Below are 56,370 nucleotides of genomic sequence, written 5' to 3'. Positions count from 1 at the left end.
GGCAATTCGCCTTGAGCACTTCCTGGTTAACATGGCCGTTCCAGGTGCCGCTGTCCTGGCTGGTGCCCGACGCCGACAGTGCGATCAACGCCATGCCGGCGCTGACCGGTGTACCCAAGCTGCTGTTCCATAGCCTGGATGACCCGATTGTGCCGCTGGCCAACGGTATCCGCTTGTATCAGGCCGCGCCGCCGCCGCGTGTATTGCAACTGACCCGTGGCGATCATGTGCAGACCTTTGCCGACACGACCTGGCAGACCGTGATGCTGCGTTATCTGGACGACCCGCAGCACTTCAACGGCCTGCGCCGCCTGGGCGAGATCCCGAATTATCCGACTCCTAAAGTTGATTCATCAGAGAGCCCGCAATGAGTGAAGAACGCAACATGATCCCACTGATCCTCACCGGTATCGGCACCATCATCGGTACCGTCGGTTGCCTGTGGTTTTATGGCTACCTGCATTTCGCCAAGCCGGAGGACGCATTGCTTCTGAGCGATTTCACGATGCTCAAGACCGTGCCGGGAGAGGATTACAAAATCTCCCTGACCCCGGCCGCGCAAGTGGCGCAGTGCGTTGACGGTGTGCTGGTGATGTTTGACACCGATCAGAAGGGCCTCAGCGGCGTGCTGGTCAACAACAAGAAACAGGCTGTGCGCTGCCTCGGCCAGGAAACACCGCAACTTCAGCAGTAAATCGCTCCAATTAACCGTTTCTGAAATATCTGGAACCGTATTGCGTAAGACGCCACTCAATGCCCAGTCAGCGGTGCTGACGGGTAACTTACGAATAATCAGCCAGGGGGGAAGTCACGGTGAATATCGGTGCGATCAGTAGGATGTTGGACATGGCCCGGGCGCAGCAGATTCTGGATGAGTGCAGCGAGTGCGAGGCTGAGTCGCCCCAAGCGAAGCGAGATGAACTGAAGCGCAAGCTGGAGTTTGATCCTTTCGGCGCCGACGAAAATAAACCCCAGATCCAGTACTGAACGAAAAAACCCACCGTCTCCGGTGGGTTTTTTTATCCAGCTTCAATCAATCAGTTAGCCAGGCTGGAGCGCGGCTTGACTGGCTGGTTGTCGTTGGAGATGGTCACTTCAACGCGACGGTTCATGGCACGGCCCGATGCGCTGCCGTTGTCGGCAACCGGGTATTCCTTGCCGTAACCCTGGGTCACGATGCGCGAGATATCCACGCCTTGTTGAGCCAGTGCACGTTGTACCGAAGCGGCACGACGCTCGGACAGGCTCTGGTTGTACGAATCGGAACCGGTGCTGTCGGTGTAGCCTTCGACGATCACTTTACGGTCCGGGTTATCGCGCAGGAACTGCGCCAGTTTGGTGATGTTGACCAGGCCGCTGGATTTCAGGTCGGACTTGTTGGTGGCGAACAGCACGTCACCGAAAGTCACCAGGGTGCCACGATCGGTCTGCTTGGCGTTCAAGCTGTCTTGCAATTGCTTGATCTGCGCATCACGGGCTTGCAGCAGGGCGCGGGCACGTTCGTCACCGGCGTTTTTCAGCTTGGCTTCGGATTCACGCAGCACGATGGTGTCTTTGGCCACTTCAACGCGCTGGTTGGTCAGGTAGGCCAACTGGTCGACTTTCTTCTCGTCTTCCTTGTCACGGTAGGCTTTTTCAGCCTTGTCCAGCCAATCGCTGGCGTCCTTGGTTTCCAGGGCCGCCAACTTGGTGGCTTGCGGGTTGGTCTGCAAAGCCGCGAAATTGGTCTTGGCGTTTTCCAGATTCTGGTTCGGTGGGGTGGAGCACGCCGCCAGAGCAACGCTCATTGCCAACAGGGCAGGGATCATCAGTTGTTTACGCATAATCGTGTCGTCCTTTCAATTCGATTTCGGGTGCATTGCAATCAGGGGCGGCGGCTTATTGCTGCTTGATAACAGCTGGGCGCATGCCTTCCTGACGCAGCTCCTGAACAGCTTTCTCGGAGTCCTTCACGGCCTGTTGAGCTTTGGCGGCCTGGGCTTTGCGCTCTGCAACGCGAGCGTCCCATTCGGCTTGTTCAGCCAACTGACGGGCTTTGTCGTAGTTCTTGTCGTGCATGGCGATTTCGGCTTCTTTGAGCTTGTCCTGGGCCGATTTCATTTCCACAGCCGCGAACTCGGTACCGCCAGCGCTGACTGCGCTGTTAACAGCCGATTGAGTCACCGCATATTGCTCAGTCGGAGGGTTGCCTGCGCAACCCGCCAGTACGAAGCTGGTGCCGATCGCCAGCGCGGCCAATTTGAGCCCGCGCAGGTGGTTAAACGAGGATTTGGCAGTGCTGGTTTTCATCGTCTTCAACTCCATTGGATAACTCCTGAAAAACATCAAAATCCACTTCGTTGGTCAGCGGTTGGGGCCCGGCGGTAAAGCTCGAAATGCCCTTTCAAACGGCCGTTCCAAGTTGATGGCTTACTGGCTGTGACCTGAGGCTTTTTTCAAAAGTTCAGAGAAGATGGCGATTTGCCTAAAAAAATATTTGACTGACTGGTCAGCGTTTTGAAGAGGGAACTTTCGTCGCGCGCAGCGGTACTCCGAGCCTGTGAAAGGCCCGGAATACAAGGGGTTTACCGGTTTTTAGAGTGGTTCGTCAGTGCTTCTGTTTATCGGCACTTGCCGAAAAATCATGCAGATAGCGTCGCGACAGGCTGAGAAAGCGTGGGGTAGGGCCGACGTCCTCATACAACGGATCGCCCTCTTCATCGGTGGCAATCACCTGTTGACCCTTGACGTACGGAAAGCTGGCTTCGAGCTCTTCAAGGGCGGCGCCGATCAGTTCGCCGAGCAGTTCTTCGGTGTGGCGCTTGGGGTACATCTCGGCAATGGCGGCCAGCCTCGCGGCGGCCTCCACATCCAGATGGATCGCGTATTCGGTTTTGGTCATGCGACCCTTGGCGGTTTCTTCCCAATGCTGGGCCAGTTCTCGAATTTTCATGGCTACCTCAATATGCCCGCGGGTTACGGGCGCTGATGAGTGACCAGTCGCTGATGTGGATAACACGGCGACTCATAGTTGAGACTAGCTGCAATTCATAAGGTTTAAAGCCTTGTCAGAAACCGACGTCGGCGGCACTCTTGAACCCCTGCGCGTCCCGGATTTCTGGCTGGAGATTGGCTGATGAGTGATATCGATGCACGCTTGCGCGAGGATGTTCACCTGCTGGGTGAGCTGTTGGGCAACACCATTCGAGAGCAGTACGGTGATGATTTTCTCGACAAGATCGAGCAGATCCGCAAAGGCGCCAAGGCTGACCGGCGAGGGGCTGGCGATGAATTGAGCGCCAGCCTGAACCAGTTGCAGGAAAATGAACTGCTGCCCGTGGCGCGAGCCTTCAACCAGTTCCTTAACCTGGCCAACATCGCCGAGCAGTACCAGCTGATTCATCGACGCGATGAGTCGCAGCCGGCACCCTTCGAGTCCCGGGTACTCCCGCAATTGCTGGCCCGCCTGCAACGCGAAGGTCACAGCAACGAGTCCCTGGCCCGCCAATTGGCGCGGCTGGAGATCGAACTGGTGCTCACGGCCCACCCCACCGAAGTCGCCCGTCGTACCCTGATCCAGAAGTACGATGCGATTGCCGCGCAACTGGCCCTGCAGGATCACCGTGATCTCACCACGGCCGAGCGCGAGCAGATCCGCGAGCGCCTGCAACGGCTGATCGCTGAAGCCTGGCACACCGAAGAAATCCGCCGCGTACGGCCCACCCCGGTGGATGAGGCCAAATGGGGCTTTGCGGTGATCGAGCATTCGTTGTGGTACGCCATTCCCAATTATCTGCGCAAGGCCGACAAGGCGTTATTCGCCGCTACCGGATTGCATCTACCCCTGGAGGCGGCGCCGATTCGTTTTGCCTCGTGGATGGGCGGGGATCGCGACGGTAACCCCAACGTCACCGCACCGGTCACCCGTGAAGTGCTGCTGCTGGCACGCTGGATGGCGGCCGATCTGTATCTGCGTGATGTCGACCACCTGGCCTCGGAGTTGTCGATGCAGCAAGCCAGCCCGGCATTGCAAGCCAGGGTCGGTGACAGCGTCGAACCCTATCGCGCCTTGCTCAAGCAACTGCGTGAACGGCTGCGCGCCACGCGCCAATGGGCGCACACCGCGTTGACGGCCGCCACGCCGGCCACCGCCGAAGTGCTGCAAAACAACCGCGAGCTGCTGGAGCCGTTGGAGCTGTGCTACCAGTCGCTGCATGAGTGCGGCATGGGCGTGATCGCCGATGGGCCGCTGCTCGATTGCCTGCGCCGTGCGGTGACATTCGGCTTGTTCCTGGTGCGTCTCGATGTGCGTCAGGATTCCAGTCGACATTCGGCGGCCATGACCGAAATCACCGATTACCTTGGCCTCGGCCGCTATGAGGACTGGGACGAAGAGGCCCGTATCGCCTTCCTGATGAAGGAGTTGGCCAATCGCCGGCCCTTGTTGCCGGGCTACTTCAAACCCTCGGCGGAAACCGCTGAGGTGTTGAATACCTGCAAGGAAATCGCTGCCGCCCCGGCGGCGTCGCTGGGCTCCTATGTCATCTCCATGGCGGGCGCCGCGTCGGATGTGCTGGCGGTGCAATTGCTGCTCAAAGAGTCGGGCGTTCAACGCCCGATGCGTGTGGTGCCGCTGTTTGAGACCCTGGCCGACCTGGATAACGCCGGTCCGGTGATGGCAACGCTGTTGCAGTTGCCGGGCTACAGGGCGCGCCTGCAAGGCCCGCAGGAAGTGATGATCGGCTACTCGGACTCGGCCAAGGACGCGGGCACCACAGCCGCTGCCTGGGCGCAGTACCGGGCGCAGGAACGCCTGGTGGATATCTGCCGCGAGCAACAGGTGGAACTGCTGTTGTTCCATGGTCGCGGCGGCACCGTCGGCCGTGGCGGCGGCCCGGCTCACGAGGCGATTCTGTCGCAGCCGCCGGGTTCGGTGGCGGGGCGCTTTCGCACCACTGAACAAGGCGAAATGATCCGCTTCAAGTTCGGCCTGCCCGACATTGCCGAGCAAAACCTCAACCTTTACCTGGCGGCCGTACTGGAAGCCACCCTGCTGCCTCCGCCGCCACCCGAGCCTGCCTGGCGTGATTTGATGGACGAACTGGCCGCCGACGGTGTCAGCGCCTACCGCGCCGTAGTGCGGGACAATCCGCAGTTCGTCGAGTACTTCCGCCAATCCACGCCGGAGCAGGAACTGGGGCGCCTGCCTTTGGGCAGTCGCCCGGCCAAACGGCGTGCGGGGGGCATTGAAAGCCTGCGCGCCATTCCGTGGATCTTCGGCTGGACCCAGACCCGCCTGATGTTGCCGGCCTGGCTGGGCTGGGAGGCCGCCTTGAGCAAGGCGCTGGAACGCGGCGAAGGTGAGTTGCTGGGGCAGATGCGCGAACAGTGGCCGTTCTTCCGCACGCGCATCGACATGCTGGAAATGGTGCTGGCCAAGGCCGATGCCGACATTGCCCGCCTGTATGACGAGCGTTTGGTGCAGCCTGACCTGTTGCCGCTGGGTGCGCACTTACGCGACCTATTGTCGCAGGCATGCAGCGTGGTACTTGGCCTGACCGGTCAGTCGCAACTGCTGGCCCATAGCCCGGACACCCTGGAGTTCATCCGTCTGCGTAACACCTACCTCGACCCTCTGCACCTGCTGCAGGCCGAGTTGCTGGCACGCTCGCGTCAACAGGAAGCCGAGCAAGACAGCCCTCTGGAACAGGCGCTGCTGGTGTCCGTGGCCGGTATTGCCGCCGGCTTGCGCAATACCGGCTGAAGTTTTCCAAGTGTTCTCAACGGCTTGCAGATGAACCACGACGGCCGCCCGGAAACGGGCGGTCGGCGTTTGTGCCGGCGGGTTGCACTCAGGCATACCCTACCTATGACGCATGTCCGGCGCGGGTTCCTGCGACTTTTGGCGGCTTGTATGGTGACGGCCCGCTGTGTATCTTGATCAGCCTTTGGCCGTTTGATTCGGCCTGGACCCACATATTCAAGCTTCATATTTCTACGAGATTTGCCCCTACGCGGCGAATCCGGGCACCATCTCTATAAAAAATTGAGGAGCACATCGATGCGCGTCATTCTGCTGGGAGCTCCCGGGGCCGGTAAAGGTACTCAGGCGAAGTTCATCACTGAGAAGTTCGGCATTCCACAAATCTCCACCGGCGACATGCTGCGTGCTGCCGTCAAGGCCGGCACCGAGCTGGGCCTGATCGCCAAGAGCGTGATGGACAGCGGCGGCCTGGTCTCCGATGACCTGATCATCAACCTGGTCAAGGAACGCATCAGCCAGGAAGATTGCAAGAACGGTTTTCTGTTCGACGGCTTCCCGCGCACCATTCCCCAGGCTGAAGCCTTGGTGAAGGCCGGCGTGGAGCTGGATGCGGTGGTTGAAATCGCCGTCGAGGACGAAGAGATCGTGCAACGTATCGCCGGTCGTCGCGTTCACGAAGCCTCGGGTCGCGTGTACCACACCGTCTACAACCCGCCCAAGGTTGAAGGCAAGGACGATGTCACCGGCGAAGACCTGGTGCAGCGCAAGGACGATACGGAAGAAACCGTGCGCCATCGTCTCTCGGTCTACCATTCCCAGACCAAACCGCTGGTGGACTTCTACCAGAAGCTGTCCGCTGCACAGGGCAAGCCGAAGTACAGCCACATCCCTGGCGTCGGTTCGGTAGAAGCCATCACCGCCAAGGTGCTGCAGGCTCTGAGCTGATTCATTGATCAGCTTCATCTACAACGGCCCGCTTGCGGGCCGTTGTTGTTTATACTGGCGCACTTTTTTCGACTTGGACACCCACACCGATGAGCACCCTGCTGGCCCTGGACACCGCGACTGAAGCTTGCTCCGTTGCCTTGCTGCACGATGGCAAGGTAACGAGCCACTACGAGGTGATCCCGCGCCTGCATGCGCAGAAGCTGTTGCCGATGATCAAGCAACTGCTTGAGGAGGCGGGCACCACGCTTGCTGCCGTGGATGCCATCGCCTTCGGCCGTGGCCCTGGTGCATTCACCGGCGTGCGTATTGCCATCGGCGTGGTACAGGGCCTGGCGTTTGCGTTGGAGCGCCCGGTGTTGCCGGTTTCCAATCTCGCGGTGCTGGCCCAGCGCGCGCTGCGTGAGCACGGTGCGACCCAGGTCGCGGCGGCCATTGATGCGCGCATGGATGAAGTGTATTGGGGATGCTATCGCGAAACCGCCGGGGAAATGCGTCTGGTGGGGAGTGAAGTGGTTCAGGCGCCAGAGGCGTCCGTATTGCCCGATGACGCCCAAGGCGATTGGTTCGGTGCCGGCACCGGCTGGGGTTACGGTGAGCGTCTCGGCGTGAAGACCGTCGGCCAGGCCGCCGATATGTTGCCGCATGCGCAAGACTTGCTGACCCTGGCGCGTTTCGCTTTCGAGCGCGGCGAAGCCATCCCGGCCGATCAGGCGGCACCGGTTTATCTTCGCGATAAAGTGGCGCAGACCAAGGCCGAACGCGGGATTATTTGACGTCAAAAAGGCGGGATTTGGCCGACAAATTTCGCCAATCGTCAGAATTTGCGCGGGTTTCTAAACCTTTTACAAATTATGTGTTCTAGTTAGCACCAGAGCATTTGCGCGCCATGGAAAGTGCCGCTAAATTGCCATCATCGATTCCGAGTCTGCATGTATGCGTATAGACGGATTTTCCTCACAGTCCTACCCCATCAAACGCAAGCCACGTAAGGCGAGCGTGACGGTAGACGAGTCCGTTGAAGATTCGCCGGACTTCATTGAGTTACAGTCCGACTCGCCCTCCAACGCCCAGGGTTCCACAGGCTCGCGTATCGGCGGTCTGCCTGCCCGCCAGCAAGACATGGTCTTCCCGCGCTCCATGAGCAAAAGCGTCGCCACCGCCCTGGCCAGCTACCTGACCACCGCCGGCTTTGTCGAATGGGATATGGAAGTGCTGGGTCTCGATATCCACATCTGATGCGCCTGCCTTACTACATCGGTTGCCCTTCCTGGAGCGAAAACGCCTGGCGCGAGTATTTGTACCCGGCCGATGCGCGTTCCGGCGATTACCTCGCGCTGTACTCCCAGGTTTTCAACGCCGTTGAAGGCAACACCACATTTTATGCCCGCCCCTCGGCCGCCACGGTGCAACGCTGGGCTGAAATCATGCCTGCGGATTTTCGCTTCACCGCCAAGTTCCCCGGCGATATCAGCCACGGTGGTGACTTGCGTGAGCAATTGCCGGCGGCGGAAAGCTTTGTCGGTTTGATGAGCCCGTTGGGCGAGCGCATTTCACCGTTGTGGCTGCAACTGCCGGCGACCTTTTCGCCACAGCGCCTGGGTGAACTGGCCGGGTTCATCGATGGCCTGGAGCGCCCGCTGGCGGTGGAAGTGCGTCATCCGGAATTCTTCGCCAAGGGTGATGCCGAGCGGATGCTCAACCGTTTGTTGCGTGACCGTGGTGTCGAGCGTATCTGCCTGGATCCTCGCGCCCTGTTCAGTTGCACCTCCACCTCGGCCGCGGTGCTGCATGCCCAATCGAAAAAACCCAAGGTGCCACCGCGCCCGGCGGCGCTCACCCAGTTTCCTCAGGTACGGTTTATCGGCCATCCGGAACTGGAGGCCAATGACCCGTTCCTGATCCCTTGGCTGGAAAAGATCGCCGGCTGGATCGAGGAAGGGCGCACGCCCTACGTGTTTCTGCACACGTCGGATAATCGCCTGGCCGCGCAACTGGCACTGCGTTTTCACGCCAAATTGATGGTGCGCCTGCCAGGCCTGCCGCCTTTGCCGACCTTGCATCGAGAACCCGCAGCGGAGCAACTGGGGTTACTCTAAGGCTCCTTTTTCCGACAGGAGTGAGCCATGGACGCACAAGCCCTGCGCGCCGATACCTTCAAGGCCCTGCATGAAGGTGATCGCGCCTTCGTCATGCCCAATCCGTGGGACGCCGGTTCCGCCATCATGCTTGCCAGCCTGGGTTTTGAAGCCTTGGCCACGACCAGTGCCGGGTTTGCGTTCAGCCTGGGACGGCCGGATGCCGAGGGCGCGCTATCGCTGGAAGACACCCTTGGCAATGCTTCAATGATTGTCCGGGCGACTTCCCTGCCGGTGGCGGCCGACCTCGAAAACGGCTTCAGCGACACCCCCGAAGGCTGCGCCCAAACCATTTTGCGGGCGGCGGCCACGGGCATCGTCGGTGGCTCTATCGAAGACGCCACCGGCATCGCGGCCGACCCGATCTACCCATTCGATTTATCGGTTGAGCGTGTTGAGGCGGCTGCCGCGGCTGCGCGCAGCTTGCCCTATGCCTTCACGCTGACGGCCCGCGCAGAAAACCTCCTGCACGGGCGCCTGGATCTGCCTGACACCATTCGCCGCCTGCAAGCCTACGCCGAAGCCGGCGCCGATGTGTTGTATGCCCCGGCGTTGCGCACTGCCCAAGAGGTGTTGGCAGTGGTCAAGGCGGTCGCGCCCAAGCCGGTGAATGTGTTGATGTCCGGTGGCTTGAAATTGAGCGTGGCGCAGTTGAGCGAGATGGGAGTGCGGCGTATCAGCGTCGGTTCGGCTTTGGCCCTGGCGGCCTATGGCGAGTTCTACCGGGCGGCGCAGGAAGTGTATGGGGCGGGCACGTTCGAGTTCACCGAACGCAAGATGCCGTTCAGCCAGGCCAATGGGTTTTTCAAGCGTTGAATCAGGCGGCCAGGCGCAGGTTGTTGAGGATCAGTGGGCGCGCCCAGTGGTAATCGAAGTCCAGCGCCTTCTGTTGCGCCTCCAGCTCTTGCGGTGGGTACGGCGTGGCTGGCGGTGGCAGCAGGTCCAGTTCGAACTCGGCAATCGGCAGGTGCAGTGGGCGCGGTTGCGGTGCGGGGCCAGGTTCAGGCAGTGGTTGGCCGGCGTTCAGCACGAGCGGGCGAACCCAGCCGCTGTCGAAATTCTGTTGGCGCTGCTGGGCGACAATTTCTTCTGGCGCAAAAGGTGTGGCGGGAGGCGGCAGCAACTCGGTTTCGAATTCGGCGATCGGCAGGAACAGCGGCTCAGGTGGGGCGATTTCGGTGTCTATCACGTCGCATTCACGCTGGGTGAGGATCTGCGCCAACAGATCGGCGCCTTCGCTGGGTCCTACCGCAGGGTCCAGGGTTGCAGGCGCCTTGATGGCCAGCGCGTTCGGTGAATCACCAAGCTGTTCGGCCAACGCGCGGGCGAAGAAGTCCTGCCACACATGACTCACCCCGGCCAGCGCTTGAGTATTGCGCAGGCCGTAATGGTTGTGGGTCGGCAGTACACCGATGGTTAGGGGAAGAATGTCTGACATTTTTCTCGGTCGACGCTCAGCTCTGGCAAAATACCTGACTGTTGGTTTTATCGGCCAGTGTTGGCCGATCCTTAATATTTTTGAGCGTAGCGATTGATGAGCGAACAACCAGCGGCCAGCCGCATTCGGGTCGAGGCCTTGGCCGAAGGTTTCCAGGCGCGTGCCGAGCAATGGGCTGAGCAGCTTGGGCTGCCGTTGCAGCTGGAGGCGGCGGACTTTTCCCTGCAGGTCGGGGAACAGGGACTGCAACTGCAACAGCTTGGGCCTGACGCACCGGGGCCGGTGCGTGTGGATTTTGTCGAAGGCGGCGCGGCGCACCGGCGCTTATATGGCGGTGGCAGCGGGCAGATGATCGCCAAGGCCGTGGGCATCGCCCAGGGCGTGCGCCCGCGTGTGCTGGATGCCACGGCCGGGCTGGGCAAGGATGCGTTCGTACTGGCGAGCCTGGGCTGCGAGATGAGCCTGATCGAGCGTCAACCGCTGATCGGCGCTTTGCTCGAAGATGGCCTGGCACGTGGCGCGGATGATTTCGAGGTGGCGCCGATCGTGGCGCGCATGCAGTTGCTCAAGGGCAACTCCATCGACGTGATGCTCAATTGGCAAGGCGAGCCACCCCAGGTGATCTACCTGGACCCGATGTTCCCCCACCGTGAGAAAACTGCCCTGGTAAAGAAAGAAATGCGCCTGTTCCGCCCCTTGGTGGGCGATGATCCGGACGCGCCGGCGTTGCTCGCGGCCGCACTGGCCCTGGCCAGCCACCGTGTGGTGGTCAAGCGCCCACGCAAGGCGCCGTGTATTGAGGGGCCCAAGCCGAGCCATGCGTTGGATGGCAAGTCCAGCCGGTATGATATTTACCCGAAGAAAGCGCTCAAGCCCTGAATCTTTATGGGCCTTGAGGGCCTCATCGGGAGCAAGCCCCCTCCCACACTTGAGTGTATTCACAAATCAAATGTGGGAGGGGGACTGCCCCCCGATGAGGCCACCCGGATAACACCCGGGCTCAGGCCCGATAAGCCCGCATAAACAACCCCACCACTTCCTGCACATGGGCTTCGGCGGCTTCCTCGCTCAGTTGTCCGCCGCAGCCGTATAGCAAACAGAAGTTCGCCGTGCCCTTGAGCAGGCAGAAGAAATGTTCGGCTGCCGTAAACGGCTTATCGATGCTCAGGGCGCCGCTCTGGTCGATCTTGCCGAGCAGGCGCTCCATCCCCTGGAGCATGCGCATGGGGCCGGCTTCGAAGAAGATCTGTGAGAGTTTCACGTCCTGATTGCCGGTGGTCATCATCAGGCGGTGCAGGTTCACCGATTCTGCGCTGTTGATCAGCCGATGAAAGCCCCGTGCGATGTTCAGCAGCACGGTCTCCACGGGCACACCTTTGGGGAGCTCGAAATACATCACCGGTAACTGTTCTTCGCACGTGGCCACCACGGCAGCGGTGAACAGGGTTTCTTTGTCGGTGAAATGGCTATACACGGTCAATTTTGACACGCCGGCCTCAAGGGCCACGGCATCCATGCTGGTACTGGTGTAGCCATTGCTCAGAAACAGGGTTTTCGCTGCTTCGAGGATTGCCTGGCGTTTTGCCATGTCCTTGGGACGCCCGGGGCTATTGGTGTTCACAGGATTGTCGGACATTTTTACCTTTAATACTGGACTGGCGAGTTTGGTATTAATAACATACTGGCCAGTATAATTATTCCTAGCTTCATTTGCGAAAGGTCCTTCAGCATGCGCAGCACTTTCCTGCCCCTTGCGTTGCCTGCCAGCCTGGCCTTCCTGTTGGCCGCCTGCGGCCATGAGGAAGCGGCCCAAACCACCATCCGCCCGGCTATGGTGGTGCAACCACAGCCATCCGCACAGGCGATGGAAAGTTATCCGGGTGAAGTGCGTGCCCGTTACGAGCCGGACCTGGCCTTTCGCATCGGCGGTAAAGTCAGCAAACGCCTGGTGGAGGAGGGTGAGCGGGTCAAGGCCAATCAACCCCTGGCCGAACTCGACCCCCAGGACGTGCGCCTGCAACTGGAAGCCACCCGCGCCCAGGTGGCCGCCGCCGAGGCCAACCTGAGCCTGGTGCGTGCCGAGCGTGATCGCTACAAGACCCTGATGGATCGTCAGATGGTCAGCCGCTCCCAGTACGACAATGCCGAAAACCTCTACCGATCCGGTGAGGCGCGCCTCAAGCAGATCAAGGCCGAGTTCGACGTGTCCAGTAACCAGGCCGGTTACGCCGTGTTGCGCGCGCCGCAGGACGGTGTGGTCGCCAAGCGTGCAGTGGAAGTCGGGCAAGTGGTGTCAGCCGGCCAGACCGTGTTCACCCTGGCCACCGACGGCGAGCGCGAAGTGTTGATCAGCCTGCCTGAACAAGGCTTTGGCCGGTTCAAGATCGGTCAGCCGGTGTCGGTCGAATTGTGGAGCCAGCCGGACCAACGCTTCACCGGGCACATCCGTGAGCTGTCCCCCGCTGCAGACCCCAAGTCGCGGACCTTCGCCGCCCGTGTTGCCTTCACCGGCGGCAAAGTCCCGGCCGAACTGGGCCAGAGCGCTCGCGTTTTCATCCAGGCCGAGGGCGCGGTCGCGCTGTCGGTGCCGTTGTCGGCCCTCAGTGCAGAGAATGGCGCCTCCTACGTCTGGCGCGTGCAACCCGACAACACCCTTAAGCGTACTCCGGTGCGCATCGGTGCCTTCGGCGAAAAAACCGTACCGGTGCTGGAAGGCCTGGCGCCCACCGATTGGGTGATTGCGGCGGGCGTGCATGTGCTCCATGAGGGCCAGCAAGTGCGCCCGGTGGACCGCTCCAACCGCGTTGTGAATCTGGCGACCAAGGAGTAGTCCCCGATGGGTTTCAATCTTTCCGAATGGGCGTTGCGTAATCGCCAGATCGTACTGTTCCTGATGATCCTGCTGGCGGTGGTCGGCACCCTGTCCTACACCAAGCTGGGGCAAAGCGAAGACCCGCCGTTTACCTTCAAGGCCATGGTGATCAAGACCAACTGGCCCGGGGCCACGGCCCAGGAGGTTTCGCGGCAGGTCACCGAGCGCATCGAGAAAAAACTGATGGAGACCGGCGACTATGAGCGCATTGTCTCGTTCTCGCGCCCCGGCGAGTCCCAGGTCACCTTTATGGCCCGCGACTCGATGCACTCCGCGCAGATTCCGGAGTTGTGGTACCAGGTGCGCAAGAAGATCAGCGACATTCGCCAGACGTTGCCGCCGGATATCCAGGGGCCGTTTTTCAACGATGAATTCGGTACCACCTTCGGCAACATCTATGCGCTGACCGGCGACGGCTTCGACTATGCCGTGCTCAAGGACTACGCCGACCGTATCCAGATTCAACTGCAACGCGTGCCGGATGTGGGCAAGGTCGAGCTGCTGGGCCTGCAGGACGAGAAAATCTGGATCGAGCTGTCCAACCTCAAGCTCGCCACCCTCGGCTTGCCCTTGGCGGCCGTGCAGCAAGCCTTGCAGGAGCAGAATGCGGTCTCCACGGCGGGCTTCTTTGAAACCCCGACCGAGCGCGTACAGCTGCGAGTGTCAGGCAACTTCAAGACCGTGGAGGAGATTCGCAACTTCCCGATTCGCGTCGGTGACCGTACCTTCCGTATTGGTGACGTGGCCGACATCCACCGCGGCTTCAACGATCCACCGGCGCCGCGTATGCGCTACATGGGCGCCGACGCGATCGGCCTGGCCGTGGCCATGCGTGACGGCGGCGACATTCTGGTACTGGGCAAGGCCCTTGAAGGGGAGTTCGCGCGCCTGCAGAAGAACCTTCCCGCAGGTATGGAACTGCGCAAGGTGTCGGACCAGCCGGCGGCGGTGAAAACCAGCGTCGGCGAATTCGTCCAGGTGTTGGCCGAGGCATTGGCCATTGTATTGCTGGTGAGCTTTTTCTCCCTTGGCCTGCGCACCGGCATGGTGGTGGCCCTGGCGATTCCGCTGGTGTTGGCGATGACCTTTGCCACCATGTATTACCTCGGCATCGGCCTGCACAAGATCTCCCTTGGCGCTTTGGTACTGGCGCTGGGCTTGCTGGTGGACGACGCGATCATCGCCGTGGAAATGATGGCGATCAAAATGGAGCAGGGCTACGACCGGCTCAAGGCGGCGAGCTTTGCCTGGACCAGCACGGCGTTTCCGATGCTTACGGGGACGTTGATCACGGCGGCGGGCTTCCTGCCGATTGCCACTGCGCAATCGAGTACTGGCGAATACACCCGCTCGATCTTCCAGGTGGTGACCATCGCACTGTTGGCGTCATGGGTCGCCGCCGTGGTGTTTGTGCCGTACCTGGGGGAAAAGCTCCTGCCGGACCTGGCAAAGATTCACGCAGCCAAACACGGCGCCGATGGCCCTGATCCCTACGGCACACCCTTCTACCAACGAGTAAGAGGTCTGGTTGAGTGGTGTGTGCGTCGGCGCAAAACCGTGATCGTCCTGACCTTGCTGCTGTTTATCGGCTCGGTTGCGTTGTTCCGCTTCGTGCCGCAGCAGTTCTTTCCGGCTTCGGGGCGCCTGGAGCTGATGGTCGACCTGAAGCTGGCCGAAGGCGCGTCCCTGAGCAACACGGCCGACCAGGTCAAACGCCTGGAAGCCTTGCTCAAGGACCACGCCGGCATCGACAACTATGTGGCCTATATCGGCACCGGTTCGCCGCGTTTCTACCTGCCGCTGGACCAGCAATTGCCGGCGGCCAGCTTTGCGCAATTTGTGGTGTTGGCCAACACCATTGAAGAACGTGAAACCCTGCGCACCTGGCTGATCGAAACCCTCAACGAACAATTCCCAGAGCTGCGTTCGCGGGTCACACGCCTGGAGAACGGCCCGCCCGTGGGGTACCCGGTCCAGTTTCGCGTGACGGGCGAGCACATCGAAGAAGTGCGTGCCCTGGCGCGCAAAGTCGCCGCCAAGGTTCGCGAAAACACCCACGTGGTCAATGTGCACCTGGACTGGGAAGAGCCAAGCAAGATCGTCTACCTCAACATCGATCAGGACCGCGCCCGTGCGCTCGGTGTCAGCACCGCCAACTTGTCGAAGTTCCTGCAGAGTTCGCTGACTGGTTCCACCGTCAGCCAGTACCGTGAGGACAACGAGTTGATCGAAATCCTCCTGCGCGGCACCGTGCATGAACGCACCGAACTGTCGTTGCTGCCCAGCCTGGCGGTGCCGACCGACAACGGCAAAAGCGTAGCATTGTCGCAGATCGCCACCCTTGAATATGGCTTTGAAGAGGGCGTCATCTGGCACCGCAACCGCCTGCCGACCGTGACCATCCGTGCCGACATCTATGGCAAGGAACAACCTGCGACCCTGGTCCAGCAAATCCTGCCGACCCTTGAGGGTGTGCGTGCCGAACTGCCGGATGGTTACCTGCTCGAAGTGGGCGGCACCGTCGAAGACTCCGCCCGTGGCCAGAACTCGGTGAAGGCCGGCGTGCCGTTGTTCATCGTGGTGGTGCTGACCTTGCTGATGTTGCAGCTGCGCAGTTTCTCACGCACTGCCATGGTGTTTCTGACGGCGCCACTGGGCTTGATCGGCGTGACGTTGTTCCTGCTGGTGTTCCGCCAGCCCTTCGGCTTCGTGGCCATGCTGGGCACCATCGCGCTGTCAGGGATGATCATGCGTAACTCGGTGATCCTGGTGGACCAGATCGAACAGGACATCAAGGCGGGTCTCGCGCCGTGGCAGGCGATCATCGAAGCTACCGTGCGACGCTTCCGACCGATTGTACTGACTGCGCTGGCGGCAGTCCTGGCGATGATCCCGCTATCGCGCAGCGTGTTCTTCGGGCCAATGGCCGTGGCGATCATGGGCGGGTTGATAGTGGCGACGGCGTTGACACTGTTGTTTCTGCCGGCCCTTTACGCGGCTTGGTTTCGAGTCAGGAAGGATGCCTGACCTGCTTGCGTAGCTGAAGGTAGTTGCGCCCAGCCGGTTGGAACGGCCTGGGCGCAGCCAGGGGGACGTTACAGCGCGCCGAACACCTTCTTCGCCAAACTGGTGGCTGCTGCCGCCGGGTTCTTGCGGATGGTTTCTTCCTGCTGCGCAATCATCTTGAACAGCCCGTCCAGCGCCTGCTCGGTCACGTAGTTTTCAACGTTGGCATTCTTGGCATCGAGCGCGCCGAAGGCCGCGGCCTTGCCGGCCAGGGCGTTGTACTGTTGGGCCACGCCCACCTTGTCGGTGGCGGCCTTGACGATCGGCAGGAACTTGGCACGGATCTGGTCACGGCTGCTTTTGTTCAGGTACTGAGTCGCCGAATCCTGGCCGCCGGTGAGGATGCCTTTGGCGTCGGTGACGCTCATGTTCTTCACCGCATTGACCAGGATCGGCTGCGCCTGGGTCACGGCGGTTTCTGCCGCCTTGTTCATGCTGGTTTCCAGTTGCGTGACCTGATCACCCATGCCGAACATCTTCAGTTTATCGGCGACTTTGCCGAGCTTGCCGGGCAGGCCGATCCTGACTTCAGGGTTGTTGCTGAAACCACCGGGTACGCCCAGTTGTTTCACGGCGATCTGTGCACCCTGGGTCAGTGCATCCTTGAGGCCGCCGTTGGCGTCGCCCTGGGACAGGCTACCAAGGTCCAGGGCCATGGCGTTGGCACCGAGCAGCAGGCCGGCACACAGGGCGGTAAGGCGAAGGGAGTTACGGAGCATGGGCGCTTCCTTGAGTTCGTGAATCAGTGGGCGACGGCATCAACACGCAGGCGCAGCGGTGGTTGAGCCTGGCCGTCGAGCTGTACGGCGTGCCGCTCGGTGGTGACAAACAGTAGCTTGCCCTCCAGTTCGATGCGAGCGCTGACCGAGTAACTGTGGCCCGGCTTGACTTGCGCAGGGTCGTAGCTCAGGTGAAAGGGCAGCGGGACCTGGCCTTTGACCGGGCCTTTCTGTTCGGCGAGCGTCACGGCCGGGGCGTCCATCAGGGACACGTCCTGCAGACTCACGCTCAAGGTGGCCGTTGGCGGCAAGGCAATGCGTTGCAGATAGAACACTTCGCCGTCGAGGCTGGCCTTGGGGGCTGGGGTCATGGACTGGCAGGCTCCGAGCAGGGCGGTGAGGCCCAGGAGGATGATTTTTTTCATGGTGCAGCTCCTTTTTCAACGGCGCCGAAAACCACCCGGCGCCTGATTCAATCTAGCGGGTTTCTGGCGTGTCGACGGATGCCTCGGCCGCGCCGTCAACCCGATGCAGGGCCACTTGCCGGATCGACAGGCGAATGTCTGCCGGCAGCACGCGTTTCGCCGCGCCTTCGGCCAACTCACCGAGCAGGTCGTGGTAACTCAACTTGCCGGCCTCATCACGGCGCAGCACATCTTGCTCCAGCAATGTCTGGATGAAATGTCGGAAAAGGCTTTTGTCGAAGAACTCCGGAGCGTTCAGGCCATGCAGGATCGACAGGCGCTGGGCCATGATCGTGCACAGGTCTTCCAGTTCTTCGGCGCTGATGCTGTTCTGGCCGCTGTTGAGCAGCAGCGAGATGGCCATGTAGAAGCGCTGCAGGGTCTGGGCAATGCTTTTGGACAGCAGTGTCAGCAGCACAAAGTGCCGTGAACTCGGGGCCGGGCGCAGGTAGACGGCGTTCTCGAAGCGCAGCAGGCCCTGTTCCACAAACGCTTGCAGCCATTGATCGACGACGGCGTCCAGCTCTTCCAGTGACCAGCGGATAAACAGCTCCGATTGCAGGTACGGATAGAGCGCGCGGGTATAGCGCAGGATCTGTTCGCGGCTCATCCGCGAGCTGCTCTGGAAGAAGCTGGCCAGCAACGCCGGCAGGGCGAAGATGTGCAGCACGTTATTGCGGTAGTAGGTCATCAGGACGGCGTTCTGTTCGTCCAGATACAGGATCTTGCCCAGGGCGTCGCTCTGCTCCGACAACAGGGCCATGTCCTTGACGTGCTTGATCAACGCCAGGCCGTTGCCCTCGGGCAGGGTGGTGTGGGGCGAGTAGGGCACGCTGCGCAGCAACGCCAGGTACAGGTCCAGTTGACGCGCCATGGCCTGTTCATCCAGGGCCAGGCGCGTGGTGGACAGCAGTGCCAGGGCCACCAGGTTCACCGGATTCACCGCCGCAGCTTCGTTCAAATGGCGCGCCACCTGTTCACCGAGGCGGTGCGTGGTTTCATTGAGCCATGCCGGTTTGTAGTTCGGGCCGAGTTCCTGGGCGCGCCAGTCCGGTTGCTCGCCGTCGAGGAACTCGGCCAATTTGATCGGCTCGCCGAAGTTGACCGCGACCTGGCCGAAACGCTGCTTGAGCGCGCCGACGACTTTGAAAATATCGAAGATCGACTCTTTTTTCTTGCTCGCCCCACGCAGTTCGCCGAGGTAAGTACGGCCTTCGAGCACGCGTTCGTAGCCGATGTACACCGGTACGAAGACGATCGGCGTGCGTGATGAACGCAAGAAACTGCGCAGGGTGATCGCCAGCATCCCGGTTTTCGGTTGCAGCATGCGCCCCGTACGTGAACGTCCACCTTCGACGAAGTACTCCACCGGGAAGCCTTTGGTAAACAAGGTATGCAGGTACTCGTTGAACACGGCGGTGTACAGCGGGTTGCCCTTGAAGGTGCGGCGCATGAAAAACGCACCGCCACGGCGCAGCAGGCTGCCGATCACCGGCATGTTCAGGTTGATGCCGGCGGCGATATGCGGCGGGGTCAGGCCGTTCTTGAACAGCAGGTACGACAGCAGCAGATAGTCGATGTGGCTGCGGTGGCAAGGCACGTAGATGACCTCGTAGCCCTGGGCAACCTTTTGCACGCCTTCGATGTTGTTGACCTTGATGCCATCGTAGATTTTGTTCCAGAACCAACTGAGCACCACTTCCAGGAAGCGGATCGCGGTGTAGGTGTAGTCCGAGGCGATTTCGTTGCCATAGCGCAGGGCCAGTGCCTTGGCTTTTTCCGGGGCGATTTTTTCCCGCTCGGCTTCTTCCGCAATGGCTTGGCGCACCAGCGGCATATTGACCAAACCCTTCACCAGGTTACGGCGGTGGGACAGATCGGGGCCGATCACGGCGGTCTTCAGGTTACGAAAGTGCACACGCAGGATGCGTTGAGCCATGCGTACGGTGCGTTCGTGACCTTTATTGTGCTCGATCAATTCACGCAGGTTGATTGGCGCAGAGAATTGCACACGGGTCTTGCGACCGAGGATCAGGATGCTCAGCAGTCGGCGCAGACGCCCGGTGACGGCCCAACTGTCGGCAAACAGCAGCTTCCACGGGCTGGACTCGCTCTCGGGCGATTGGCCCCAGAACACGCTGACCGGAATGATTTGTGCATCTTCCTCGGCGCGTTCGCTCAGGGTATCGACCAGCCGGGTCAGGGTCGGCGGTGCGCCGCGCTTGTCCTGGCGGCCGAGCCAGTCGGGGTCCGGCGTGAGGTAGAAGAACGCGGCGGGTTCGATCAGTGGGCCTACCGAGACCGGCAGCACCGGGCGCGGCAGGCCGGCCTTGGTGCATTCGGCATCGACCACGGCCAATTCGGTGAGAGAAGGCGATTGCAGGACATAGAACACTGGCCGGCTGCGGTCGAGGTTAAGGGTTAGGGACGACTGGTTGATCGTCTCCGAGCGAACCCAGAGGTACAACAGTCGGCGCAAGGTGCCAAACACCAGACGGCGGAACGGGGAGCGGGTCATAGGCGTGCTGCTTCAAGTGGGAAAAACCGAGCAGATGCTCGGGCGGGTAGTGTGCCGTATTCGCCGAAAATCGGCAAAAAGCGGCTAAATAAACTTGAGTTGAAGCTTTTTGAGCCTGCCATATACTCGGCAGTTCAATGCGGCTCACTCAACAATAAAAAGCATGTGGGAGAAAAACAGATGACAACGCGCGAAACCGGCAATGTGAAGTGGTTCAACGATGCCAAGGGCTATGGTTTTATCCAACGCGAAGATGGCAAGGATGTGTTTGTGCACTACCGCGCCATTCGGGGTGAAGGGCACCGCTCCCTGGCTGAAGGCCAGCAGGTGGAATACGCCGTCGTGAGCGGCGAGAAAGGCTTGCAGGCAGAGGATGTGGTCGGCCTCTAAGCCCACCGCTGAACAACTGTGGGAGGGGGCTTGCTCCCGATAGCGATGGGCCTGTCAGCTTAATGTGCAACTGACCCACTGCAATCGGGAGCAAGCCCCCTCCCACTTTTTGATTCGGTTCACACTGGCGGATCAGGCCGTTTTCCAGGTGATCTGCTCTTCACCGTCGGCGCTGATGCGAATCCAGGTGTCGGCGCTTTCCTCACCTTCTTCCTCAACCCAGGTGCCTGGTGCACAACGCACTTCCACGTTCAGCGCGGCAAAGGCTGCGCGGGCGCAGGCGATGTCGTCGTCCCAGGGTGTCTGGTCGCTTTCCAGGTACAGGCTGTTCCATTTGCCCACGGCTTTGGGCAGCCAGGTCACGGGTACGGTGCCGGCTTTGCACTTGTAGGTCTGACCTTTCTGGACCCAGTCGGTGCATGGGCCCAGGGCGGCGCCCAGCCAGGCGGCAATGGCCTTGTGGTCGACGTCGGCGTCCTTCAGGTAAATCTCGATATCAGGTTGGCGCATGGATGTTCCTCGTTGCGGGATTTAAAAAATCCATTCGCGGATACTAAAAAGTCGGTTATTGAAGCACGAAATAATCGTAGCGCATTGACACCGTCACCCGCAGCGGCTCGGCCGCCTCGATCACCTGTGCACGGCGCTCGGCGCTGGCGCGCCAGCCGTGTGGCGTCATGGCCAGCAGGTTGGCACGGTCTTCGGGCCTGGCCAGGCTCAGGGTGAACGTCAGGGTTTCGCTGTGCGCCAGGTGCATGCCGCCCGGCACCAGGACCAGATGCTTGTCGTCGGTGTACTCGCGCACTTCGTCATACAGGCGCTCGCGCAACTCCATCAAGTGGCCGCTGGTAGGGCCGACCTTCATCAGGCCGCCGCCAGGGCTGAGCAGGCGTTTGGCTTCCTGCCAGTCCAACGGGCTGAACACGCTGGCGAGGAACTGGCAACTGGCGTCCGCCAACGGCACGCGAGCCATGCTGGCGATCAACCACGTCAGCGCCGGGTTGCGCTTGCAGGCACGCTTGACCGCTTCCTTGGAAATATCCAGCGCGTAGCCGTCGGCGTAGGGCAGGGCCTCGGCGATCTGCGCGGTGTAGTAACCCTCGCCGCAACCGATGTCGACCCAGCGTTGCGGCGCCCGTTCGGCGGCCAACTCGGCCAGGCGCCTGGCGACCGGCGCATAGTGCCCGGCGTTGAGGAAGTCGCGGCGCGCCTCGACCATGGCCAGGTTGTCGCCCGGGTCGCGGCTGTTCTTGTGCTGTACCGGCAGCAGGTTCAGGTAACCCTGGCGCGCACGGTCGAAGCGGTGCCCGGCCGGGCAGGCCACGCCGTTGTCCACCGCGTTGAGCGGTGCGCTGCAAATGGGGCAGGCGAGCATCAGGCGAGCAACTTGATCAGGGTTTGGTAATAGATTTCGGTCAGCACGTCGAGGTCACTGGCCAGGATGCGCTCGTTGACCTGGTGAATGGTCGCGTTGACTGGGCCGAGTTCGACGACTTGAGTACCGAGCGTTGCAATGAAGCGCCCGTCCGATGTACCACCGCTGGTGGACGCCTGGGTGTCGCGCCCGGTAATCGCCTTGATGCTGGCGGAGACCGCATCCAGCAAGGCACCCGGTTCGGTCAGGAACGGCAGGCCCGACAAGGCCCAGTCCACATGCCAGTCTAGCGCGTGCTTGTCGAGGATGGTCGCAACGCGTTGTTGCAAGCCTTCAACGGTGGACTCGGTGGAGAAACGGAAGTTGAACACCGCCTTCAACTCACCTGGGATCACGTTGGTGGCACCGGTGCCGGAATTGAGGTTGGAAATCTGGAAGCTGGTCGGCGGGAAAAACGCATTGCCGTCATCCCAGTGCTCGGCAGCCAATTCGGCCAGGGCCGCAGCCGCCAGGTGAATCGGGTTCTTCGCCAGGTGCGGGTAAGCCACGTGACCTTGTACGCCGCGCACGGTCAGGGTGGCGCCGAGGGAACCACGACGGCCGTTCTTGACCACATCGCCCACCAGCGTGGTGCTCGACGGTTCGCCGACGATGCACCAGTCCAGGCGTTCCTTGCGGGCCGCCAGACGTTCGATCACGGCTTTGGTGCCGTGGTGCGCCGGGCCTTCTTCATCGCTGGTGATCAGGAAGGCCACCGAGCCCTTGTGGTCCGGGTAGTCGGTGACGAAGCGCTCTGAGGCCACGAGCATGGCCGCCAAGCTGCCTTTCATGTCTGCCGCGCCACGGCCGCAGAGCATGCCGTCTTCGTCGATCAGGGCATCGAACGGGTCATTCTGCCAGGCCTGCACCGGGCCGGTTGGCACCACATCGGTGTGGCCGGCGAAACACAGCACCGGGCCGTCGTGCTTGCCATGGGTGGCCCAGAAGTTGTCCACGTCTTCAATGCGCATCGGCTCAAGCTTGAAACCGGCGTCACCCAGGCGCTGCATCATCAGCTTCTGGCAGTCGGCATCGATCGGTGTGACCGAGGGGCGACGGATCAGGTCGATTGCGAGTTGAAGGGTCGGCGAAAGGTCGGCATGGGCCGTCATGGGAAAACTCCGGAAGCGTGTCGTGGCGCAGAACGAATGTGAAATACGGCACCGATTCAGTGTGGGGGGGGGCGGTGCGACGATTCGACTTGCTCCCGATTGAGGGGTGTCAGTCACTGTCTATGTTGACCGGTACACCGCTATCGGGAGCAAGCCCCCTCCCACATAAAGCATTGGCGCAAGGCTGGCGCATAAAACGGCCGTTATCTTATAGCAAAACGGCGGCCAGAGGCCGCCGTTTAGTGCATTGCGCAAGTTTTTACGCGGCCGGCACGGGTTCCGGTTTCGGCGCAGGTTTTGGCAACGAAGACAGGAACGCCATGATCAAGGCCGCCACATACGGCAGCGATTGCACCAGCAGCATCACCACCCAGAAGCGCATGTCATTGCTCGGCAGGCCTTGCACCAGGTAGATCCCCAGCGCCGCGCCCCACAACAGCAGCATGATGAACATCTCTTCACGGGCTTCCGAGATCGCGACCCAGAAGCCGTGGTTATCCGCGTTTTTCGGTGTACGAAAGAACGGAATACTGCTGGTGAAGAAACCATACAACACCGCCTTGGCGATGGTATGGGACAACGCCAGGCCGGCCAGGGCTGCGCAGAACGCGTCCTTGAGGTTCACGCCTACCGCACGGCGGTAGAGGAAGATGATCTTGCCGACCTTGAACACGAACAACGCCAACGGCGGGATCGCGAAAATCAGCAACGGCGGGTCGACCCGCGTCGGCACGATGATCATCGCGGCCGACCACAACAGCGCGCCGACGGTGAAGAAGATGTTCATGCCATCCGCCACCCACGGCAACCAGCCCGCGAGGAAGTGGTAGCGCTGGCCACGGGTCAGCTCGGTATCCTTGCCGCGCAACAGGCTGGCGGTGTGACGCTTGATGATCTGGATCGCGCCATAGGCCCAGCGGAAACGCTGTTTCTTGAAGTCGATAAAGGTATCCGGCATCAAGCCTTTGCCGTAGCTGTCGTGGTAGTACGCGGCCGACAGACCTTTTTCGAACACCCGCAGGCCCAGTTCGGCGTCTTCACAGATGCACCAGTCGGCCCAGCCCAGCTCTTCGAGCACCGAACGACGGGTCATGGTCATGGTGCCGTGCTGGATGATCGCGTCGCGGTCGTTGCGGGTAACCATGCCGATATGGAAGAAACCCTTGTATTCGGCATAGCAGAGCTTCTTGAAGGTGCTTTCGTTCTGGTCGCGGTAATCCTGCGGCGACTGCACCACGGCGATTTTCGGGTCGGCGAAGTGCGGCACCATGTGCTTGAGCCAGTTGGGCGACACGCAGTAGTCCGAGTCGATCACCGCGATCACTTCGGCATCCTTGGCGGTATGCGGGATCAGGTAATTCAATGCGCCGCCCTTGAAACCGGCCAGGGGCGAGACATGGAAGAACTTGAAGCGCGGGCCCAGGGTTTCGCAGTAGTCGCGCACCGGCTCCCACACCGCCGGGTCCTTGGTGTTGTTGTCGATGATCAGGACTTCGTAGTCCGGGTAATCGAGGGCGGCCAGGGCGTCGAGGGTCTGTTTGACCATCTCCGGCGGCTCGTTGTAGCACGGCACGTGGATCGATACTTTCGGGCGGTAGTGCGAATCCCCTTCCACCGGCAGGAATTCACGCCGACGCTTGTGGGTCCATACCGCTTCGGCCAGTTCGTGGGCCTCGGTCAGCAACACGATAAACACGCCGAGGGCACCGAGTGCCAGCAAGATACCGACGGTCACGCTGAACCAGGTGCTGTATTGCTGGCTGTAGTCGTAGCCGATCCATACCAGCACCGAACCGCACAGGAACGCGATAAAGGTCAGGAAGGTACGGCCACGCTGGCGCAGGGCCGAGCCGTCGATCATCAGCAGGGTGAGGGACAACAGCGCAAGCACCACCGAGCCGATGGCCAGAACGCGCCATTGCGGGATCGCCACGACCGGGCCTTCGAAATTGAATTTCTGCTGGCGTGCCGCGTTATAAACGCCCCAATAGGCGCCCGCCGAACCTTCGTCGCTGACTTTCCACGGCTGATCGAAGGCCTCGATCACGAAGTAGTTGTAGCCTTGGCGGTTCAGCTTGTTCACCAGGGTGCGCAGGTAGATGGCCTGGTCCGCCGGGGACGTTTCGTTGCCACCGCGCATGCGTCCGTTACTCGGCCAGCCAACCTCCGACAGCAGCAGCGGCTTTTTCGGGAACAGTTTCTTCAGGTCCCGGGCACGGTCGAGTACGTACTGGCCAGCCTTGTCCATCGGAATAAATTCCCAGAACGGCAAGATGTGCGCGGCGATCAGGTCGACGTGCTTGGCCAGTTGCGGGTTCTTCTCCCAGATGTGCCATTGCTCGGAGGTGGTCACCGGCACTTTCACGGCGGCGCGCACCCGGTCCAGCAGCACGATCAGTGCTTGCGGGGTGATTTCCTCGCGGAACAACGCCTCGTTACCGACCACTACGCGCACGACACTGCGCGAGCTGTTGGCAATCTCGATGGCGCGCTGGATTTCGCGTTCGTTACGCTCAAGGTCCGGGCTGATCCAGATCCCCAACGTCACGCGCAGGCCGAATTCTTCGGCCAGTTTGGGGATGTCGCCCAAGGTGCCGTCGACCGAGTAAGTACGGATGTTGTCCGTCAGCTTGCTCATGATCGCCAGATCCTGGCGCATCTGATCGTCGGTCGGGTACTGGTCTTTCTGTGGGAACTGGCCTTGCTGGAACGGCGAGTAAGAGAACCCGGAGATCTGTTCAGGCCAGTTGGGGGTAGTGACCGGGCGATTGATCAGCGCCCAGAAGCCGGTGAACAGCGCGGCAATTGCCAGCACTACCACCAGGTTGAGTCCAAATTTACGCGATGACATGGCGGTTTCGGGTTCCAAAGGCTGTGGAACGAAAAGAGGTGTCGGCCAACGCCGAACGGCGCGCATCCTACACTGGCACTTCCCTGAGCGTACAGCGGACAGAGAAAAGCCGGACGTTAGTCAGCGAAAGCCCTCCTAAGTTCTTTACTTGTAGCTTGTCGCTTCGAACTTGTCGCTGCGTAGTCCATAATGCGCGCCGGTTTTTGGGGTAATGGTCATGAGTACAGAAGATCCGCGGTTTGCAGGCGTCGCCCGCTTGTATGGCATTGAGGGCCTGGAACGCTTGAAGGCGGCCCATGTGGCCATTGTCGGCGTGGGCGGCGTTGGCTCCTGGGCGGCGGAAGCCATGGCCCGTTGCGGGGTGGGCGAAATATCGCTGTTTGACCTGGACGATGTCTGCGTGAGTAACAGCAACCGCCAGTTGCATGCCTTGGACAGCACCGTGGGCAAGCCCAAGGTCGAGGTAATGGCTGAGCGCCTGCGCGGTATCAACCCGCACTGCACGGTCCATGCGGTGGCCGACTTCGTGACCCGCGACACCATGGCCGAGTACATCACCCCGCAGATCGATTGCGTGATCGACTGCATCGACGCCGTCAACGCCAAGGCTGCGCTCATTGCCTGGTGCAAGCGCCGCAAGATCCAGATCATCACCACCGGTGGCGCCGGCGGGCAGATCGACCCGACGTTGATCCAGGTATGCGATTTGAACCGCACGTTCAACGATCCGCTGGCCTCCAAGGTTCGCTCCACCTTGCGCCGCGACTACGGGTTCTCGCGTACCGTGACCCGCCATTACAGCGTGCCGTGCGTGTTTTCCACCGAGCAACTGCGCTATCCCAAGCCGGATGGCAGCATCTGTTTGCAGAAGAGCTTCGTCGGGGATGGGGTCAAGCTGGACTGCGCCGGTGGGTTCGGCGCGGTGATGATGGTCACGGCCACGTTCGGGATGGTGGCGGCGACCAAGGCAGTGGACAAGATTGTGGCCGGGGCACGCCGGCCTTCCGAGCGGACCAAACCCACTTAGCGTTCACTGCTAAAAAAGTGTTGAGTGTGGGAGGGGGCTTGCTCCCGATAGCGGTGGATCAGCCAATATATCGAGTGACTGACACTCAGCAATCAGCAGCAAGCCCCCTCCCACAAAGTTCGCGCATACGTTGCAACACCGCATTCAAGCCGTTGCTGCGCGACGGTGAAAGTTGACGGGAAAGCCCCAACTGGTTGAACCAGTCGGGTAGGTCTAACGTTTGCAACTCTGCCGCCGACAAGCCATTGACCCGCACCAGCAGCAAGGCTACCAAGCCACGGATCATGCGCGCATCGCTGCTCGCGGCAAATTGCCAATGCCCATGCTCCAAGCGTCCCACCAACCACACCAGGCTCTCACAGCCCTGCACCAGGTTGGCCTCGACCTTGTCCTCATCTGCCAATGCGGGCAGCCGTTCGCCCCATTGCATCAGCATCCGCGCGCGCTGTTCCCAGCTGCCGACCGACTGAAAGGCTTCCAGCGCAGCCAGCGCTGCCACCGGCATGCTCATCGCAACATATCCAGCGCCTGGTCCAACGCTTCAAAAAAGCGCTCCAGGTCATCCGAGTCGTTGTACAGCGCCAGGGATACACGGATCGCCCCGGACAAGTGCATCGCCTTGAGCAGCGGCATCGCGCAATGGTGCCCGGCGCGCACGGCAATACCCTGCTCGGTCAGCAGGTGCGCCAGGTCGGCGTTGTGCACGCCGTCCACGACAAAGCTGACCAGCGCGACCTGCGGTGCTCCGAGCACGCACACGCCGTTTCGCGCTTTCAGCCCGCGCAACAGATAGTCATGCAGCGCGGCCTCATGGGCGAGCACTGCCGGCTGATCCAGCGAACTCAGGTAATCCAGGCTGGCGCCCAGGCCGATCACACCGGCAATCGATGGCGTGCCGGCTTCAAACCCCAGCGGTGCGCTGCGAAAGCTCGCGCTGTGGTAGTCCGCCTGTTGCACCATCTCGCCGCCAAACTGCCAGTGGCGCAGGTGATGCAGGGCTTCATTGCGCCCGAACAACACCCCGACACCGTCCGGGCCGTACAGCTTGTGACTGGAAAAAACGTAGAAGTCGCAGCCCAGTGCCTGCACGTCATGACGGCCATGGACGATGCCTTGGGCGCCATCCACCACGGTCAGTGCGCCGTGTGGGTTGGCCAGTGCCAGCAGGGCTTGCAGTGGCTGCCAGGCGCCGAGCACGTTGGACAGCTGGCTTACCGCCAGCAGCCGCGTGCGTGGGCCGATCAGTTCGGCGGCGGCTTGCAGGTCGATCACGCCATCATCGTCCAGCGGCAGGACCACCAGGGTGAGTGCGCGGCGCTTGGCCAGTTGCTGCCAAGGCAGCAGGTTGGCGTGATGTTCCAGGGCGCTGATGACTATCTCATCGCCCGCATTGAATAAGTGCTCCAGGCCGTAGGCCAGGAGGTTCAGCGCAGCAGTCGCGCCATGGGTAAACACGATTTGCCCGCTGTCACCTGCGTTCAACCACTGTGCGACTTTGCTGCGGCTGTCTTCGAAAGCCTGCGTCGCATGGGCGCCGGGCAAATGCTGGGCTCGATGCACATTGGCTGCGCCGTTGGCGTAGTAATGGCTGATGGCATCCAGCAAGGCCTGGGGTTTTTGTGTGGTGGCGGCGTTGTCCAGATAGGTCTGGTCTTGCCGTTGCAGGGTGGCGATGGCCGGGAAATCGGCGCGCCAGGGAGAGGGCACAAGCATGGTGTTCAAGACTCGTATAAGCGAGCCGCAACCCGAAGGCGCGGCCCGCTAGTGGCATCGAGTGGCTGCTTAGTTGTGAGCGTGCAGCGCTTCGTTCAGTTCGATGGCCGATTTGTGGGTTTTGCACTCCACGGCACCGGTCTCGGAGTTGCGGCGGAACAACAGGTCCGGCTGGCCGGCCAGCTCGCGAGCCTTGACCACCTTGACCAGTTGGTTGTGCTCGTCCAGCAGGGCAACCTTGGTCCCGGCGGTCACGTAGAGGCCCGACTCCACGGTGTTGCGGTCGCCCAACGGGATGCCGATACCGGCGTTGGCACCGATCAGGCAGCCTTCGCCAACCTTGATCACGATGTTGCCGCCACCCGACAGGGTGCCCATGGTCGAGCAACCGCCGCCCAGGTCCGAACCTTTGCCGACGAACACGCCTGCCGAGACGCGACCTTCGATCATGCCCGGGCCTTCGGTGCCGGCGTTGAAGTTGACGAAACCTTCGTGCATCACGGTGGTGCCTTCGCCCACGTAGGCGCCCAGGCGCAGGCGTGCCGCGTCAGCGATACGTACGCCGCTCGGCACCACGTAGTCGGTCATTTTCGGGAACTTGTCCACCGAGAACACTTCCAGCAACTCGCCACGCAGGCGCGCTTCCAGTTGGCGTTCGGCCAGCTCGTTGATGTCGATGGCGCCCTGGCTGGTCCAGGCCACGTTCGGCAGCTGTGGGAACACGCCGGCCAGGCTCAGGCCATGCGGCTTGACCAGACGGTGGGACAGCAGGTGCAGCTTTAGGTATGCCTCAGGCGTGGAGGTCAGCGCAGCGTCTTCGGCCAGCAGGGTGGCAACCAGCGGAGTGTGGCTTTCCGCCAAGCGGTTGAGCAGCGCAGCTTGGGTCGCATCGACATTCTTCAGCGCATCGGCCAGTTGCAGCGCTTGGCTGATGGTGAAGCTGATCGCCTGGTTGCCGCCGGTGTAACCCAGGATCGGTTTGATGGCGGCGACGATTTCGGCCGATGGGTTGAGCAGTGGCTGTGCGTAAAACACTTCCAGCCAGGCGCCTTGACGGTTTTGAGTGCCGACGCCGAAGCCCAGGCTGAACAGGGAATTGGACATGCTGTTACCTCTACAAAAATGGAAGGGCTGGCCTACTTCAGGGCCGCCGAATAACTATCTGGCTTGAAGCCAATCAGGGTTCTGTCTCCGAGATCCAGCACCGGGCGCTTGATCATCGAGGGTTGCGCGAGCATCAATTCAATGGCTTTCGACTGATCGAGATCGGCTTTGCATTCGTCTTCGAGTTTGCGAAAGGTGGTACCCGCACGGTTCAAAACCACCTGCCAACCGTGCTCGTTGCACCATTGGGTCAAGTGTTCGCGGTCGATACCGGCCGTTTTGTAGTCGTGGAACTCATAGCTCACCCCGTGCTCGTCGAGCCAGGTGCGCGCTTTTTTCATGGTGTCGCAGGCTTTGATGCCGAAAAGGTGCAACGTTTTGCTTGAAACGGTCAAGGAATTGCCCCCTTTGAGCGTGTGAAAACGGAAGGTCACGGATTATGCCACGACCAGCGGCCTCTGGTGCCCCTCGTCGTGCTGACGTGCGACTTATGGGCAAATGCCGGTGACGGCATAGGTGCGTACCATAGCGGGGTAATATGGCACTTCAACGGCCAGTTGTTGCCTGATGTGTGTCGTTGCAAGTCGATTGTCCGGGAACCCCGCGTTATGCAAACCGCCTACACCGTTCTTATCCTGCTGATGCTGGTCAGCGTTTCGCGTCTTGTCGGGCGTGTCATTCCCCTGCCGTTACCCTTGGTGCAGATTGCCGCCGGAGCCCTGCTGGCCTGGCCTACGCTGGGGTTGCACGTGGCACTGGACCCGGAGCTGTTCCTGTTTCTGTTCCTGCCACCGTTGTTGTTCTCCGATGGCTGGCGCATGCCCAAGCGTGAGTTGTGGCGGCTGCGTGGCCCGATCCTCACGTTGGCGGTGGGGCTGGTGCTATTCACCGTGGTGGGTGCCGGATACTTTATTCATTGGCTATTGCCTTCGATCCCGCTGCCGGTGGCTTTTGCCCTGGCGGCCGTATTGTCCCCGACGGATGCCGTGGCGGTGTCGGCCATTGCCCAGAACCGTTTACCCAAGCCGCTGATGCACATGCTGCAGGGCGAAGCCTTGATGAATGATGCTTCGGGTCTGGTGACGTTCAAATTCGCCCTGGCGGCGGCATTGACGGGGGTGTTTTCCCTGGCGGATGCCAGCCTGACGTTCGTTCTGGTGGCCTTGGGTGGCCTGGCGATTGGTGTGGCGTTGAGCTGGCTGGTGGGGCGCCTGCGCGCCTGGATGATCGCGCGAGGCTGGGATGACCCGGCCACCCACGTGGTGTTCATGTTGCTGCTGCCATTTGCAGCTTATGTGCTGGCCGAGCGGCTAGGCGCGTCGGGCATTTTGTCGGCGGTGGCGGCGGGCATGATGCAAAGCTGGCTCGACCTGTTGCCGCGCCAGACCAGCACCCGCTTGCTCAATCGCAGTGTCTGGTCGCTGCTGGAATTTGCCTTCAACGGTTTGATCTTCCTGCTGCTGGGTCTGCAATTGCCGGACATCATCAAGGCGGTGGTGAGCCATGAACCGACGCTATGGCCGACGTTGCTGTATCGCTGCCTGGATGTGGTCGCGATCTTTCTGGTGCTGGTGATCCTGCGATTCATCTGGGTGCAGAGCATCTGGCGGTTGTCGGGCTTGTTGCGCAGGTTGCGTGGAAAAAGCGAACTGACCCTGGTACCTACAGCCCGCTCCTGCTGGTTGCTGACCGTCGGTGGGGTACGCGGTGCGGTGACTTTGGCCGGTGTGATGTCGGTGCCTTTACTGCTGGCGCCGGGGCAAGACTTCCCTGAGCGTGACCTGCTGATCTTTATCGCCGCCGGCGTGATCCTGCTCTCATTGGTCGCTGCCTGCATTGCCTTGCCGTTGCTGTTGCGCGGCATCGAGCAGAGTCCCGATGAAAAGCGCCATCGCGAAGTGCGTGAGGCTTGGAAGAAGACCGCCGTGGCGGCGATTCATGCCCTGGAAGCCGAGGAGCCGACAGAAGCCGCGGTTCCCGACGCTGCCCAGGCGGCACTGGCTACGGAACTCAAGGCGCGGCTGATGTCGGAATATCGCCACCAGTTGGAGGTCTTCAACGACTCAGCCGAAGCCCAGGCGTTGGCGCAGCAGATGGACTTGCTGGAGCGCAAGTTGCGGCTCAAGGCCTTGCGGGCGCAGCGGTTGGAGTTGTACAGCTTGAGCCGTCATCACCAGATAGGTGATGACGTGTTGAGGGAGGTGTTGGCGGATCTGGATATGAGTGAGGCGAACCTGGGCCATGTGAAATGACCCAGAAAGCGCTTAGCGTCGACGCTGGATGAACGCGCGAATCCGCTCGGCGGCTTCCACACACTCCGCCAACGGCGCAACCAGCGCCATGCGCACACGGCCGGCGCCGGGGTTGAAGCCTTGCACTTCGCGTGACAGGTAGGAACCCGGTACTACGGTCACATGTTCTTCCATGAACAAGTCACGGCAGAATGCGGCATCGTCGCCGTTCACGTTCGGCCACAGGTAGAAACCGCCATCCGGACTTTGCACGTCCAGCACCGGCTTGAGAATCGCCAGCACGGCATCGAATTTCTCACGATACAGGTCGCGGTTGGCCTGCACATGGGCTTCATCCTGCCAGGCGGCAATGCTCGCCAGCTGGGTTTGTACCGGCATTGCGCAGCCGTGGTAGGTACGGTACAGCAGGAAGGCCTTGAGAATGTCGGCGTCGCCGGCCACGAAACCGGAACGCAGGCCCGGCAGGTTGGAGCGCTTGGACAGGCTGTGGAACACCACGCAGCGTTTGAAGTCCTGGCGGCCCAGCTCGACGCAGGCGCTCAGCAGGCCCGGCGGCGGGGTTTGTTCGTCGAAGTACAGTTCGCTGTAGCACTCGTCGGCGGCGATGACGAAGTCGTATTCGTCGGCCAGGGCGATGAGTTTTTTCAGGGTTTCGACGGGGATCAACGCGCCAGTCGGGTTGCCGGGTGAACACAGGAACAGGATCTGGCAGCGCTTCCAGATGTCCGGCGTCACGGCGTCGAAGTCCGGATTGAAACCGTTGGCGTCCAGGCACGGGAGGTAGTGCGGCTTGGCACCGGCCAGGAACGCAGCGCCTTCGTAGATCTGGTAGAACGGGTTCGGGCTGACCACCAGGGCGTCGTCACCGCGGTTGACCACGGTTTGGGTGAAGGCGAACAGCGCTTCACGGGTACCGTTTACCGGCAGGATATTGCGCGCCGGATCCAGCCAGCCCTTGGGCACGTTGAAGCGCCGCTCGCACCACGCGCCGATGGCCTCGCGCAGGGCCGGGATGCCCAGGGTGGTCGGGTAGACCGCCATCTGGTCGAGGTTGTCAGAGAGGGCCTTGGCCACGAATTCCGGGGACTTGTGCTTGGGCTCGCCGATGGACAACGCAATCGGGCGCTTGTCCGGGTTCGGTGTGACGCTGCCCAGCAAGGCGCGCAGTTTCTCGAACGGGTAGGGCTGCAACTGGTTCAGGGCGTTGTTCATGTAAGCCTCAATCACCGTAAACACCGACCTGTGGGATCGTGTTCACAAAGTTAAAAATTCAAAAGGTCAGGCGTGTCAGTTCGACACCGGGTTCCTGGGTCACGCTCAGTTGCTGCACGATGGCCTCCTGCAAGCGCAGGCACAGCTCGGGGTCGGACAACGGGTGGTTGTCGGCATCGGTGATGAAGAACACGTCTTCCACGCGTTCGCCCAGGGTCGCAATCTTGGCGTTCTGCAGCGACAGGTCGAACTCCAGGAAAATCCCGCCGATACGTGCCAGCAGACCGGGACGGTCCGGCGCGCTGAGCTCCAGTACGGTGACCGGGCGCTGGGCGTCGTTGGAGATGGTGACCTGGGGCGCAAAGGCAAAGTGCTTGAGCTGGCGCGGTACCCGGCGCTGGATGATCGTCGGGTAGTCGGCAGGGTTGCGCAGGGCTTCGGTCAGGCCTTCGCGGATCTTTTTCACTCGCACCGGGTTATCGCCAATCGAGTCGCCATCGGTATCGAGCACGATATAGGTGTCGAGGGTGAACTGGCTGCTGGAGGTGATGACCCGGGCGTCATGGATGTTCAGGTTGAGCTGGTCCATGGCGGCCACCGTCACGGCGAAGAAGTCGTGTTGGTCCGGCGCATAGATGAAGATCTGTGTGCCGCCTTCGAATTCGCGCTGGGTGGTTTCCTTGATCAGCACCAGCGGGCCGCCATCGGCCGGCTGCTGCAGGATGGCGTCGGTGTGCCAGGCCACATCGCCGGCGGTGTGGCGCAGGAAATAGTCATCGCCCAGTTGCGACCAGAGCTGCTCGACGTCGTCGGGGTCGTTGCCACCGCGCACCAGGATGTCCAGGGCCGCGCTTTGGGTGCGGCGGATCTGTTCTTCGCGGTCCACCGGGTTTTCCAGGCCACGGCGCAGGGCGCGCTTGGTCTCGGTGTACAACTGGCGCAGCAGGCTGGCGCGCCACGAGTTCCACAACGTGGGGTTGGTGGCATTGATGTCGGAGACGGTCAGCACATAGAGGTAGTCGAGACGGGTTTCATCACCCACGATGCCGGCGAAGTCGTGGATCACCTGCGGGTCGGACAAGTCCTTGCGTTGGGCCGTGGTCGACATGACCAGGTGGTTCTGCACCAGCCAGACGATCAGGCGGCTGTCCCACAGCGGCAATTGGTGGCGCTGGCAAAAGGCCTCGGCATCCACCGCACCGATTTCCGAGTGATCGCCATGCCGGCCCTTGCCGATGTCGTGGTACAGGCCCGCCAGGTAGATCAACTCGGGCTTGGGCAGCTTGGCCATGAGCTTGCTGGCCAGCGGGAATTTCTCCGACACCTGAGTGTACTGCAGCTTACGCAGGTGCTTGATCAGGTTCAGGGTGTGGGCGTCTACGGTATATATGTGGAACAGGTCATGCTGCATCTGCCCGACGATAAAACCGAACTCCGGCAGATAGCGCCCGAGAATGCCGTAACGGTTCATCCGGCGCAGGTTGCGGTGGATGCCGATCTTGCACTTGAACAGTTCGATAAACAGGCTGGTGTTGCGGATGTCGTTGCGAAACTCGTCGTCGATCAGGTGACGGTTTTCTCGCAGCAGGCGGATAGTATCGGCGCGTACGCCTTTGATTTCCGGCTGCTGGGCCATCAGTACGAAAATCTCCAGCATCGCGAACGGGGTACGACGGAACACGTAATCGTTGCGTGCCTCGATATAGCCATCGTGCAGCTGGAAGCGTGCATTGATCGGTTGCGGCGGCGCTTCGTCATCGGGAGCCAGGATCACTTCTTCGAAGTGCTGGATGATCAGGTCGCTGAGCTGGGCAATGCTCATGACGACGCGGTAGTACTGCTGCATGAAGCTTTCAATGCTGGTCTTCGCGTCTTCGCCTTCAAAGCCCAGCAGGGCGGCGATGGAGCGTTGATGGTCGAACAGCAGACGGTCTTCGGCGCGTCCGGCGAGCATGTGCAGGGCGTAACGTACTTTCCACAGGAATTCCTGGGAGGACGCCAACAGCGCGTTCTCACTCTCGACGAGGAAGCCTTCACCCGCCAGTGCCCGCAGGTTCAGGGTGCCGTACTGGCGGCGGGCGACCCACAGAATGGTCTGGATATCCCGCAAGCCGCCCGGTGAGCCTTTGACGTTGGGCTCCAGGTTGTATTCGGTGTCGTTGTACTTGTGGTGCCGGGCTTTCTGCTCGGCGCGCTTGGCCAGGAAGAAGTCCTTGCTTGGCCACATATGTGCAGTGCTGGTGACTTCCAGCATGCGCTGGCGTAGACGTTCGGGGCCGGCGATGGTGCGGCTTTCCATCAGGTTGGTGATTACCGTCAGGTCGGCGCGGGCCTCTTCGGCGCATTCGTCAACCGAGCGCACGCTCTGACCGACTTCCAGGCCGATGTCCCACAGCAAGGTCAAAAAGCGCTCGATGGAGTCGCGAAAGATCTCGTGGTCGGCGCCGTCCATCAGGATCAACAGATCGATGTCGGAGTAGGGGTGCAATTCGCCGCGCCCGTAGCCGCCAACGGCCACCAGGGCGATATCGGCGTCTTCACTCCAGCTGAACTGTTCCCAGGCTTTCTGCAGGATATTGTCGACGAACCAGGCGCGGTCCTCGATCAGCCGGCGGATGTCCCGGCCTTTGCGAAAGCGCTCATCGAGCACCTCGCGGGCCTGGCGGATAGCCTTCTTGAAGGCGGCGATGGGGCTTGCCTTCAATGCCAGCTCCGCCTGGAACTGGCCACGGTCGAAGAGTTCGGGGTCCACCTGGGGCATCGATTGGCTTTCCTTTCTATCTATCAGTCGGTCACAACAGTGTTTGGGAAAACCAAACCAGGCCTTACGCCGAAATGCGTGGGATGGTGTCGTCCGAGCGCAGGGTGAAGATCTCGTAGCCGGTTTCGGTGACCAGCAAGGTGTGTTCCCACTGGGCGGAAAGCTTGCGGTCCTTGGTGATGGCGGTCCAGCCGTCGCCCAGCACCTTGGTATCGGCCTTGCCCTGGTTGATCATCGGCTCGATGGTGAAGGTCATGCCTGCCTTGAGCTCCATACCGGTGCCGGCACGGCCGTAGTGCAATATCTGCGGCTCTTCGTGGAACACCTTGCCGATGCCGTGGCCGCAGAACTCGCGAACCACCGAGAAGCCGTTCTTTTCGGCGTGCTTCTGGATCACTTCGCCGATGTCGCCCAGGCGGCAACCGGGCTTGACGATCTCAATGGCCTTGTACATGCATTCCTGGGTGACCTGGGACAGGCGTTCGGCCCAGACCGGCACGTTGCCGACGTGGAACATGCGGCTGGTGTCGCCGTGGTAGCCGTCTTTGATCACAGTGACGTCGATGTTCAGGGTGTCGCCGTCTTTCAACGGCTTGTCGCCTGGAATACCATGGCAGACCACATGGTTGATCGAGGTGCAGATCGACTTGGGGAAGCCCTTGTAGTTCAGTGGGGCCGGGATCGCCTTCTGGACGTTGACGATATAGTCGTGGCAGATGCGGTCCAGCGCCTCGGTGGTAACGCCGGGCTTGACGTGTTCGGCAATCATTTCCAGCACGTCGGCAGCCAGTTTGCCGGCAACGCGCATGCCTGCGATGTCTTCGGCGGTTTTCAAGGTAACGGTCATACAGGCTCTCTCTAGCGCGATGCGCTGAAATCAATACGGTTCACGGTGTGCGGCAATAAAGGTTACAAAAAACGCACAAACCCCAAGAAACGCGATTCTAACAGACGATGGCGTCAAATCATGAGCCTCTGATGATCGCTTCTCTCTATAAGGTTGGGCCTTGCCGGCGCGATTCAAAGGCTCAGGTATAGGCGATAGGCGGCAAATGTCATTGCGGGTTTCGTTTTTTGACTGCGTGTGGTATAAAATGCGCCGCTTTCCGGGGATGCCCCGTGAAGCTTAAATCCACACACGTGTCGACACGATGACCTGGGTGCCGGAGGCCTTGATGCCGCTGGTTGGTCATTGGGATACGTGGAGGCCAAACCCGACTTATTAAGGAACTATCATGTCCCAAGTCAACATGCGCGATATGCTGAAGGCCGGTGTGCACTTCGGTCACCAGACCCGTTACTGGAACCCGAAAATGGGTAAGTACATTTTCGGCGCGCGTAACAAGATCCACATCATCAACCTTGAAAAAACCCTGCCAATGTTCAACGAGGCTCTGACTTTCGTAGAGCGTCTGGCCCAGGGCAAAAACAAGATCCTGTTCGTCGGCACCAAGCGTTCCGCTGGCAAGATCGTTGCTGAAGAAGCAGCACGTTGCGGTTCGCCGTACGTCGATCACCGCTGGTTGGGCGGCATGCTGACCAACTTCAAGACCATCCGTGCTTCCATCAAGCGTCTGCGTGACCTTGAAGTACAAGCCGAAGACGGTACTTTCGCCAAGCTGACCAAGAAAGAAGCGCTGATGCGCTCCCGTGACCTGGAAAAGCTCGATCGTTCCTTGGGTGGTATCAAGGATATGGGCGGTCTGCCTGACGCACTGTTCGTAATCGACGTTGATCACGAGCGCATCGCGATCACCGAAGCCAACAAGCTGGGCATCCCGGTTATCGGCGTAGTCGATACCAACAGCAGCCCGGAAGGCGTTGACTACATCATCCCAGGCAACGATGACGCAATCCGCGCTATCCAGCTGTACATGGGTTCGATGGCTGACGCTGTAATCCGTGGTCGCAACCACGTTGCTGGCGGTACCGAGCAGTTCGCTGAAGAAGCTCCGGTAGCTGCCGCTGAGTAATTGACGCCCTGGCGTTGACTCAGTAAGCAAAAAGGGGGCTTGGCCCCCTTTTTGCCACCTCGAAAACCATTTGTCGGCGCCCACTTGTGGCAGTGCAACATAGCGACTGTAACGTGCAGCGGCCTACAAGGGAGATTCGGGAAGAATTGAACGCCCGTTTGATCGGGTGGAATGGTTGAAAACCTATCCAAGAGGATTTTGAAATGGCAGAGATTACTGCAGCGTTGGTTAAAGAACTGCGTGAGCGTACTGGCGAAGGCATGATGGATTGCAAAAAGGCCTTGACCAAGGCTGGCGGCGACATCGAAAAAGCCATTGACGACATGCGTGCTTCCGGCGCCATCAAGGCTGCCAAGAAAGCAGGCAACGTGGCTGCTGAAGGCGCAATCGCGCTGAAAGAAGACGGTAAATCCGCAGTGCTGCTGGAAGTGAACTCGCAGACCGACTTCCTGGCTCTGCAAGACGACTTCAAGGCATTCGTTGCTGAAAGCGTTGAAAAAGCGTTTGCCGACAAGCTGACTACCGTTGAGCCTCTGATCGAAGCTCAAGAAGCAGCTCGCCTGGTACTGGTCGGCAAGGTTGGCGAAAACGTCAACATCCGTCGCCTGACCCGCGTAGAAGGTGATGTGGTTGGTGGCTACCTGCACGGCAACAAGATCGGCGTAGCCGTTGTTCTGAAGGGCGGCGACGTTGAGCTGGCCAAAGACATCGCTATGCACGTAGCGGCAACCAACCCTGAGTTCCTGCTGCCATCGGAAGTTTCCGCTGAAGCGATCGAACGTGAGAAGGGCGTGTTCCTGACCCTGAACGCCGACAAGATCGCCGGCAAGCCGGAAAACATTGTTGAGAACATGGTCAAAGGCCGTATCAGCAAGTTCCTGGCTGAAGCGAGCCTGGTTGAGCAGGCGTTCGTCAAGAACCCTGAAATCAAGGTTGGCGAACTGGCTAAGAAAGCCGGTGCTGAAATCGTTTCCTTCACTTACTTCAAAGTAGGTGAAGGCATCGAGAAGCCGGTCGACAACTTCGCTGAAGAAGTTGCTGCCCAGCTGGCTGCCGCCAAGCAATAAGACAGTTTTCAACTGTCGCCGAAAGAGGCTGCCCGCTCACGCGCGCAGCCTCTTTTCAAATGGGAAGGCCAATTTTATTTGGTTTCCTTTCGGAACTGGCTTACAAAGCCGTGTTCCGATGGCGCTGTGATAGCGTCCAGCTAGAGTGAACGCAAGCCGTAAACGGCTCGCCAAGAATTTTTTAAAAAATACGCCGCAGGAGAGATTCGCAATGGCTCAGCAGGGCAGTGGTTATCAGGCTCGCTATAAACGCATTCTACTCAAACTTAGCGGCGAGGCCCTGATGGGCTCGGAAGAGTTCGGGATCGATCCCAAGGTGCTCGATCGCATGGCGCTTGAAGTCGGCCAGTTGGTCGGTATCGGTGTTCAGGTTGGCCTGGTGATCGGTGGTGGTAACCTGTTCCGTGGTGCGGCGTTGAGTGCCGCCGGTATGGATCGGGTCACTGGCGACCACATGGGCATGCTGGCCACTGTGATGAACGCCTTGGCCATGCGTGACGCCCTGGAGCGTGCCAATATCTCGGCTATCGTGATGTCGGCTATTTCCATGGTCGGCGTGACCGATCACTATGATCGTCGTAAAGCCATGCGTCACCTGAACTCCAAGGAAGTGGTGATCTTTGCTGCCGGCACGGGCAACCCGTTCTTCACGACCGATTCGGCTGCGTGCCTGCGCGCTATCGAGATCGATGCCGATGTCGTGCTCAAGGCGACCAAGGTGGACGGTGTGTACACCGCAGACCCATTCAAAGACCCGCATGCCGAGAAGTTCGATCATCTGACCTACGATGAAGTGCTGGATCGCAAGCTGGGCGTGATGGACCTGACCGCTATTTGCCTGTGCCGCGACCACCAGATGCCGCTGCGCGTATTTAACATGAACAAGCCCGGCGCCCTGCTGAATATCGTACACGGCGGCGCAGAAGGGACTTTGATCGAGGAAGGCCAACAATGATCAACGAAATCAAGAAAGACGCCCAAGCGCGTATGCAGAAATCCCTGGAGTCTCTGAGCCACGCATTTGGCCAGATTCGTACCGGCAAGGCGCACCCGAGCATTCTGGGCAGCGTCATGGTGCCTTACTACGGCACTGACACTCCGCTGAGCGGCGTGGCCAACGTGACGGTCAAGGACTCGCGCACCCTGCAAGTCGTGGCGTTCGAGCGCAACATGCTCGCCGCCGTCGACAAGGCCATCCAGAGCGCCGGCTTGAACCTCAACCCGACCAACCTGGGTGAGTTGCTGTTGATCTCTATGCCGGCCCTGACTGAAGAAACCCGCAAGGGCTTCACCAAGCAGGCCCGCAGTGCAGCCGAAGATGCGCGTGTTGCCGTGCGCAATATCCGTCGCGATGCGCTGGGTGACCTGAAGAAGCTGGTCAAGGACAAGGAAATCAGCGAAGACGAAGAGCGTCGTGCCGTCGCCGATATCGACAAGTTGACCAAGGACGCCGAGGCGCAGATCACCAAGGCTACCGAGGAAAAAGAAAAGGACCTGATGGCCGTATAAGGGGTCAGGACGCCTTCATGGAAAAGACCAAGCAGACTGTGCCCTCCGTGGTACCGCGCCATGTCGCGATCATCATGGATGGGAATAATCGCTGGGCGAAAAAACGCTTTATGCCGGGTGTTGCCGGGCATAAAGCGGGTGTCGATGCGGTGCGCGCCGTGATTGAGGTGTGTGCCGAAGCCAAGGTTGAAGTGTTGACGCTGTTTGCCTTCTCCAGCGAGAACTGGCAGCGGCCCGCCGACGAAGTCAGTGCCTTGATGGACCTGTTCTTCAAGGCGCTGCGGCGTGAGGCCAAGCGCCTCAACGATAACAACATCAGTCTGCGCATCATTGGTGATCGCTCGCGGTTCCATCCGGAACTGCAAGCGGCCATGCGCGAAGCCGAGGCAATGACTGCCGGCGCCAACCGTTTTGTGCTGCAGATTGCAGCCAACTACGGTGGCCAGTGGGATATCGCCCAGGCTGCGCAACGGCTGGCCCGCGAAGTGCAGGCCGGGCATCTGCGGCCGGAAGACATTACGCCCGAACTGTTGCAAACCTGCCTGGTAACCGGCGACCTGCCGTTGCCTGACTTGTGCATCCGTACCGGTGGCGAGCACCGCATCAGCAATTTCCTGTTGTGGCAGTTGGCCTACACCGAGTTGTACTTCTCCGACCTGTTCTGGCCGGACTTCAAACACGATGCCATGCGTAATGCGCTGGCCGATTTCGCTTCCCGTCAGCGTCGCTTTGGTAAAACGAGCGAGCAGATCGAAGCTGGAGCCCGGGTTTAAATGCTTAAACAACGAATCATCACGGCACTGATCCTGCTGCCGATTGCCTTGTGCGGTTTTTTCCTGCTCGACGGTTCCGGCTTTGCGCTGTTTATCGGCCTGGTCGTAACACTTGGGGCCTGGGAATGGGCGCGCCTGGCGGGTTTCAATGCCCAGGCGCCACGTGTGGCGTACGCGGCATTCGTGGCGCTGTCGCTGTTCCTGATGCATACCCTGTCGAGCATCATCGTGCCTTGGGTGTTGGGGGCGGCGGTGCTGTGGTGGGCGCTGGCGACCTACCTGGTGCTCACCTACCCACGGACCAGTGGCCAGTGGTCCAGCGTGGCATGCAAGCTGGTGATCGGCTTGTTGATCCTGCTGCCCGCCTGGCAAGGTCTGGTGGAGATCAAGAATGCGTCCATGGGCAACTGGTTGATCATGGCGGTGATGGTATTGGTCTGGGGCGCGGATATCGGCGCCTATTTCTCCGGTCGGGCTTTCGGCAAGCGCAAGCTGGCGCCGGCGGTCAGTCCGGGCAAGAGCTGGGAAGGCGTGTACGGCGGCCTCGCATTGACGCTGGCGATCACGCTGGTGGTCGGCGTTGTGCGCGACTGGACGGTGAAGGAAATCTTCCTGGCGCTGTTGGGTACGGCCATTGTCGTGTTCATTTCGGTGGTGGGTGACCTCACCGAAAGCATGTTCAAGCGCCAGGCCGGTATCAAGGACAGCAGCAACCTGCTTCCGGGGCATGGCGGTGTATTGGACCGTATCGACAGTCTCACCGCGGCGATTCCGATCTTTGCCGTGTTGTTGTGGATGACTGCCTCGTGAGCCGTCTGCAGCAAGTCACCGTACTGGGGGCGACCGGTTCGGTAGGGCTGAGTACCCTGGATGTGATTGCGCGTCATCCCGATCGCTATCAAGTATTTGCCCTGACCGGTTTTACCCGCCTGAGCGAGTTGCTGGCCCTTTGCGTTCGCCACTCGCCACGCTTTGCTGTGGTGCCCGAGGCGGCGGTGGCGCGTGGTTTGCAGGATGACCTGCGCGCTGCCGGCCTTGCCACTCAGGTATTGGTGGGGGAGGCGGGGTTGTGCCAGGTGGCGGCCGATGCCGAAGTGGACACCGTCGTGGCTGCCATTGTCGGTGCAGCGGGTTTGCGTCCGACGCTGGCGGCGGTCGATGCAGGCAAGAAGATTCTGCTGGCCAATAAAGAAGCGCTGGTCATGTCCGGCGCGCTCTTTATGCAGGCGGTGCGCAAGAGTGGCGCGGTGTTGCTGCCTCTCGACAGCGAACATAACGCGATTTTCCAGTGCATGCCGGGTGATTTCTCCCGTGGCTTGAGCCAGGTTGGTGTGCGTCGGATTCTGTTGACCGCCTCCGGTGGGCCGTTCCGGCAGACGCCTCTGGCTGAGTTGGAGCATGTCTCTCCGGATCAGGCCTGTGCACACCCCAACTGGTCCATGGGGCGCAAGATTTCCGTGGATTCGGCGAGCATGATGAACAAGGGGCTGGAGCTGATCGAGGCTTGCTGGCTGTTTGATGCCCGGCCGGATCAGGTCGAGGTGGTGGTTCACCCGCAAAGTGTGATTCATTCCCTGGTCGATTACGTGGATGGCTCGGTGCTGGCGCAGTTGGGCAACCCTGACATGCGTACGCCCATCGCCAATGCCCTGGCTTGGCCGGAGCGCATTGATTCCGGTGTGGCGCCGTTGGACCTGTTTGCAATTGCGCGCCTGGACTTCGAGGCGCCGGACGAGCAGCGTTTTCCTTGTCTGCGCCTGGCGCGTGAGGCGGTGGAGGCGGGTAACAGCGCGCCGGCGATGCTTAATGCGGCCAATGAGGTGGCGGTCGCGGCCTTTCTTGAGCGGCGCATCCGTTTTCCGCAGATCGCGAGTATTATCGAGGATGTCCTGGTTCGGGAGCCGGTAGTGGCTGTCAACGACCTGGGCGCCGTGTTTGAAGCGGATAGGAAGGCCCGCGGCCTGGCCGAGCAATGGTTGGAACGCAATGCGCGTTAGCCTGTAGGTGCGGTTGAGCCCGCAGGCACTGGATTGAAAGGCGGAGAAATTAGATGAGTGCGCTTTATATGATTGTCGGCACCCTGGTTGCTCTGGGTGTGTTGGTGACCTTCCACGAATTCGGCCACTTTTGGGTGGCGCGTCGTTGCGGCGTCAAAGTACTGCGCTTTTCAGTCGGTTTCGGCATGCCCTTGTTGCGTTGGCATGACCGTCGTGGCACCGAGTTCGTGATTGCCGCCATACCATTGGGTGGTTACGTCAAGATGCTCGACGAGCGCGAAGGTGAAGTGCCGGCCGACCAGTTGGACCAGTCTTTCAATCGCAAGACCGTTCGTCAGCGTATCGCGATCGTCGCCGCCGGTCCGATCGCCAACTTCCTGTTGGCGATGGTGTTTTTCTGGGTGTTGGCCATGCTGGGCAGTCAGCAGGTGCGTCCGGTTATCGGCGCGGTCGACGCAGACAGCATGGCGGCCAAGGCTGGCCTGGTAGCGGGGCAGGAAATTGTATCCATTGATGGCGAACCAACCACCGGTTGGGGGGCGGTCAATTTGCAGTTGGTGCGGCGTCTGGGCGAGAGCGGTACCGTCAGTGTTGTGGTTCGCGACCAGGACTCCACGCTTGAGACCGCGCGCGAACTGGCCCTGGATCATTGGCTCAAGGGTGCGGATGAGCCTGATCCGATCAAGTCCCTGGGGATTCGTCCGTGGCGACCGGCTTTGCCGCCAGTGCTGGCGGAGCTGGATCCGAAAGGTCCGGCCCAGGCCGCAGGTCTGAAAACCGGTGATCGCCTGTTGGCCCTGGATGGCCAGGTGCTCGGTGACTGGCAGCAAGTGGTCGATCTGGTACGTGTACGGCCCGATACCAAAATTGTGCTGAAAGTTGAGCGTGATGGTGCTCAAATCGACGTCCCCGTAACCTTGTCGGTTCGTGGGGAGGCCAAGGCCGCCGGGGGTTACCTGGGGGCGGGGGTCAAGGGTGTCGAGTGGCCGCCATCGATGGTGCGAGAGGTCAGCTTCGGGCCGCTGGCCGCGATTGGCGAGGGCGCGAAACGCACCTGGACCATGAGCGTGCTGACCCTCGAATCCCTCAAAAAAATGTTGTTCGGCGAGCTCTCGGTAAAAAACTTGAGTGGGCCGATAACCATTGCTAAAGTGGCGGGCGCTTCTGCCCAGTCGGGTGTCGCGGATTTCCTGAATTTCCTGGCTTATCTGAGTATCAGCCTTGGGGTTCTGAATTTGCTGCCTATTCCAGTACTGGATGGGGGGCATCTGCTGTTTTATCTGGTCGAGTGGGTGCGTGGTCGCCCCTTGTCGGATCGGGTGCAGGGTTGGGGGATACAGATCGGTATCAGTTTGGTGGTTGGAGTGATGTTGTTAGCTCTGGTCAACGATCTGGGACGTCTGTAACGCTTCGCTGAATTGCGAATCTGCCGCATTTTGCGGCAGTTTGTTTATTGCCAGTTGGAATAAGAAAGGACTTCATGAAACGTCTGCTGCTAACTGCGGTTCTCACCGTATTGATGATCGCCGAAGTTCACGCCGAGTCCTTCACTATCTCCGATATTCGCGTCAACGGCCTCCAGCGGGTTTCCGCAGGTAGCGTCTTTGGTGCCTTGCCGTTGAACGTCGGGGAACAGGCTGATGATCGTCGCCTGGTGGAATCCACTCGTGCGCTGTTCAAAACCGGGTTCTTTCAAGATATCCAGCTGGGTCGCGAAGGCAACGTCCTGGTTATCACGGTCGTTGAGCGGCCTTCCATCTCCAGTATCACGATCGAGGGCAACAAGGCGATCTCCACTGAAGACCTGATGAAGGGCCTCAAGCAATCCGGCCTGGCCGAGGGCGAGATCTTCCAGCGCGCTACCCTTGAGGGTGTGCGTAACGAACTGCAACGCCAGTACGTTGCCCAGGGCCGCTACTCCGCGACCGTGGAAACCGAAGTCGTCCCCCAACCGCGTAACCGTGTCGGCCTGAAGGTCAACATCAACGAAGGTACGGTAGCGGCGATTCAGCACATCAACGTGGTGGGCAACACCAAGTTCGCTGATGAAGACCTGATCGACCTGTTCGAACTCAAGACCACCAACTGGCTGTCGTTCTTCAAGAACGATGACAAGTACGCCCGTGAAAAACTGTCCGGTGACCTGGAACGTCTGCGCTCCTACTACCTGGACCGCGGCTATATCAATATGGATATCGCTTCGACCCAGGTGTCCATCACCCCGGACAAGAAGCACGTCTACATCACCGTCAACGTCAACGAAGGCGAAAAGTACAAGGTTCGTGACGTCAAGCTCAGCGGCGACCTGAAAGTACCTGAAGACCAGGTGAAGTCGCTGTTGCTGGTGCAGAAGGACCAGGTGTTCTCGCGCAAGCTGATGACCACCACGTCCGAGTTGATCACCCGTCGCCTGGGTAACGAAGGCTATACCTTCGCCAACGTCAACGGCGTACCGACCCCGCATGATGATGACCACACCGTGGACATTACCTTCGTGGTCGACCCGGGCAAGCGTGCCTACGTGAACCGCATCAACTTCCGTGGCAACACCAAGTCTGCGGACGAAGTGCTGCGCCGTGAAATGCGCCAGATGGAAGGTGGCTGGGCGTCGACCTACTTGATCGACCAGTCCAAGACCCGTCTTGAACGCCTGGGCTTCTTCAAGGAAGTCAACGTCGAAACCCCGGCCGTCCCAGGTGTGGATGACCAGGTTGACGTGAACTACGCCGTTGAAGAGCAAGCCTCGGGTTCGATCACCGCCAGCGTCGGCTTCGCACAGAGCGCGGGCCTGATTCTGGGTGGCTCGATCACACAGAACAACTTCCTCGGTACGGGTAACCGTGTGTCTGTCGGCCTGACCCGAAGCGAATACCAGAGCCGTTATAACTTCAGTTATACCGACCCCTACTGGACTGCTGACGGTGTGAGCCTGGGCTACAACGCCTTCTATCGCACCACTGACTACAAAGACCTCGACGTCGACGTTGCAAGCTATGCAATCGACAGCATGGGTGTGGGTGCCAACATTGGTTACCCGATCAGCGAGACCTCGCGTCTGACCTTTGGTCTGACCGCGCAACAGGACAAGATCAAGACCGGTATTTACACCGTGGATGAGATCTTTGATTTTACCCGTAAGGAAGGCGATCAGTTCCTGAACTTCAAGGCGTCTGCCGGCTGGTCCGAGTCGACCCTGAACAAAGGCGTGCTGGCGACCCGTGGTCATTCCCAGAGCTTGACGCTGGAAGCCACTACGCCGGGCAGCGACCTGTCGTTCTTCAAGCTCGACTACCGTGGCCAGTTGTTCCAGCCGCTGAGCGATAACTACACCATGCGCCTGCACACTGAGCTTGGTTATGGCGATGGCTATGGTTCCACCAGTGGTCTACCGTTCTACGAGAACTACTATGCAGGTGGTTTCAACTCGGTTCGTGGCTTCAAGGACAGTACCCTGGGTCCACGTGGTACGCCGAGTCGTGGTGTCCTCGAAACGGGTAACGTAGGGACTCAGAAAGACACTGACGATAAGCCATTGCCATTCGGTGGTAACGTACTGATCCAGGGTGGTGCGGAGATTCTGTTCCCGCTGCCGTTCGTCAAGGACCAGCGTTCCCTGCGTACTTCGGTTTTCTGGGATGTGGGTAACGTGTTCGACTCCAAGTGCGAGCAGGTCACCAACCCGAATGGTTCGAAGTCCAACACGCAGTGTAATGATGTGAGCTTCAGCAACCTGGCGAGCTCCGTGGGTGTTGGCGTGACATGGGTGACTGCATTGGGCCCGTTGAGCTTTGCTCTGGCCATGCCGGTCAAGAAACCGGATAACGCTGAAACCCAGATTTTCCAATTCTCCCTCGGCCAGACGTTCTAAGCGTCTGACCCAAGATAACGACAACGGATTCTGTAGGAGTGCATCGTGCGTAAGTTGACTCAATTGGTTCTGCTGGCAACTGTGCTGGTAACCACCCCGGCCTTCGCCGAAATGAAAATCGCCGTCCTGAACTATCAGATGGCTCTGCTGGAATCCGATGCGGCCAAGAAATACGCCGTGGATGCCGAGAAAAAATTCGGTCCGCAGCTGACCAAGCTCAAGACCCTGGAAAGCAGCGCCAAGGGCATCCAGGATCGCCTGGTAGCCGGTGGCGACAAGATGCAGCAGCCCGAGCGCGAGCGTCTGGAACTTGAATTCAAGCAAAAGGCCCGTGACTACCAGTTCCAGTCCAAGGAGCTGAACGAAGCAAAGGCCGTTGCTGACCGTGAAATGCTCAAGCAGCTCAAGCCGAAACTCGACAGCGCTGTGGAAGAAGTCATCAAGAAAGGTGCCTTTGACCTGGTGTTCGAGCGTGGCGCCGTGATCGACGTCAAGCCTCAATACGACATCACCCGCCAGGTGATCGAGCGCATGAACCAGCTGAAGTAACCCATGACCGCGACTATCAAGCTCGGCGAGTTGGCCGAGTTCCTGGGGGCCGTCTTGCACGGCTCCCCGGAGAAGGAAATCACTGGGCTAGCCACCTTGCAGGAGGCTGGCCCAGCTCAGTTGAGCTTCCTCGCAAATCCTCAATACCGTAAGTACCTCGTCGGTTGCCAAGCCGCAGCCGTGTTGCTGAAGGCTGCTGATGCCGAGGGTTACGCCGGGGATGCGCTGGTGGTGGCCGACCCGTACCTGTCGTACGCGAAAGCGTCGCACCTGTTCGATCCAAAGCCCAAGGCCGCCGGGGGTATTCATCCCAGCGCGGTGATTGCCGATGATGCCCAGGTTGACCCCGCTGCCAACATTGGTGCGTTTGCCGTGATCGAAAGTGGCGCACGTATTGCCGCTGGCGTCACCGTGGGTGCCCATTGCTTTATCGGGGCGCGCTGTGAAATCGGCGCCGATGGCTGGTTGGCTCCGCGGGTCACCCTTTACCACGATGTGCGTATCGGTGAACGCGTGGTTATTCAGTCGGGCGCAGTGATCGGCGGTGAAGGTTTCGGCTTTGCCAATTCCAAAGGCGTTTGGCACAAGATTGCCCAGGTTGGCGGTGTCTTGATTGGGGATGACGTGGAAATCGGCGTTAACACCGCCGTGGACCGTGGCGCCCTGGCCGATACCGTAATCGGTAACGGCGTGAAGCTCGACAACCAGATCCAGATCGCCCACAACGTGCAGATCGGCGACCACACCGCCATGGCGGCGTGTGTCGGTATCTCCGGCAGCACCAAAATCGGCAAGCATTGCATGCTCGCCGGTGGCGTAGGGCTGGTGGGGCATATCGATATTTGCGACAACGTTTTCATCACCGGCATGACCATGGTCACCCACTCGATCACCGAGCCAGGGGCCTACTCTTCCGGTACCGCCATGCAGCCGGCGGCTGAGTGGCGTAAAAGTGCAGCGCGCTTGAGACAGCTTGACGACATGGCCCGACGCCTCAAACAGCTTGAAAAGCGTGTTGGAGACGTGACCCCTGGCGGTAATGCTTCATCAGAAGGCTGATACCATTTCCATATCAAGTGTGCACAGCCGCTGGGCGGCTTCCTTGATTTGCTAGCGGGGCGTGCTTTTAGTTCGCCCGCCCCCAATCTTTATTACAGGCTTCCCCCCGAAATGATGGACATCAACGAGATTCGCGAATACCTGCCTCACCGTTACCCGTTCCTGCTGGTGGACCGCGTAGTGGACCTCAATGTCGAGGAAAAGCGCATTCGTGCCTACAAGAATGTCAGCATCAACGAACCGTTCTTCAACGGCCACTTTCCCGCGCATCCCATCATGCCAGGTGTGTTGATCATTGAAGCAATGGCCCAGGCTGCCGGTATCCTTGGTTTCAAAATGCTCGACCTCAAGCCTGCCGACGGCACGCTCTACTATTTCGTGGGCTCCGACAAACTGCGTTTCCGCAATCCGGTCACGCCGGGCGACCAGTTGATCCTGGAAGCCAAGTTCATCAGTTGCAAACGCCAGATCTGGAAGTTCGAATGCCAGGCCTCGGTGGATGGCAAGCCGGTGTGCTCGGCTGAGATCATCTGTGCGGAACGCAAACTATGAGTTTGATTGACCCTCGCGCAATCATCGATCCGTCGGCCGTACTGGCCGCCGACGTTGAGGTCGGCCCTTGGTCGATCGTCGGCGCAGGTGTTGAAATCGGCGAGGGGACTGTCATCGGGCCGCATGTGATCCTCAAAGGCCCGACGCGCATTGGTAAGCATAATCGTATCTACCAGTTTTCCTCGGTAGGCGAAGACACCCCCGACATGAAGTACAAGGGTGAAGAAACACGCCTGGTAATCGGTGACCACAACATCATCCGTGAAGGTGTGACCATTCATCGTGGCACCGTGCAGGATCGTGCCGAGACCACCTTGGGTGATCACAACCTGATCATGGCCTATGCGCATATCGGCCATGACAGCGTGATCGGCAACCACTGCATCCTGGTCAACAACACTGCATTGGCAGGCCATGTGCACGTTGACGACTGGGCAATTCTGTCCGGCTTCACCCTGGTCCATCAGTACTGCCATATCGGTGCCCACGCCTTTTCCGGCATGGGGACCGCAATCGGCAAGGATGTTCCGGCATTCGTCACGGTATTCGGCAACCCGGCCGAAGCCCGCAGCATGAACTTCGAAGGCATGCGCCGTCGTGGTTTCAGCGAAGACCAGATCCATGCCCTGCGTCGTGCCTACAAGGTGGTCTACCGCCAGGGGCTGACGGTTGAGCAGGCATTGACCGAACTGGCCGAGTCGGCTGCACAGTTTCCGGAAGTGGCCGTGTTTCGGGACTCGATCCAGGCGTCGACTCGCGGCATCACCCGTTAATCATGGCCAATCTGCGTATAGCGTTGGTGGCCGGGGAAGCTTCCGGCGATATTCTGGGGGCAGGCCTGATGCGTGCGCTCAAGGCCCAGCATCCTGCCGTCGAGTTTATCGGGGTGGGTGGGCCGTTGATGCAGGCCGAGGGCCTCACGTCCTACTTTCCCATGGAACGCCTGTCCGTCATGGGGTTGGTGGAAGTGCTGGGGCGACTGCGCGAGCTGCTGGCTCGCCGCAAACTGCTGATCCAGACACTGATTGAAGAAAAGCCCGACGTCTTTATCGGAATCGACGCGCCGGACTTCACCCTTAACATCGAGCTCAAATTGCGCCAGGCCGGGATCAAGACCGTGCATTACGTCAGCCCGTCCGTGTGGGCATGGCGGCAAAAGCGCGTGCTGAAGATCCGCGAAGGCTGCGACCTGATGCTGACCTTGCTGCCCTTCGAAGCCCGATTCTATGAAGAGAAGGGTGTACCGGTGCGCTTTGTGGGTCACACGTTGGCCGACACCATCCCTCTGCAGGCCGATCGCGCAGCGGCGCGTGCCGAGCTGGGCTTGGCCGATGGCCCGCTGGTTGCACTGATGCCGGGCAGCCGCGGTGGTGAAGTCGGGCGGCTGGGCGCGCTGTTTTTTGATGCCGCCGAGCGCTTGATGGTCTTGAAACCGGGTGTGCGCTTCGTGCTGCCGTGTGCCAGCCCGCAACGTCGTACGCAGATCGAGGCCTTGCTTGACGGTCGCAACTTACCGCTGACGCTGCTGGATGGTCAGTCGCACCTCGCGCTCGCGGCCTGTGATGCGGTGCTGATCGCTTCAGGCACTGCCACTCTCGAGGCGTTGTTGTACAAGCGTCCGATGGTAGTGGCCTATCGTCTTGCACCACTGACGTTCTGGATTCTCAAGCGCATGGTCAAAAGTCCCTACATCTCCTTGCCCAATCTGCTGGCCCAGCGCCTGTTGGTGCCGGAGTTGCTACAGGACGACGCGACCCCTGAAGCCCTGGCGCAGACCGTACTTCCCTTGATAGAGGGTGGCGAAGAGCAGACCCGTGGCTTTGACGATATTCACCGCAAGTTGCGCCGTGATGCGTCGAACCAGGCGGCGGATGCCGTGCTCACCTTGATCGGCCATCGACAGGAAACCCTATGAAGACGCAAATGGGCCTGGATTTCAGCCTGGTTGCCCAAGCCGATGAGCTGGTGGCCGGCGTTGATGAAGTAGGGCGCGGGCCGCTGTGCGGCGCCGTCGTTACGGCGGCCGTCATTCTTGACCCGAACCGTCCGATCCTGGGGCTTGACGATTCGAAGAAACTCACCGAAGCGCGCCGCGAAAAGCTCTACGACGAGATCTGTGAGAAAGCCCTGAGCTGGCATATCGCCCGGGCCGAGGTCGAGGAAATCGATGAGCTGAACATCCTGCACGCCACCATGCTTGCCATGCAGCGTGCGGTGGAGGGCCTGCACATCACGCCAAAGATGGCGATGATCGATGGTAATCGCTGCCCGAAACTGGCGATGCCGTCGGAAGCGGTGGTGAAGGGTGATAGCAAGGTGCCTGCTATTGCGGCGGCTTCAATCCTGGCCAAGGTCAGCCGAGACCGTGAAATGGCGGCTTTCGAATTGATCTACCCCGGCTATGGCATCGGTGGTCACAAGGGTTACCCAACGCCCGTTCATCTGGAAGCCTTGGCCCGTCTGGGGCCTACGCCGATCCATCGTCGCTCGTTCGCCCCGGTGCGCCTGGCTTACGAGGCGCGGGAGAGCCTCAGCGAGGTGTAGTCGCGAGGCTGATGTTTCGCTCAAGGCCCGGTACAATCCGGGCCTTGTTGTTTCCACGTATCTAGACAGGATCACTATGCCGGCTTCATTCGTTCACCTACGCCTGCACACTGAATACTCCCTGGTCGATGGCCTGGTACGGATCAAACCGCTGGTCAAAACCCTGGTGGGCATGAACATTCCTGCGGTGGCGGTGACCGACCAGAACAACATGTGTTCCCTGGTCAAGTTCTACAAGAACGCCATGGGCGCCGGCATCAAGCCGATCTGCGGCGCCGACCTGTGGCTGTCCAACAAAGACCCGGATAACCCCCTGAGCCGCATCAGCCTGCTGGCGATGAACGGCGTGGGTTATCGCAACCTCACCGAACTGATTTCCCGTGGTTTTATCGACGGCCAGCGCAATGGCTCGATCATCATCGAGCGCGAGTGGGTGGCCGAGGCCAGCGAAGGGCTGATCATGCTGTCGGCCGCCAAGGAAGGCGAGATCGGCATTGCGCTGCTCGGTGGCAACCCCCAGGAAGCCGAAGTACTGGCTCGAGAGTGGATGCAGGTCTTCCCCGACCGTTTTTACCTGGAAGTCCAGCGTACCAATCGGCCTAACGATGAAGAACACCTGCACGCCGCAGTGGCGCTGGCCGACAAGTTGGGCGCACCGCTGGTGGCGACCAACGATGTGCGTTTCATCAAGCGAGAAGATTTCGAGGCCCACGAAACCCGCGTGTGCATCGGTGAAGGCCGGGCGCTGGATGACCCGCGCCGCTCGAAAAACTACAGCGAAGAGCAATATCTCAAAAGTGCCGAGGAGATGGCCGAGCTGTTCAGCGACCTGCCCGAGGCCCTGGAAAACTCCGTCGAGATCGCCAAGCGCTGCAACATTGAAGTGAAACTGGGCAAGCACTTCCTGCCCAACTTCCCGATTCCCGATGGCATGACCATCGATGAGTACTTCCGCAAGGTGTCGTTCGATGGCCTGGAAGAGCGGTTGGCCGTTCTGCTGCCCAAGGACACCACCGAAGATTACGAGGCCAAGCGCCAGGTCTACGTGGATCGGCTGAATTTCGAGCTGGATATCATTATCCAGATGGGGTTCCCCGGTTACTTCCTGATCGTGATGGACTTTATCCAGTGGGCCAAGAACAACGGCGTGCCGGTTGGCCCGGGCCGAGGCTCAGGCGCCGGCTCGCTGGTGGCTTATGTACAGAAGATCACCGACCTCGACCCGCTGGAGTATGACCTGCTGTTCGAGCGGTTCCTGAACCCGGAACGGGTGTCCATGCCCGACTTCGACGTCGACTTCTGCATGGATGGCCGTGACCGCGTGATCGAGTACGTGGCCGAGAAATACGGCCGCAACGCTGTAAGCCAGATCATCACTTTCGGTTCCATGGCGGCGAAGGCGGTAATCCGTGACGTGGCGCGCGTACAGGGCAAGTCTTACGGCCTGGCGGACCGCCTGTCGAAGATGATCCCGTTCGAAGTCGGCATGACGCTGGAAAAAGCCTACGAGCAGGAAGAAATCCTGCGCGACTTTATCAAGGTTGATGAAGAGGCCGCCGAAATCTGGGACATGGCCCGCAAGCTCGAAGGTGTGGTGCGTAACGTGGGTAAACATGCCGGTGGCGTGGTTATCGCACCGACCAAACTCACCGACTTTTCGCCGATCTACTGCGATGAAGAAGGCGACGGCCTGGTTACCCAGTTCGACAAGGACGACGTGGAAGCCGCCGGCCTGGTGAAGTTCGACTTCCTGGGCCTGCGGACCCTGACGATCATCGATTGGGCGCTCAAGACGATCAACCGCGACCGCGCCAAGGCCGGCGAGGAGCCGCTGGATATCGCGTTTATCCCGCTGGATGACAAGCCGACCTATTCGTTGCTGCAAAAAGCCGAAACCACGGCAGTATTCCAGCTTGAATCCCGGGGCATGAAGGAGCTGATCAAAAAGCTCAAGCCCGACTGCCTGGAAGACTTGATCGCACTGGTGGCCCTGTTCCGTCCGGGGCCGCTGCAATCGGGCATGGTGGATGACTTCATCAACCGTAAGCACGGGCGTGCCGAGCTGGCATATCCGCACTCCGATTATCAGTACGAGGGCCTCAAGCCAGTACTGGCACCGACCTACGGCATCATCCTGTATCAGGAACAGGTGATGCAGATTGCCCAGGTGATGGCGGGCTACACCCTGGGTGGTGCGGACATGCTGCGTCGCGCCATGGGTAAGAAAAAACCGGAGGAAATGGCCAAGCAGCGCGGTGGTTTCATTGAGGGGTGTGCCACCAATAATATTGATGCCGACCTGGCCGGTAACATTTTCGACCTGGTGGAAAAGTTCGCCGGTTATGGCTTCAACAAATCCCACTCCGCCGCCTACGGCCTGGTGTCGTACCAGACCGCCTGGCTGAAAGCCCACTACCCGGCGCCCTTCATGGCTGCGGTACTTTCGGCGGACATGCACAACACCGACAAGGTCGTGACCTTGATCGAGGAAGTGCGCACCATGAAGCTGCGCCTCGACGCGCCGGACGTGAACGCCTCGGAGTTCAAGTTCACGGTGAACGACGAAGGCCGCATCATCTATGGCCTGGGCGCGATCAAGGGGGTCGGCGAAGGCCCGGTGGAAGCGATCACCGAAGCGCGGCAGGACGGGCCGTTCAAGGATCTGTTCGACTTCTGTGCGCGGGTTGACCTCAAGCGCATCAACAAACGTACCCTCGATGGCCTGATTCGCAGTGGCGCACTTGACCGTCTCGGCCCCTATTTCCATGATGAGCCGAAGGCTTACCAGGCCAATATCGACCGCAACCGGGCAGTACTGCTGGCCGCCATGGAAGAGGCGATCAAGGCCGCCGAACAGACTGCCCGCACCCACGACAGTGGCCATGCGGACCTGTTTGGGGGGCTGTTCGTCGAAGAAGATGCGGATGTGTACGCGAACCACCGCAAGGCCAAGGAATTGACCCTCAAGGAGCGTCTCAAGGGTGAGAAAGACACCTTGGGTCTGTACCTTACCGGTCACCCGATCGACGAATACGAAGGAGAGATCCGTCGTTTTGCCCGTCAGCGTATTATCGACCTGAAGCCGGCACGCGACACCCAGACCGTCGCCGGCATGATCATCGCCCTGCGGGTGATGAAGAACAAGAAGGGCGACAAGATGGGCTTTATCACCCTCGACGACCGCTCGGGGCGAATCGAGGCGTCGCTGTTTGCCGATGCGTTCCACTCGGCGCAATCGTTGCTGCAGACCGATGCCATGGTGGTGGTGGAAGGGGAGGTCAGTAACGATGACTTCTCCGGTGGCCTGCGCCTGCGGATCAAGCGGGTCATGAGTATGGAAGATGCCCGTACCAACCTGGCCGAAAGCCTGCGCTTGAAGGTCAAGACCGAAGCGCTCAAGGGCGATCAGCTACGCTGGTTGGGTGATTTGCTCAAGCGTCACCGTGGCGCTTGCCCTGTGACCATGGAATACACCGGCAACGACGCCAAGGCGATGTTGCAATTTGGCGAGACGTGGCGAATTGATCCGGCGGATGGCTTGATTCAAGCTTTGCGTGACCAGTTCGGGCGAGACAACGTCTTCCTCCAATACCGCTGATGGTCAGCACACCTGACCTCGGCTGAACATTTAATCTCGACCTAAACGCGCCTCTCCCTTAAGGTAGGGCGCGAATAGACAACCGGCTGGCCAGGCACTCCTTGGCCGTCGACCCAAGACGGACGCTTATGAACCCGAATTTTCTTGATTTCGAACAGCCGATCGCTGACCTGCAAGCCAAGATCGAAGAACTGCGCCTGGTCGGCAATGACAATTCGCTGAATATCGGCGATGAAATCTCCCGCCTGCAAGACAAGAGCAAGACGCTGACCGAAGACATCTTCGGCAAGCTGACCAGCTGGCAGATCGCACGCCTGGCTCGCCATCCGCGTCGCCCATACACTCTGGACTACATCCAGCACATCTTCACCGAGTTCGACGAGCTGCATGGCGACCGCCACTTCTCGGATGACGCCGCCATCGTTGGTGGTATCGCTCGCCTGGATGACCAGCCGGTCATGGTGATCGGTCACCAGAAAGGCCGTGAAGTCCGCGAGAAGGTGCGCCGCAACTTCGGCATGCCGCGTCCGGAAGGCTATCGCAAGGCTTGCCGCCTGATGGAAATGGCCGAGCGCTTCAAAATGCCGATCCTGACCTTCATCGACACGCCGGGCGCCTACCCGGGTATCGACGCTGAAGAGCGCAACCAGAGCGAAGCGATTGCCTGGAACCTGCGCGTCATGGCCCGCCTGAAAACTCCGATCATCGCGACTGTGATTGGTGAAGGGGGCTCCGGCGGCGCATTGGCCATTGGCGTTTGCGATCAGTTGAACATGCTGCAGTATTCGACCTACGCGGTGATCTCGCCGGAAGGTTGCGCCTCGATCCTGTGGAAAACCGCAGAAAAGGCGCCGGACGCTGCCGAAGCCATGGGCATTACTGCCGATCGCCTCAAAGGCCTGGGTATCGTGGATAAAGTGATCGCCGAGCCATTGGGCGGCGCTCACCGCGACCCGGCTGCCGCTGCTGCGACCATCCGCGCCGAACTGGGTTCGCAACTGGCGATGCTCAAGAAGCTGGATAACGAAGCGCTGCTGACCCGTCGTTATGAGCGCCTGATGAGCTACGGCCTGTAAGAGCGTCGCAATACTCAATGTGGGAGGGGGCTTGCTCCCGATTGCGGAGTGTCAGTCAATGGGTCC

At 60.3% G+C, this 56,370-nt stretch carries 51 protein-coding genes (1 of these 51 only partly in view); 32 read left to right on the top strand and 19 right to left on the bottom strand.

All coding sequences use genetic code 11. The features are described 5' to 3' along the window. The 3 genes from ACQRBT_RS03090 to ACQRBT_RS03080 form a co-directional block, all read left to right on the top strand. Positions 1 to 371: the end of an alpha/beta hydrolase gene (locus ACQRBT_RS03090; RefSeq protein ID WP_060754007.1), read on the top strand. 535 nt of this gene lie to the left of the window's left edge; the window shows 371 of its 906 coding nt (coding positions 536-906); the start codon falls outside the window, past its left edge; it ends in the stop codon at positions 369 to 371. Beyond that, positions 368 to 694 carry a hypothetical protein gene (locus ACQRBT_RS03085; RefSeq protein WP_060754008.1) on the top strand — a complete coding sequence of 109 codons (327 nt, stop codon included), beginning with the start codon at positions 368 to 370 and terminating at the stop codon, positions 692 to 694. Before ACQRBT_RS03090 ends, ACQRBT_RS03085 begins: the two co-directional genes overlap by 4 nt. Positions 695 to 846: 152 nt before the next feature. Continuing rightward, positions 847 to 987 carry a hypothetical protein gene (locus ACQRBT_RS03080; protein WP_158510685.1) on the top strand — a complete coding sequence of 47 codons (141 nt, stop codon included), beginning with the start codon at positions 847 to 849 and terminating at the stop codon, positions 985 to 987. 50 nt (positions 988 to 1,037) lie between these two features. Here ACQRBT_RS03080 and ACQRBT_RS03075 read toward each other — a convergent pair whose 3' ends face one another. From ACQRBT_RS03075 to ACQRBT_RS03065, 3 genes are all read right to left on the bottom strand, one after another. Then, positions 1,038 to 1,823: an OmpA family protein gene (locus ACQRBT_RS03075; RefSeq protein WP_060754009.1), complete on the bottom strand. Its 786-nt coding sequence runs from the start codon at positions 1,821 to 1,823 to the stop codon at positions 1,038 to 1,040. 55 nt (positions 1,824 to 1,878) lie between these two features. After that, complete coding sequence (locus ACQRBT_RS03070) at positions 1,879 to 2,304, bottom strand: DUF4398 domain-containing protein (RefSeq protein WP_060754010.1); 426 nt, start codon at positions 2,302 to 2,304, stop codon at positions 1,879 to 1,881. Positions 2,305 to 2,587: 283 nt separating this feature from the next. After that, on the bottom strand, positions 2,588 to 2,932 hold the full coding sequence (locus tag ACQRBT_RS03065; RefSeq protein ID WP_161549868.1) for a pilin assembly protein: 345 nt from the start codon (positions 2,930 to 2,932) through the stop codon (positions 2,588 to 2,590). 183 nt (positions 2,933 to 3,115) lie between these two features. On the opposite strand from ACQRBT_RS03065, the gene ppc reads away from it, so the two are divergent. The 6 genes from ppc to ACQRBT_RS03035 all read left to right on the top strand — a co-directional run bounded on the left by ppc (position 3,116) and on the right by ACQRBT_RS03035 (position 9,642). Continuing rightward, entirely contained in the window at positions 3,116 to 5,743 is a 2,628-nt protein-coding gene (gene ppc / locus ACQRBT_RS03060) for a phosphoenolpyruvate carboxylase (RefSeq protein ID WP_412046678.1), read from the top strand. A gap of 297 nt (positions 5,744 to 6,040) precedes the next feature. Continuing rightward, a complete protein-coding gene (gene adk / locus ACQRBT_RS03055; protein WP_010212617.1) occupies positions 6,041 to 6,688 on the top strand; it encodes an adenylate kinase in 648 nt (215 codons plus the stop codon). An 89-nt stretch (positions 6,689 to 6,777) separates the two neighbouring features. Then, positions 6,778 to 7,464: a tRNA (adenosine(37)-N6)-threonylcarbamoyltransferase complex dimerization subunit type 1 TsaB gene (tsaB, locus tag ACQRBT_RS03050; RefSeq protein ID WP_060754013.1), complete on the top strand. Its 687-nt coding sequence runs from the start codon at positions 6,778 to 6,780 to the stop codon at positions 7,462 to 7,464. Positions 7,465 to 7,624: 160 nt separating this feature from the next. Beyond that, positions 7,625 to 7,927 carry a hypothetical protein gene (locus ACQRBT_RS03045; RefSeq protein ID WP_060754014.1) on the top strand — a complete coding sequence of 101 codons (303 nt, stop codon included), beginning with the start codon at positions 7,625 to 7,627 and terminating at the stop codon, positions 7,925 to 7,927. Next, on the top strand, positions 7,927 to 8,787 hold the full coding sequence (locus ACQRBT_RS03040; protein WP_090366420.1) for a DUF72 domain-containing protein: 861 nt from the start codon (positions 7,927 to 7,929) through the stop codon (positions 8,785 to 8,787). The genes ACQRBT_RS03045 and ACQRBT_RS03040 overlap by 1 nt, the downstream gene beginning before the upstream one ends. A gap of 27 nt (positions 8,788 to 8,814) precedes the next feature. Next, a complete protein-coding gene (locus tag ACQRBT_RS03035; protein WP_060754016.1) occupies positions 8,815 to 9,642 on the top strand; it encodes an isocitrate lyase/PEP mutase family protein in 828 nt (275 codons plus the stop codon). A 1-nt stretch (position 9,643) separates the two neighbouring features. Here the strand turns inward: ACQRBT_RS03035 and ACQRBT_RS03030 are convergent, their stop codons facing one another. Beyond that, positions 9,644 to 10,264 carry an energy transducer TonB gene (locus ACQRBT_RS03030; RefSeq protein WP_412046677.1) on the bottom strand — a complete coding sequence of 207 codons (621 nt, stop codon included), beginning with the start codon at positions 10,262 to 10,264 and terminating at the stop codon, positions 9,644 to 9,646. A gap of 96 nt (positions 10,265 to 10,360) precedes the next feature. On the opposite strand from ACQRBT_RS03030, the gene ACQRBT_RS03025 reads away from it, so the two are divergent. After that, complete coding sequence (locus ACQRBT_RS03025) at positions 10,361 to 11,143, top strand: class I SAM-dependent methyltransferase (protein WP_060754018.1); 783 nt, start codon at positions 10,361 to 10,363, stop codon at positions 11,141 to 11,143. 121 nt (positions 11,144 to 11,264) lie between these two features. Here ACQRBT_RS03025 and ACQRBT_RS03020 read toward each other — a convergent pair whose 3' ends face one another. Continuing rightward, positions 11,265 to 11,900 carry a TetR/AcrR family transcriptional regulator gene (locus ACQRBT_RS03020; RefSeq protein ID WP_060754019.1) on the bottom strand — a complete coding sequence of 212 codons (636 nt, stop codon included), beginning with the start codon at positions 11,898 to 11,900 and terminating at the stop codon, positions 11,265 to 11,267. A gap of 93 nt (positions 11,901 to 11,993) precedes the next feature. On the opposite strand from ACQRBT_RS03020, the gene ACQRBT_RS03015 reads away from it, so the two are divergent. Both ACQRBT_RS03015 and ACQRBT_RS03010 read left to right on the top strand, forming a co-directional pair. Continuing rightward, on the top strand, positions 11,994 to 13,094 hold the full coding sequence (locus ACQRBT_RS03015) for an efflux RND transporter periplasmic adaptor subunit (RefSeq protein ID WP_060754020.1): 1,101 nt from the start codon (positions 11,994 to 11,996) through the stop codon (positions 13,092 to 13,094). A 6-nt stretch (positions 13,095 to 13,100) separates the two neighbouring features. Continuing rightward, a complete protein-coding gene (locus tag ACQRBT_RS03010; RefSeq protein ID WP_104995697.1) occupies positions 13,101 to 16,163 on the top strand; it encodes an efflux RND transporter permease subunit in 3,063 nt (1,020 codons plus the stop codon). Between the two features lie 68 nt (positions 16,164 to 16,231). Here the strand turns inward: ACQRBT_RS03010 and ACQRBT_RS03005 are convergent, their stop codons facing one another. From ACQRBT_RS03005 to plsB, 3 genes are read right to left on the bottom strand one after another with little or no spacing between them, the layout of a single operon-like run. Beyond that, positions 16,232 to 16,921 carry a DUF4197 domain-containing protein gene (locus tag ACQRBT_RS03005; RefSeq protein WP_090366411.1) on the bottom strand — a complete coding sequence of 230 codons (690 nt, stop codon included), beginning with the start codon at positions 16,919 to 16,921 and terminating at the stop codon, positions 16,232 to 16,234. A 23-nt stretch (positions 16,922 to 16,944) separates the two neighbouring features. Further along, positions 16,945 to 17,346 (bottom strand): YbaY family lipoprotein, encoded by a 402-nt coding sequence (locus ACQRBT_RS03000; protein ID WP_104995698.1) that lies wholly within the window; start codon positions 17,344 to 17,346, stop codon positions 16,945 to 16,947. 52 nt (positions 17,347 to 17,398) lie between these two features. Continuing rightward, on the bottom strand, positions 17,399 to 19,903 hold the full coding sequence (gene plsB, locus ACQRBT_RS02995) for a glycerol-3-phosphate 1-O-acyltransferase PlsB (protein ID WP_060754024.1): 2,505 nt from the start codon (positions 19,901 to 19,903) through the stop codon (positions 17,399 to 17,401). A gap of 180 nt (positions 19,904 to 20,083) precedes the next feature. Between plsB and ACQRBT_RS02990 the strand changes: the two genes are divergently transcribed. Next, positions 20,084 to 20,293 carry a cold-shock protein gene (locus tag ACQRBT_RS02990; protein WP_017844724.1) on the top strand — a complete coding sequence of 70 codons (210 nt, stop codon included), beginning with the start codon at positions 20,084 to 20,086 and terminating at the stop codon, positions 20,291 to 20,293. Positions 20,294 to 20,425: 132 nt separating this feature from the next. Here ACQRBT_RS02990 and ACQRBT_RS02985 read toward each other — a convergent pair whose 3' ends face one another. The 4 genes from ACQRBT_RS02985 to ACQRBT_RS02970 form a co-directional block, all read right to left on the bottom strand. Beyond that, positions 20,426 to 20,803, bottom strand: coding sequence for a hypothetical protein (locus tag ACQRBT_RS02985; RefSeq protein ID WP_060754025.1), 378 nt, complete (start codon positions 20,801 to 20,803; stop codon positions 20,426 to 20,428). A 55-nt stretch (positions 20,804 to 20,858) separates the two neighbouring features. Further along, positions 20,859 to 21,668: a putative RNA methyltransferase gene (locus ACQRBT_RS02980; protein WP_412046676.1), complete on the bottom strand. Its 810-nt coding sequence runs from the start codon at positions 21,666 to 21,668 to the stop codon at positions 20,859 to 20,861. Then, complete coding sequence (gene dapE / locus ACQRBT_RS02975; protein WP_412046675.1) at positions 21,668 to 22,819, bottom strand: succinyl-diaminopimelate desuccinylase; 1,152 nt, start codon at positions 22,817 to 22,819, stop codon at positions 21,668 to 21,670. Before dapE ends, ACQRBT_RS02980 begins: the two co-directional genes overlap by 1 nt. A gap of 259 nt (positions 22,820 to 23,078) precedes the next feature. Beyond that, on the bottom strand, positions 23,079 to 25,670 hold the full coding sequence (locus tag ACQRBT_RS02970; RefSeq protein WP_090366403.1) for a glycosyltransferase: 2,592 nt from the start codon (positions 25,668 to 25,670) through the stop codon (positions 23,079 to 23,081). 211 nt (positions 25,671 to 25,881) lie between these two features. Between ACQRBT_RS02970 and tcdA the strand changes: the two genes are divergently transcribed. Continuing rightward, on the top strand, positions 25,882 to 26,697 hold the full coding sequence (gene tcdA, locus ACQRBT_RS02965; RefSeq protein ID WP_412046674.1) for a tRNA cyclic N6-threonylcarbamoyladenosine(37) synthase TcdA: 816 nt from the start codon (positions 25,882 to 25,884) through the stop codon (positions 26,695 to 26,697). 85 nt (positions 26,698 to 26,782) lie between these two features. Here tcdA and ACQRBT_RS02960 read toward each other — a convergent pair whose 3' ends face one another. The 4 genes from ACQRBT_RS02960 to ACQRBT_RS02945 form a co-directional block, all read right to left on the bottom strand. Then, positions 26,783 to 27,208: a SufE family protein gene (locus ACQRBT_RS02960; protein WP_104995700.1), complete on the bottom strand. Its 426-nt coding sequence runs from the start codon at positions 27,206 to 27,208 to the stop codon at positions 26,783 to 26,785. Next, positions 27,205 to 28,410 carry an aminotransferase class V-fold PLP-dependent enzyme gene (locus tag ACQRBT_RS02955; protein ID WP_412046673.1) on the bottom strand — a complete coding sequence of 402 codons (1,206 nt, stop codon included), beginning with the start codon at positions 28,408 to 28,410 and terminating at the stop codon, positions 27,205 to 27,207. The genes ACQRBT_RS02960 and ACQRBT_RS02955 overlap by 4 nt, the downstream gene beginning before the upstream one ends. A 69-nt stretch (positions 28,411 to 28,479) precedes the next feature. Continuing rightward, on the bottom strand, positions 28,480 to 29,514 hold the full coding sequence (gene dapD, locus ACQRBT_RS02950) for a 2,3,4,5-tetrahydropyridine-2,6-dicarboxylate N-succinyltransferase (protein ID WP_060754031.1): 1,035 nt from the start codon (positions 29,512 to 29,514) through the stop codon (positions 28,480 to 28,482). Between the two features lie 32 nt (positions 29,515 to 29,546). Continuing rightward, positions 29,547 to 29,855, bottom strand: coding sequence for an arsenate reductase (locus tag ACQRBT_RS02945; protein WP_232965865.1), 309 nt, complete (start codon positions 29,853 to 29,855; stop codon positions 29,547 to 29,549). Positions 29,856 to 30,122: 267 nt separating this feature from the next. Between ACQRBT_RS02945 and ACQRBT_RS02940 the strand changes: the two genes are divergently transcribed. Beyond that, on the top strand, positions 30,123 to 31,766 hold the full coding sequence (locus ACQRBT_RS02940) for a Na+/H+ antiporter (RefSeq protein ID WP_412046672.1): 1,644 nt from the start codon (positions 30,123 to 30,125) through the stop codon (positions 31,764 to 31,766). A gap of 12 nt (positions 31,767 to 31,778) precedes the next feature. Here ACQRBT_RS02940 and dapC read toward each other — a convergent pair whose 3' ends face one another. From dapC to map, 3 genes are all read right to left on the bottom strand, one after another. Continuing rightward, the gene (dapC, locus tag ACQRBT_RS02935; RefSeq protein WP_205344424.1) at positions 31,779 to 32,978 is read right to left on the bottom strand and encodes a succinyldiaminopimelate transaminase; all 1,200 of its coding nucleotides are present in this window, start codon (positions 32,976 to 32,978) and stop codon (positions 31,779 to 31,781) included. A 58-nt stretch (positions 32,979 to 33,036) separates the two neighbouring features. Further along, positions 33,037 to 35,739: a [protein-PII] uridylyltransferase gene (locus tag ACQRBT_RS02930; protein WP_060754034.1), complete on the bottom strand. Its 2,703-nt coding sequence runs from the start codon at positions 35,737 to 35,739 to the stop codon at positions 33,037 to 33,039. Positions 35,740 to 35,803: 64 nt separating this feature from the next. Next, positions 35,804 to 36,586, bottom strand: coding sequence for a type I methionyl aminopeptidase (map, locus tag ACQRBT_RS02925; RefSeq protein WP_198762320.1), 783 nt, complete (start codon positions 36,584 to 36,586; stop codon positions 35,804 to 35,806). Positions 36,587 to 36,974: 388 nt separating this feature from the next. Between map and rpsB the strand changes: the two genes are divergently transcribed. The 17 genes from rpsB to ACQRBT_RS02840 all read left to right on the top strand — a co-directional run bounded on the left by rpsB (position 36,975) and on the right by ACQRBT_RS02840 (position 56,304). After that, the gene (gene rpsB, locus ACQRBT_RS02920; RefSeq protein WP_003172263.1) at positions 36,975 to 37,712 is read left to right on the top strand and encodes a 30S ribosomal protein S2; all 738 of its coding nucleotides are present in this window, start codon (positions 36,975 to 36,977) and stop codon (positions 37,710 to 37,712) included. Positions 37,713 to 37,915: 203 nt separating this feature from the next. Continuing rightward, a complete protein-coding gene (tsf, locus tag ACQRBT_RS02915) occupies positions 37,916 to 38,779 on the top strand; it encodes a translation elongation factor Ts (RefSeq protein ID WP_060754036.1) in 864 nt (287 codons plus the stop codon). A gap of 211 nt (positions 38,780 to 38,990) precedes the next feature. Then, positions 38,991 to 39,734, top strand: a complete 744-nt coding sequence (gene pyrH, locus ACQRBT_RS02910; protein WP_060754037.1) for a UMP kinase — start codon at positions 38,991 to 38,993, stop codon at positions 39,732 to 39,734. Then, complete coding sequence (gene frr, locus ACQRBT_RS02905; RefSeq protein WP_017529696.1) at positions 39,731 to 40,288, top strand: ribosome recycling factor; 558 nt, start codon at positions 39,731 to 39,733, stop codon at positions 40,286 to 40,288. Before pyrH ends, frr begins: the two co-directional genes overlap by 4 nt. A 17-nt stretch (positions 40,289 to 40,305) precedes the next feature. Continuing rightward, positions 40,306 to 41,061 carry a polyprenyl diphosphate synthase gene (uppS, locus tag ACQRBT_RS02900; protein ID WP_060754038.1) on the top strand — a complete coding sequence of 252 codons (756 nt, stop codon included), beginning with the start codon at positions 40,306 to 40,308 and terminating at the stop codon, positions 41,059 to 41,061. After that, complete coding sequence (locus ACQRBT_RS02895; protein WP_412046671.1) at positions 41,062 to 41,871, top strand: phosphatidate cytidylyltransferase; 810 nt, start codon at positions 41,062 to 41,064, stop codon at positions 41,869 to 41,871. It begins immediately after the preceding gene. Next, a complete protein-coding gene (gene ispC, locus ACQRBT_RS02890; RefSeq protein WP_412046670.1) occupies positions 41,868 to 43,058 on the top strand; it encodes a 1-deoxy-D-xylulose-5-phosphate reductoisomerase in 1,191 nt (396 codons plus the stop codon). Before ACQRBT_RS02895 ends, ispC begins: the two co-directional genes overlap by 4 nt. Before the next feature lie 53 nt (positions 43,059 to 43,111). Further along, positions 43,112 to 44,464 (top strand): sigma E protease regulator RseP, encoded by a 1,353-nt coding sequence (gene rseP, locus ACQRBT_RS02885; RefSeq protein ID WP_205344422.1) that lies wholly within the window; start codon positions 43,112 to 43,114, stop codon positions 44,462 to 44,464. A gap of 74 nt (positions 44,465 to 44,538) precedes the next feature. Further along, positions 44,539 to 46,926, top strand: a complete 2,388-nt coding sequence (gene bamA, locus ACQRBT_RS02880) for an outer membrane protein assembly factor BamA (protein ID WP_411984431.1) — start codon at positions 44,539 to 44,541, stop codon at positions 46,924 to 46,926. A 45-nt stretch (positions 46,927 to 46,971) separates the two neighbouring features. Beyond that, positions 46,972 to 47,475 carry an OmpH family outer membrane protein gene (locus ACQRBT_RS02875; RefSeq protein ID WP_060754043.1) on the top strand — a complete coding sequence of 168 codons (504 nt, stop codon included), beginning with the start codon at positions 46,972 to 46,974 and terminating at the stop codon, positions 47,473 to 47,475. Between the two features lie 3 nt (positions 47,476 to 47,478). Then, complete coding sequence (gene lpxD, locus ACQRBT_RS02870) at positions 47,479 to 48,534, top strand: UDP-3-O-(3-hydroxymyristoyl)glucosamine N-acyltransferase (protein ID WP_060754044.1); 1,056 nt, start codon at positions 47,479 to 47,481, stop codon at positions 48,532 to 48,534. A 111-nt stretch (positions 48,535 to 48,645) separates the two neighbouring features. Continuing rightward, positions 48,646 to 49,086, top strand: coding sequence for a 3-hydroxyacyl-ACP dehydratase FabZ (gene fabZ, locus ACQRBT_RS02865; RefSeq protein WP_003172281.1), 441 nt, complete (start codon positions 48,646 to 48,648; stop codon positions 49,084 to 49,086). Next, entirely contained in the window at positions 49,083 to 49,859 is a 777-nt protein-coding gene (gene lpxA, locus ACQRBT_RS02860; protein ID WP_060754045.1) for an acyl-ACP--UDP-N-acetylglucosamine O-acyltransferase, read from the top strand. Before fabZ ends, lpxA begins: the two co-directional genes overlap by 4 nt. Positions 49,860 to 49,861: 2 nt before the next feature. Next, positions 49,862 to 51,001, top strand: coding sequence for a lipid-A-disaccharide synthase (lpxB, locus tag ACQRBT_RS02855; protein ID WP_412046669.1), 1,140 nt, complete (start codon positions 49,862 to 49,864; stop codon positions 50,999 to 51,001). Then, positions 50,998 to 51,630, top strand: coding sequence for a ribonuclease HII (rnhB, locus tag ACQRBT_RS02850; protein WP_090366388.1), 633 nt, complete (start codon positions 50,998 to 51,000; stop codon positions 51,628 to 51,630). The genes lpxB and rnhB overlap by 4 nt, the downstream gene beginning before the upstream one ends. Before the next feature lie 76 nt (positions 51,631 to 51,706). Further along, positions 51,707 to 55,228, top strand: coding sequence for a DNA polymerase III subunit alpha (gene dnaE, locus ACQRBT_RS02845; protein ID WP_412046668.1), 3,522 nt, complete (start codon positions 51,707 to 51,709; stop codon positions 55,226 to 55,228). Positions 55,229 to 55,356: 128 nt separating this feature from the next. Then, entirely contained in the window at positions 55,357 to 56,304 is a 948-nt protein-coding gene (locus tag ACQRBT_RS02840; RefSeq protein WP_060754049.1) for an acetyl-CoA carboxylase carboxyltransferase subunit alpha, read from the top strand. Positions 56,305 to 56,370: the final 66 nt, after the last annotated feature.

This window comes from Pseudomonas sp. R19M (assembly GCF_050312585.1).
Classification (GTDB): domain Bacteria; phylum Pseudomonadota; class Gammaproteobacteria; order Pseudomonadales; family Pseudomonadaceae; genus Aquipseudomonas; species Aquipseudomonas palleroniana.
This window is presented reverse-complemented; position numbering and strand designations above follow the sequence as displayed.

Excerpts from the sequence above, each read along its gene's own strand:
- ACQRBT_RS03085 (WP_060754008.1), top strand. The coding sequence starts at position 368 with ATGAGTGAAGAACGCAACATGATCCCACTGATCCTCACCGGTATCGGC.
- ACQRBT_RS03080 (WP_158510685.1), top strand. The coding sequence starts at position 847 with ATGGCCCGGGCGCAGCAGATTCTGGATGAGTGCAGCGAGTGCGAGGCT.
- ACQRBT_RS03075 (WP_060754009.1), bottom strand. The coding sequence starts at position 1,823 with ATGCGTAAACAACTGATGATCCCTGCCCTGTTGGCAATGAGCGTTGCT.
- ACQRBT_RS03070 (WP_060754010.1), bottom strand. The coding sequence starts at position 2,304 with ATGGAGTTGAAGACGATGAAAACCAGCACTGCCAAATCCTCGTTTAAC.
- ACQRBT_RS03065 (WP_161549868.1), bottom strand. The coding sequence starts at position 2,932 with ATGAAAATTCGAGAACTGGCCCAGCATTGGGAAGAAACCGCCAAGGGT.
- ppc (WP_412046678.1), top strand. The coding sequence starts at position 3,116 with ATGAGTGATATCGATGCACGCTTGCGCGAGGATGTTCACCTGCTGGGT.
- adk (WP_010212617.1), top strand. The coding sequence starts at position 6,041 with ATGCGCGTCATTCTGCTGGGAGCTCCCGGGGCCGGTAAAGGTACTCAG.
- tsaB (WP_060754013.1), top strand. The coding sequence starts at position 6,778 with ATGAGCACCCTGCTGGCCCTGGACACCGCGACTGAAGCTTGCTCCGTT.
- ACQRBT_RS03045 (WP_060754014.1), top strand. The coding sequence starts at position 7,625 with ATGCGTATAGACGGATTTTCCTCACAGTCCTACCCCATCAAACGCAAG.
- ACQRBT_RS03040 (WP_090366420.1), top strand. The coding sequence starts at position 7,927 with ATGCGCCTGCCTTACTACATCGGTTGCCCTTCCTGGAGCGAAAACGCC.
- ACQRBT_RS03035 (WP_060754016.1), top strand. The coding sequence starts at position 8,815 with ATGGACGCACAAGCCCTGCGCGCCGATACCTTCAAGGCCCTGCATGAA.
- ACQRBT_RS03030 (WP_412046677.1), bottom strand. The coding sequence starts at position 10,264 with ATGTCAGACATTCTTCCCCTAACCATCGGTGTACTGCCGACCCACAAC.
- ACQRBT_RS03025 (WP_060754018.1), top strand. The coding sequence starts at position 10,361 with ATGAGCGAACAACCAGCGGCCAGCCGCATTCGGGTCGAGGCCTTGGCC.
- ACQRBT_RS03020 (WP_060754019.1), bottom strand. The coding sequence starts at position 11,900 with ATGTCCGACAATCCTGTGAACACCAATAGCCCCGGGCGTCCCAAGGAC.
- ACQRBT_RS03015 (WP_060754020.1), top strand. The coding sequence starts at position 11,994 with ATGCGCAGCACTTTCCTGCCCCTTGCGTTGCCTGCCAGCCTGGCCTTC.
- ACQRBT_RS03010 (WP_104995697.1), top strand. The coding sequence starts at position 13,101 with ATGGGTTTCAATCTTTCCGAATGGGCGTTGCGTAATCGCCAGATCGTA.
- ACQRBT_RS03005 (WP_090366411.1), bottom strand. The coding sequence starts at position 16,921 with ATGCTCCGTAACTCCCTTCGCCTTACCGCCCTGTGTGCCGGCCTGCTG.
- ACQRBT_RS03000 (WP_104995698.1), bottom strand. The coding sequence starts at position 17,346 with ATGAAAAAAATCATCCTCCTGGGCCTCACCGCCCTGCTCGGAGCCTGC.
- plsB (WP_060754024.1), bottom strand. The coding sequence starts at position 19,903 with ATGACCCGCTCCCCGTTCCGCCGTCTGGTGTTTGGCACCTTGCGCCGA.
- ACQRBT_RS02990 (WP_017844724.1), top strand. The coding sequence starts at position 20,084 with ATGACAACGCGCGAAACCGGCAATGTGAAGTGGTTCAACGATGCCAAG.
- ACQRBT_RS02985 (WP_060754025.1), bottom strand. The coding sequence starts at position 20,803 with ATGCGCCAACCTGATATCGAGATTTACCTGAAGGACGCCGACGTCGAC.
- ACQRBT_RS02980 (WP_412046676.1), bottom strand. The coding sequence starts at position 21,668 with ATGCTCGCCTGCCCCATTTGCAGCGCACCGCTCAACGCGGTGGACAAC.
- dapE (WP_412046675.1), bottom strand. The coding sequence starts at position 22,819 with ATGACGGCCCATGCCGACCTTTCGCCGACCCTTCAACTCGCAATCGAC.
- ACQRBT_RS02970 (WP_090366403.1), bottom strand. The coding sequence starts at position 25,670 with ATGTCATCGCGTAAATTTGGACTCAACCTGGTGGTAGTGCTGGCAATT.
- tcdA (WP_412046674.1), top strand. The coding sequence starts at position 25,882 with ATGGTCATGAGTACAGAAGATCCGCGGTTTGCAGGCGTCGCCCGCTTG.
- ACQRBT_RS02960 (WP_104995700.1), bottom strand. The coding sequence starts at position 27,208 with ATGAGCATGCCGGTGGCAGCGCTGGCTGCGCTGGAAGCCTTTCAGTCG.
- ACQRBT_RS02955 (WP_412046673.1), bottom strand. The coding sequence starts at position 28,410 with ATGCTTGTGCCCTCTCCCTGGCGCGCCGATTTCCCGGCCATCGCCACC.
- dapD (WP_060754031.1), bottom strand. The coding sequence starts at position 29,514 with ATGTCCAATTCCCTGTTCAGCCTGGGCTTCGGCGTCGGCACTCAAAAC.
- ACQRBT_RS02945 (WP_232965865.1), bottom strand. The coding sequence starts at position 29,855 with ATGAAAAAAGCGCGCACCTGGCTCGACGAGCACGGGGTGAGCTATGAG.
- ACQRBT_RS02940 (WP_412046672.1), top strand. The coding sequence starts at position 30,123 with ATGCAAACCGCCTACACCGTTCTTATCCTGCTGATGCTGGTCAGCGTT.
- dapC (WP_205344424.1), bottom strand. The coding sequence starts at position 32,978 with ATGAACAACGCCCTGAACCAGTTGCAGCCCTACCCGTTCGAGAAACTG.
- ACQRBT_RS02930 (WP_060754034.1), bottom strand. The coding sequence starts at position 35,739 with ATGCCCCAGGTGGACCCCGAACTCTTCGACCGTGGCCAGTTCCAGGCG.
- map (WP_198762320.1), bottom strand. The coding sequence starts at position 36,586 with ATGACCGTTACCTTGAAAACCGCCGAAGACATCGCAGGCATGCGCGTT.
- rpsB (WP_003172263.1), top strand. The coding sequence starts at position 36,975 with ATGTCCCAAGTCAACATGCGCGATATGCTGAAGGCCGGTGTGCACTTC.
- tsf (WP_060754036.1), top strand. The coding sequence starts at position 37,916 with ATGGCAGAGATTACTGCAGCGTTGGTTAAAGAACTGCGTGAGCGTACT.
- pyrH (WP_060754037.1), top strand. The coding sequence starts at position 38,991 with ATGGCTCAGCAGGGCAGTGGTTATCAGGCTCGCTATAAACGCATTCTA.
- frr (WP_017529696.1), top strand. The coding sequence starts at position 39,731 with ATGATCAACGAAATCAAGAAAGACGCCCAAGCGCGTATGCAGAAATCC.
- uppS (WP_060754038.1), top strand. The coding sequence starts at position 40,306 with ATGGAAAAGACCAAGCAGACTGTGCCCTCCGTGGTACCGCGCCATGTC.
- ACQRBT_RS02895 (WP_412046671.1), top strand. The coding sequence starts at position 41,062 with ATGCTTAAACAACGAATCATCACGGCACTGATCCTGCTGCCGATTGCC.
- rseP (WP_205344422.1), top strand. The coding sequence starts at position 43,112 with ATGAGTGCGCTTTATATGATTGTCGGCACCCTGGTTGCTCTGGGTGTG.
- bamA (WP_411984431.1), top strand. The coding sequence starts at position 44,539 with ATGAAACGTCTGCTGCTAACTGCGGTTCTCACCGTATTGATGATCGCC.
- lpxD (WP_060754044.1), top strand. The coding sequence starts at position 47,479 with ATGACCGCGACTATCAAGCTCGGCGAGTTGGCCGAGTTCCTGGGGGCC.
- fabZ (WP_003172281.1), top strand. The coding sequence starts at position 48,646 with ATGATGGACATCAACGAGATTCGCGAATACCTGCCTCACCGTTACCCG.
- lpxA (WP_060754045.1), top strand. The coding sequence starts at position 49,083 with ATGAGTTTGATTGACCCTCGCGCAATCATCGATCCGTCGGCCGTACTG.
- lpxB (WP_412046669.1), top strand. The coding sequence starts at position 49,862 with ATGGCCAATCTGCGTATAGCGTTGGTGGCCGGGGAAGCTTCCGGCGAT.
- rnhB (WP_090366388.1), top strand. The coding sequence starts at position 50,998 with ATGAAGACGCAAATGGGCCTGGATTTCAGCCTGGTTGCCCAAGCCGAT.
- dnaE (WP_412046668.1), top strand. The coding sequence starts at position 51,707 with ATGCCGGCTTCATTCGTTCACCTACGCCTGCACACTGAATACTCCCTG.
- ACQRBT_RS02840 (WP_060754049.1), top strand. The coding sequence starts at position 55,357 with ATGAACCCGAATTTTCTTGATTTCGAACAGCCGATCGCTGACCTGCAA.